This is a genomic window from Streptomyces odontomachicola, assembly GCF_039605595.1.
In the GTDB taxonomy this organism is placed as follows: Bacteria; Actinomycetota; Actinomycetes; order Streptomycetales; family Streptomycetaceae; genus Streptomyces.
In genome coordinates, this window is the sequence record NZ_JBCFOK010000005.1 from 57,672 (window position 1) to 115,342 (window position 57,671).

The 57,671-nt window shown below is 72.8% G+C and carries 45 protein-coding genes (1 of these 45 only partly in view); 27 read left to right on the plus strand and 18 right to left on the minus strand.

The genetic code is table 11. The annotated features are described in order from the left end of the window. The 3 genes from ABEE00_RS10320 to ABEE00_RS35805 form a co-directional block, all read left to right on the plus strand. Positions 1-330, plus strand: partial view of a DegV family protein gene (locus ABEE00_RS10320; protein ID WP_345745036.1) — the 3' end only. Its footprint begins 516 nt before the window's first position; the window shows 330 of its 846 coding nt (coding positions 517-846); its start codon lies beyond the left edge, outside the window; its stop codon occupies positions 328-330. A gap of 956 nt (positions 331-1,286) precedes the next feature. Further along, entirely contained in the window at positions 1,287-2,069 is a 783-nt protein-coding gene (locus ABEE00_RS10325; RefSeq protein WP_345745037.1) for a ComEA family DNA-binding protein, read from the plus strand. After that, positions 2,066-6,616, plus strand: a complete 4,551-nt coding sequence (locus tag ABEE00_RS35805) for a ComEC/Rec2 family competence protein (protein ID WP_451918538.1) — start codon at positions 2,066-2,068, stop codon at positions 6,614-6,616. The genes ABEE00_RS10325 and ABEE00_RS35805 overlap by 4 nt, the downstream gene beginning before the upstream one ends. 1,282 nt (positions 6,617-7,898) lie before the next feature. Here the strand turns inward: ABEE00_RS35805 and ABEE00_RS10340 are convergent. The 3 genes from ABEE00_RS10340 to ABEE00_RS10350 form a co-directional block, all read right to left on the minus strand. Continuing rightward, the gene (locus ABEE00_RS10340) at positions 7,899-9,485 is read right to left on the minus strand and encodes a DUF4331 domain-containing protein (RefSeq protein ID WP_451918539.1); all 1,587 of its coding nucleotides are present in this window, start codon (positions 9,483-9,485) and stop codon (positions 7,899-7,901) included. A gap of 180 nt (positions 9,486-9,665) precedes the next feature. Continuing rightward, positions 9,666-11,177 carry a PstS family phosphate ABC transporter substrate-binding protein gene (locus ABEE00_RS10345; RefSeq protein ID WP_345745040.1) on the minus strand — a complete coding sequence of 504 codons (1,512 nt, stop codon included), beginning with the start codon at positions 11,175-11,177 and terminating at the stop codon, positions 9,666-9,668. Positions 11,178-11,393: 216 nt separating this feature from the next. Further along, positions 11,394-11,648 (minus strand): hypothetical protein, encoded by a 255-nt coding sequence (locus ABEE00_RS10350; RefSeq protein ID WP_345745041.1) that lies wholly within the window; start codon positions 11,646-11,648, stop codon positions 11,394-11,396. Positions 11,649-11,702: 54 nt separating this feature from the next. Between ABEE00_RS10350 and holA the strand changes: the two genes are divergently transcribed. Continuing rightward, positions 11,703-12,689, plus strand: a complete 987-nt coding sequence (gene holA, locus ABEE00_RS10355) for a DNA polymerase III subunit delta (protein ID WP_345745416.1) — start codon at positions 11,703-11,705, stop codon at positions 12,687-12,689. A 362-nt stretch (positions 12,690-13,051) separates the two neighbouring features. Here holA and rpsT read toward each other — a convergent pair whose 3' ends face one another. After that, positions 13,052-13,318: a 30S ribosomal protein S20 gene (gene rpsT, locus ABEE00_RS10360; protein ID WP_345745042.1), complete on the minus strand. Its 267-nt coding sequence runs from the start codon at positions 13,316-13,318 to the stop codon at positions 13,052-13,054. A 188-nt stretch (positions 13,319-13,506) separates the two neighbouring features. On the opposite strand from rpsT, the gene lepA reads away from it, so the two are divergent. Continuing rightward, positions 13,507-15,387, plus strand: a complete 1,881-nt coding sequence (gene lepA, locus ABEE00_RS10365) for a translation elongation factor 4 (protein WP_345745043.1) — start codon at positions 13,507-13,509, stop codon at positions 15,385-15,387. Positions 15,388-15,672: 285 nt separating this feature from the next. Next, complete coding sequence (locus ABEE00_RS10370) at positions 15,673-17,568, plus strand: AMP-dependent synthetase/ligase (RefSeq protein WP_345745044.1); 1,896 nt, start codon at positions 15,673-15,675, stop codon at positions 17,566-17,568. Positions 17,569-17,640: 72 nt separating this feature from the next. On the opposite strand, the gene ABEE00_RS10375 is transcribed toward ABEE00_RS10370, so the two are convergent. Together ABEE00_RS10375 and ABEE00_RS10380 are read right to left on the minus strand one after the other, a co-directional pair. Then, positions 17,641-18,168, minus strand: coding sequence for a response regulator (locus ABEE00_RS10375; RefSeq protein WP_451918555.1), 528 nt, complete (start codon positions 18,166-18,168; stop codon positions 17,641-17,643). Positions 18,169-18,266: 98 nt separating this feature from the next. Continuing rightward, positions 18,267-20,786 carry an ATP-binding protein gene (locus ABEE00_RS10380; RefSeq protein ID WP_451918556.1) on the minus strand — a complete coding sequence of 840 codons (2,520 nt, stop codon included), beginning with the start codon at positions 20,784-20,786 and terminating at the stop codon, positions 18,267-18,269. Between the two features lie 176 nt (positions 20,787-20,962). On the opposite strand from ABEE00_RS10380, the gene ABEE00_RS10385 reads away from it, so the two are divergent. Further along, complete coding sequence (locus tag ABEE00_RS10385) at positions 20,963-22,894, plus strand: SpoIIE family protein phosphatase (protein ID WP_451918540.1); 1,932 nt, start codon at positions 20,963-20,965, stop codon at positions 22,892-22,894. A gap of 324 nt (positions 22,895-23,218) precedes the next feature. Here the strand turns inward: ABEE00_RS10385 and hemW are convergent, their stop codons facing one another. From hemW to ABEE00_RS10400, 3 genes are all read right to left on the minus strand, one after another. After that, positions 23,219-24,451: a radical SAM family heme chaperone HemW gene (hemW, locus tag ABEE00_RS10390; protein WP_345745047.1), complete on the minus strand. Its 1,233-nt coding sequence runs from the start codon at positions 24,449-24,451 to the stop codon at positions 23,219-23,221. 47 nt (positions 24,452-24,498) lie between these two features. Next, positions 24,499-25,332 (minus strand): DUF3097 domain-containing protein, encoded by an 834-nt coding sequence (locus tag ABEE00_RS10395; protein ID WP_345745048.1) that lies wholly within the window; start codon positions 25,330-25,332, stop codon positions 24,499-24,501. Between the two features lie 153 nt (positions 25,333-25,485). Further along, on the minus strand, positions 25,486-26,256 hold the full coding sequence (locus ABEE00_RS10400; RefSeq protein ID WP_345745049.1) for an MBL fold metallo-hydrolase: 771 nt from the start codon (positions 26,254-26,256) through the stop codon (positions 25,486-25,488). 283 nt (positions 26,257-26,539) lie between these two features. Here ABEE00_RS10400 and hrcA point away from each other — a divergent pair, with 283 nt between their 5' ends. From hrcA to ABEE00_RS10445, 9 genes are all read left to right on the plus strand, one after another. Then, on the plus strand, positions 26,540-27,556 hold the full coding sequence (hrcA, locus tag ABEE00_RS10405) for a heat-inducible transcriptional repressor HrcA (RefSeq protein ID WP_345745050.1): 1,017 nt from the start codon (positions 26,540-26,542) through the stop codon (positions 27,554-27,556). After that, positions 27,557-28,693, plus strand: a complete 1,137-nt coding sequence (dnaJ, locus tag ABEE00_RS10410; protein WP_345745051.1) for a molecular chaperone DnaJ — start codon at positions 27,557-27,559, stop codon at positions 28,691-28,693. It abuts the gene before it with no gap. Between the two features lie 218 nt (positions 28,694-28,911). Beyond that, on the plus strand, positions 28,912-30,024 hold the full coding sequence (locus ABEE00_RS10415; RefSeq protein ID WP_345745052.1) for a nitronate monooxygenase: 1,113 nt from the start codon (positions 28,912-28,914) through the stop codon (positions 30,022-30,024). Next, a complete protein-coding gene (locus ABEE00_RS10420) occupies positions 30,021-30,776 on the plus strand; it encodes a 16S rRNA (uracil(1498)-N(3))-methyltransferase (RefSeq protein ID WP_345745053.1) in 756 nt (251 codons plus the stop codon). Before ABEE00_RS10415 ends, ABEE00_RS10420 begins: the two co-directional genes overlap by 4 nt. 68 nt (positions 30,777-30,844) lie before the next feature. After that, on the plus strand, positions 30,845-31,735 hold the full coding sequence (locus tag ABEE00_RS10425; RefSeq protein ID WP_345745054.1) for a carbohydrate kinase family protein: 891 nt from the start codon (positions 30,845-30,847) through the stop codon (positions 31,733-31,735). 249 nt (positions 31,736-31,984) lie between these two features. Next, positions 31,985-32,686, plus strand: a complete 702-nt coding sequence (locus tag ABEE00_RS10430) for a hypothetical protein (protein ID WP_345745055.1) — start codon at positions 31,985-31,987, stop codon at positions 32,684-32,686. 10 nt (positions 32,687-32,696) lie between these two features. Beyond that, the gene (locus ABEE00_RS10435; protein WP_345745056.1) at positions 32,697-33,074 is read left to right on the plus strand and encodes a histidine triad nucleotide-binding protein; all 378 of its coding nucleotides are present in this window, start codon (positions 32,697-32,699) and stop codon (positions 33,072-33,074) included. A 64-nt stretch (positions 33,075-33,138) separates the two neighbouring features. Continuing rightward, positions 33,139-34,062, plus strand: coding sequence for a ribonuclease Z (locus tag ABEE00_RS10440; RefSeq protein ID WP_345745057.1), 924 nt, complete (start codon positions 33,139-33,141; stop codon positions 34,060-34,062). An 18-nt stretch (positions 34,063-34,080) separates the two neighbouring features. Beyond that, a complete protein-coding gene (locus ABEE00_RS10445) occupies positions 34,081-34,869 on the plus strand; it encodes an alpha/beta fold hydrolase (protein ID WP_345745058.1) in 789 nt (262 codons plus the stop codon). A 6-nt stretch (positions 34,870-34,875) separates the two neighbouring features. Here the strand turns inward: ABEE00_RS10445 and ABEE00_RS10450 are convergent, their stop codons facing one another. From ABEE00_RS10450 to ABEE00_RS10460, 3 genes are all read right to left on the minus strand, one after another. After that, the gene (locus ABEE00_RS10450; RefSeq protein ID WP_345745059.1) at positions 34,876-35,898 is read right to left on the minus strand and encodes an SUKH-3 domain-containing protein; all 1,023 of its coding nucleotides are present in this window, start codon (positions 35,896-35,898) and stop codon (positions 34,876-34,878) included. Positions 35,899-36,087: 189 nt separating this feature from the next. Continuing rightward, positions 36,088-37,146 (minus strand): pyridoxal-phosphate dependent enzyme, encoded by a 1,059-nt coding sequence (locus tag ABEE00_RS10455; RefSeq protein ID WP_345745060.1) that lies wholly within the window; start codon positions 37,144-37,146, stop codon positions 36,088-36,090. Between the two features lie 31 nt (positions 37,147-37,177). Further along, positions 37,178-37,987, minus strand: coding sequence for an HAD family acid phosphatase (locus tag ABEE00_RS10460; protein WP_345745061.1), 810 nt, complete (start codon positions 37,985-37,987; stop codon positions 37,178-37,180). A 259-nt stretch (positions 37,988-38,246) separates the two neighbouring features. Here ABEE00_RS10460 and ABEE00_RS10465 point away from each other — a divergent pair, with 259 nt between their 5' ends. From ABEE00_RS10465 to ABEE00_RS10485, 5 genes are all read left to right on the plus strand, one after another. Beyond that, positions 38,247-39,236, plus strand: coding sequence for a 5-dehydro-4-deoxyglucarate dehydratase (locus ABEE00_RS10465; protein ID WP_345745062.1), 990 nt, complete (start codon positions 38,247-38,249; stop codon positions 39,234-39,236). Positions 39,237-39,692: 456 nt separating this feature from the next. Then, entirely contained in the window at positions 39,693-40,886 is a 1,194-nt protein-coding gene (locus ABEE00_RS10470) for a carbohydrate kinase family protein (protein ID WP_451918541.1), read from the plus strand. Positions 40,887-41,059: 173 nt separating this feature from the next. Beyond that, a complete protein-coding gene (locus ABEE00_RS10475; RefSeq protein ID WP_451918542.1) occupies positions 41,060-42,277 on the plus strand; it encodes a PhoH family protein in 1,218 nt (405 codons plus the stop codon). A 12-nt stretch (positions 42,278-42,289) separates the two neighbouring features. Then, a complete protein-coding gene (gene ybeY, locus ABEE00_RS10480) occupies positions 42,290-42,790 on the plus strand; it encodes an rRNA maturation RNase YbeY (protein WP_345745063.1) in 501 nt (166 codons plus the stop codon). Between the two features lie 19 nt (positions 42,791-42,809). Continuing rightward, positions 42,810-44,177 (plus strand): hemolysin family protein, encoded by a 1,368-nt coding sequence (locus ABEE00_RS10485; RefSeq protein WP_345745064.1) that lies wholly within the window; start codon positions 42,810-42,812, stop codon positions 44,175-44,177. Positions 44,178-44,627: 450 nt separating this feature from the next. Here ABEE00_RS10485 and ABEE00_RS10490 read toward each other — a convergent pair whose 3' ends face one another. Next, entirely contained in the window at positions 44,628-46,088 is a 1,461-nt protein-coding gene (locus ABEE00_RS10490) for an MFS transporter (protein WP_451918543.1), read from the minus strand. A 165-nt stretch (positions 46,089-46,253) separates the two neighbouring features. On the opposite strand from ABEE00_RS10490, the gene ABEE00_RS10495 reads away from it, so the two are divergent. The 3 genes from ABEE00_RS10495 to era all read left to right on the plus strand — a co-directional run bounded on the left by ABEE00_RS10495 (position 46,254) and on the right by era (position 48,484). After that, a complete protein-coding gene (locus tag ABEE00_RS10495) occupies positions 46,254-47,042 on the plus strand; it encodes a helix-turn-helix transcriptional regulator (protein ID WP_345745421.1) in 789 nt (262 codons plus the stop codon). After that, positions 47,035-47,391, plus strand: a complete 357-nt coding sequence (locus ABEE00_RS10500; RefSeq protein ID WP_345745065.1) for a cytidine deaminase — start codon at positions 47,035-47,037, stop codon at positions 47,389-47,391. Before ABEE00_RS10495 ends, ABEE00_RS10500 begins: the two co-directional genes overlap by 8 nt. A 130-nt stretch (positions 47,392-47,521) precedes the next feature. Next, positions 47,522-48,484 (plus strand): GTPase Era, encoded by a 963-nt coding sequence (gene era / locus ABEE00_RS10505; protein ID WP_451918544.1) that lies wholly within the window; start codon positions 47,522-47,524, stop codon positions 48,482-48,484. A 70-nt stretch (positions 48,485-48,554) separates the two neighbouring features. Here era and ABEE00_RS10510 read toward each other — a convergent pair whose 3' ends face one another. Further along, complete coding sequence (locus tag ABEE00_RS10510) at positions 48,555-48,821, minus strand: protealysin inhibitor emfourin (RefSeq protein WP_345745067.1); 267 nt, start codon at positions 48,819-48,821, stop codon at positions 48,555-48,557. A gap of 44 nt (positions 48,822-48,865) precedes the next feature. Next, on the minus strand, positions 48,866-49,951 hold the full coding sequence (locus ABEE00_RS10515) for a M4 family metallopeptidase (protein ID WP_345745068.1): 1,086 nt from the start codon (positions 49,949-49,951) through the stop codon (positions 48,866-48,868). 323 nt (positions 49,952-50,274) lie between these two features. Between ABEE00_RS10515 and leuA the strand changes: the two genes are divergently transcribed. The 3 genes from leuA (at position 50,275) to ABEE00_RS10530 (ending at position 56,207) form a co-directional block, all read left to right on the plus strand. Then, positions 50,275-51,993 (plus strand): 2-isopropylmalate synthase, encoded by a 1,719-nt coding sequence (gene leuA, locus ABEE00_RS10520; RefSeq protein ID WP_345745069.1) that lies wholly within the window; start codon positions 50,275-50,277, stop codon positions 51,991-51,993. Positions 51,994-52,187: 194 nt separating this feature from the next. After that, positions 52,188-52,901 (plus strand): TerB family tellurite resistance protein, encoded by a 714-nt coding sequence (locus tag ABEE00_RS10525; protein ID WP_345745070.1) that lies wholly within the window; start codon positions 52,188-52,190, stop codon positions 52,899-52,901. 39 nt (positions 52,902-52,940) lie between these two features. Further along, a complete protein-coding gene (locus ABEE00_RS10530) occupies positions 52,941-56,207 on the plus strand; it encodes a tetratricopeptide repeat protein (protein WP_345745071.1) in 3,267 nt (1,088 codons plus the stop codon). Here the strand turns inward: ABEE00_RS10530 and ABEE00_RS10535 are convergent. From ABEE00_RS10535 to ABEE00_RS10545, 3 genes are read right to left on the minus strand one after another with little or no spacing between them, the layout of a single operon-like run. Beyond that, positions 56,193-56,546: a DUF397 domain-containing protein gene (locus tag ABEE00_RS10535; RefSeq protein ID WP_345745072.1), complete on the minus strand. Its 354-nt coding sequence runs from the start codon at positions 56,544-56,546 to the stop codon at positions 56,193-56,195. The genes ABEE00_RS10530 and ABEE00_RS10535 overlap by 15 nt on opposite strands. Beyond that, entirely contained in the window at positions 56,543-56,746 is a 204-nt protein-coding gene (locus ABEE00_RS10540; protein WP_345745073.1) for a DUF397 domain-containing protein, read from the minus strand. Before ABEE00_RS10540 ends, ABEE00_RS10535 begins: the two co-directional genes overlap by 4 nt. Beyond that, positions 56,718-57,581, minus strand: coding sequence for a helix-turn-helix domain-containing protein (locus tag ABEE00_RS10545; protein ID WP_345745074.1), 864 nt, complete (start codon positions 57,579-57,581; stop codon positions 56,718-56,720). The genes ABEE00_RS10540 and ABEE00_RS10545 overlap by 29 nt, the downstream gene beginning before the upstream one ends. Between the last annotated feature and the right edge of the window lie 90 nt (positions 57,582-57,671).

Here is a 57,671-nt window from a genome sequence, read left to right on the forward strand (position 1 = left end):
ATCGGCGCGGCGCAGGCGCTCCTCGGTTCGGCACTGGCGGTGAAGCCGCTGCTGGAGCTGTCGGAGGGGCGGATCGGCATGCTGGAGAAGGTCCGCACGGCGGGCAAGGCGATAGCCCGCCTCGAGGAGCTCGTGATCGAGCGGGCGGGGAGCGCCGAGGTGGACATCGCCGTGCACCACCTTGCCGCCCCCGAACGGGCCGACCGCCTCGCCCTGGGCCTGCGCGAACGGGTGCCGGGACTGGCGGAGTTGCACGTCAGCGAGGTCGGCGCGGTCATCGGCGCGCATACGGGGCCGGGGCTGCTGGGGGCGGTGGTCTCGCCTCGGTGAGGGGTGGCTGCGCCTTTGTGCGTGTGGGTGTGTGGGCGTGTTTGGGCGTGGGTGCGTGCGTGCGCGGGTGACGGAGTTATCCACAACTCGTGAGTTGTCCACGGGAATTGAGCAAGATCAGTTAACGGGAGACGAGCTCCGTAGCGTCGGTCGGCATGAGCATTCGATCGGGTACGGAGCGTGCGGGGGACCGTCGTGGGGGCCGTGCGGGTGGGCGTCACGGGGGCATGCGGCGGGGTGCGGGGCGTGAGACCAAGCGGCGCGTGGGTCTTGGCGCGGGATGTGCGGATGGGGCGTCTTCGGGGGAGCGGGCTGCGGGGTTGCTTGCTGGGGCGGGCGGGGAGGTTGCGCCACGCGAAGGGAGCCTGCCGCGCGATGGGACAGCGTCGCGCGAAGGGGCCCTAGGTCGCGAGGGCGTCGGTCCGCGTGAGGGGTTCGTGCTGGATGAGGGCGTTCCGTCGCGTGATGGGGCTGCGCCACGTGGAGGGGGCCTGTCGCGCGAGGGGGTCGCGTCGGGCGGGGTCGTCGTGTCGCGTGAAGGGACCGTGCCGCGCGAAGGAGCCCTCGCTCGGGAGGGCGTCGTCCCCCGTGAGGGCTTCGCGCCGGATGAGGGCGTCATGCCGCGGGAAGAGGCGATCGCTGCTGCGTATGCGGCCGTTCGGGAGGGGCGGAGTCGGCGGCTTGCGCGGGAAGCGCGGGTTGTTCGGGAGGCTCGGGCCGTACGGGATGATCAGCAGGCTCGGGACGCTCGGGACGCTCGGGACGCTCGGGACGCTCGGGACGCTCGGGACGCTCGGGACGCTCGGGACGCGCGGGGCGCCCGGGGCGAGCGCGGCGGGAGCGCGGGGGAAGGGCCGAGTGAGGGCTCCGGGCCCGCCGCTCCCGAGCCGGAGCTGAAGCCGCCCGCGCGTAGCGAGCGGTGTAGCGAGCCGCGCGGCGCGGGCGCCCTCGCGTCGTTGCGGCCTCAGCAGGGCGGTGCGCTGGAGCGCTGGGCGTTGTGGCTGCGCATGCGGTTCGGGGTGGAGCCGCGCACCGTGCTGGCACTCGCGGTCGTGCTGCTGCTCGCCGTCGGCTTCGCGGTGCAGCACTTCTGGTCGGGACGGCCGCGCAGCGTGGCGGCTCCACGCGTGGCACCCGCCGCGCCCGTGGCGGAGGGCGGGCCCAAGTCCGGGCGGGGCGGGGCCCGTTCCAGCGCTGGGGGACCGGCCGGCGGGCTGCCGTCCCGGCGGGTGGTGGTGGATGTCGCAGGGAAGGTCAGGGAGCCAGGCGTGCACCGGCTCCCGTCCGGTTCGCGGGTCGAGGACGCGCTCGCCGCGGCGGGCGGCCCACGCAGCGGAGCCTCTTTGCGCGGCCTGAACCGTGCCCGGGTCCTGGTCGACGGCGAACAGATCGTGGTGGGGGCGCCACCAGGAGCGGGCGGCCCCGGAGCGGTGGTCCCTGGGGCCAGCGGTCCTGGAGCGAGTGCTCCGGGAGCGGCCGGTCTCGGAGCGGGCGGCCCCGCTGCGGGCGGGGCCGGAGGCCAGGCGGGTGCCGCCGGAGCGCCGGGCGGAAAGGTGAGCCTCGGCTCCGCGACGGCCGAACAGCTCGACGCGCTGCCGGGCGTGGGCCCCGTGCTGGCCCAGCGCATCATCGAGTACCGCACGCAGCACGGCGGCTTCGCCTCCGTGGAGGATCTCCACAAGGTGAACGGGATCGGGGAACGCCGGTTCGCCGACCTCAAACCGCAGGTCACGCCGTGAACGGCGGCCGCGCGGACGCGGATTGGGCCGTACGCGGCAGCAGCCGGAGCGTCCCGACCGAAGCGGCGGCGGCCCACGCGCGAGAGGATTACCGCTTCTCCCGCGAGACCGCCCCCGACCTGCGGCTGGTGCCCGTCGCGCTCGCGGTGTGGGCCGGCGCGGTGGCCGGGTTCTGTCTGGCGGGGTGGGGCGCGGCCGTGCTGGCCGGGGTGTCCGTCGCGGCCGCCGCGGTGTTGCTGGCCCCGAAGGCGTGGCGCCGTCAGTGCCGGTGCGTGACGGCGGCGGTGCTGCTGCTCGGGCTGGCCGCGGGAGGCGGGGCGGCGGCGTTACGGGCGGCCGAGGTGTTGCGCGGTCCGGTGCCACACCTGGCCAGGCAGTACGAGGACAGCACCGTCGAGTTGACGGTCACCAGTGACCCACGGCTCCTCCCTCCCAAGGTGCGGGGCAGCGAACGCACCCCGGGCACGGTCCTCTTCGAGGCCGAGGTCACCCGCGTGACCCCGCGCGGCATCGCGGCGGACGGCAACGGAGGGAGCGCCCAGGACGTCCGTACGCCGGTGCTGGTCATCCTCGAGCAGAGGAACGGCCCAGCGCGGAACGCCGAATGGCTGTCCCTCCTGCCGTCCACGGGGCTGCGGGCCCAGGCACGGTTCGCCACACCGGTCGGGAAGGGGCTGGGGAGGGCACCGGTCCAGGACATCGCGGCCGTACTGCGAGTCGGCGGCGACGAGCCGCCGCACATCGTCCGGGCTCCCTCGTTCCTCCAGCGCAACGCCGGGGCGCTGCGGTCGGGTCTGCGCAGGGCGGCCGACGGGCTGGGCCGGGACGCGCGCGGGCTCCTGCCGGGGCTGGTCGTCGGTGACACCTCCCGCCTGCCCGCCGACCTCGCCGAGGACTTCCGCACCACCGACATGGCGCACCTGACCGCCGTCAGCGGCAGCAACCTCACCATCGTCCTCGCCCTGCTGCTCGGCCCGCCGGGTACCGCGCAACGTGCCGAAAGGAGAGGGCTGGCACCCCTCTTGGGCCTCTCGCTGCGAGGAACCGCCACCTGGGGCGGCCTGCTCACCCTTGCCTTCGTGGCGGTGTGCCGCCCCGACCCCAGTGTGCTGCGGGCCGCGGCGTGCGGCGCGCTCACCCTGGTCGCGCTGGTCACCGGGCGGCGCAGATCACTGCTGCCCGCGCTGGCCGCCGCCGTGCTGCTGCTGGTGCTCCACGACCCGTGGCTGGCCGTCGACTTCGGGTTCCTGCTCTCCGTGCTGGCGACGGGTTCGCTGCTGACGGTCGCGCCGGGGTGGAGCGCGGCGCTGCGCCGCCGCGGCGTACCGGGCAGGCTCGCCGAGCCCCTCGCGGCCGCCTGCGCGGCGCAGGCCGTGTGCGCGCCGGTGGTCGCGGTGCTGGACGCGCACATGAGCCTGGTGGCCGTGCCGTGCAATCTGCTGGCCGAGTTCGCCGTGGCGCCGGCCACGGTGCTGGGCTTCGCCACGCTGGCCGCGGCTCCCTGGGCGATGCCGCTCGCCAAGGCGCTGGCGTGGACCGCGGGTTGGCCCACGAGCGGCGTGGCGGCCATCGCCCGCGCCGGAGCCGGCCTCCCCGGCGCCGACCTCGCATGGCCCGGCGGCTGGTGGGGCGGCCTGTCCCTCGCGGCGCTCACGGTCGTGGCCGTGCTGTGCGCCGTGCGGCTACGGGTGCCCAGGCGTCCCGTGCTGTGCGCGGTCCTGGGGTTGCTGCTGCTCCTGGCCGTGCTGCGCCCCGCGCCGCTGGTGCGGCCGCTGACCGGATGGCCTCCGGCGCACTGGCGGTTCGTGGCCTGCGATGTGGGACAGGGCGACGCGTTGGTGCTGGCCACGGGTGAGCCCGGCACCGCCGTCGTGGTCGACGCGGGCCCCGACGCCGAGAGCGTGGACCGCTGCCTGCGGACGCTCGGCGTGACCTCGGTGCAGATGGTGCTGCTGACGCATTTCCACGCCGATCACGTGACGGGGCTGCCCGGGGTGCTGCGGGGCCGGTCCGTCGGCGAGGTCGTCACCTCGCCCGTCGACGACCCTCCGGAGCAGGCCACATCCGTACGCGCTCTCGTCCGCCGCCACGGCATCCCGCTCACCGCGGCGCGGGCCGGAGAGCGGCGCCGCGCGGGCGAGTTGGCGTGGACGGTGCTGTGGCCGCCCGAGTCCGACACTCCTGCCCTGGCAGGGGAAGAGCCGGGCCAGGACACGGCCGGGAGGGCCGTCGAGGAGGGGGCCAACGACGCCAGTGTGACGCTGTACGTACGCGCGCCCGGGCTCACCCTGTTGCTGGCCGGGGATCTGGAACCGCCGTCGCAGCGGGGGCTGTTGTCGGCGTACCCGGCGTTGCCGCCCGCGGATGTGCTGAAGGTCGCGCACCATGGTTCGGCGCGGCAGGACGCGGGGTTGCTCGCCCGCGCCCGTCCTCGTCTCGCCTTGGTGAGTTGTGGTGCCGGAAACCCTTATGGGCACCCGGCGCCGAGTACGCTCCGGGCGCTGCGCGCCGCGGGTGCGGCGGTGGCCCGCACCGACCGGAACGGCGCCGTGGCCGTCACGGTCCCCGCCCCGGGAGCGGCCCCGGTCTTCGTGACGGAGAGGGGAGCGGCGGAGAGGCCGGGCGGCGCTCCTGGTCCCGATGCCGGTCCTGGAACCGAAACCGGTGGCGGCGCTGGTCCCCTCAACGGTCCGTTGCAGCCGAGCAGTTGGACCACGTCCCGGCGCGGGACCCGGCGTGGAGCCCGACGTCGCAAGCCCAACCCCCACGGCCCCGACCCCACGCCGTACCGCTCACGGCAATCTCGCGACCCCCTGAATCGCCAGGTAGGCGCCCAGCAGCACGACGAGTGCGGCCGTGGCGGCGGGGCCCCTCCTGTGCAGTACACCGAAGACGCGCTCGTGCCGGGGCATGGCGCCGGCCAGTCGTTTGCCGACCCGCCCCAGCAGCACCGCCACGACCACCAGGGTGAACGCCAGCCCCGCCCCGTAGGCCGTCACCAGCAGGAAGCCGAACCAAAGCTGCCCGAGCGCGCTGGACCCCACCAGCACCACCACGGCCGAGGGACTCGGCACCAGCCCGCCGGCGAAGCCCAGCAACAGGCCGTCCCGGGTGCCGTGTTGACGACCGTGGCCATGACCGTGGTCGTGCCGGTGGCCATGGCCCTCGCCGTGTCCGTGGTGGTGATGGCCGTGATGGTGGGGATGGCGTGTGCGCAGCGCGCGGCGGAGCAGCAGCCCGCCCGCCACGGCGACGACCACCCCGCTCAGCACGGTCAGCCACGGAAGCGCCACCGGCGTGATCTGCGAGCCGCCGAGTACGAGCGCGCCGAGCACCAGTACCCCTGCGGTGTGGGTCACCGTCACCGCGGCGCCGATCCGCAGTACCGCGCGGAGGGAGTTGCGGGTGCGGGTCGCCGCGTAGGCGGCCATCACGGTCTTGCCGTGGCCGGGGGCGAGCGCGTGGCCCGCGCCGAGTACGGCGGCGCCCGCCAGCGCGAGCAGCGCGAAGCCGAGGCTCAGCCGGTGACCGCCGATGAGCCCGGTGAACTTCTGGGTCAGCCCGTCGGCTCCGCGCCCCAACACCCCCGCCGGGTTGCCCTGTTCGGTGCCCCCGCCGGCGCCGGCCCTTGCATCGGGGCTGAGCGCCGGGCCGCCGGGGCGTACGGAGAAGGCGGCCGTGTGCTGGCGGCGCGGTGTGGAGAGGAGGCCGTCCGGATAGTGGGTGAGGCGGGCGGACGCGGAGTGTGCCGGGGGAGCGGTGGGGCCCAGCCGTACGCGGTCGCCGCGGGCGGTGATCTCGCGCCAGCCGGGACCCGCGGGTTCGCCGGCGCCCATGCCGGTCGTGATGCGCAGCGCGGAGGGCGTCGAAGGGAGGTGCGCGGTCAGTTCGCACTCCAGGCGCAGCGTGGCCAACCCGGCCTGGCCGGGGCGGCGTTGGGCGGCGGCGCGACCGTTCGTCGAGGTCACAGGCAGGACGCGCCCGTCGGCGTGGACCCGCGCGCGATGCGCCGCCCGTGCACAGGTGCCCCGCGCCCACGCGGCGAGCTCGGCACCGGAGCGCGCCTTCACCTGGGCCGCGGGGATCTCGGCCAGGTCCTCGACATGGTCGGAGCGCAGGAGGGCGGGGGAGAGGGTGATGCCGTCGTAGGAGTTCACGGTGAAGTTCCCGAGCGGATGCGCGGAGGCGGCAGGCGCCTGCGCGGTCCCGCACACCAAGGAGGCGATCAACACCAGCAACAGCACACAGCCACGCCGAGCCCAGCGGCGCCGCAACCACTCACGCCGCACCACGCCCCCGATCACCGGACGACCCCGTGCTGCCGGGCTCCACCCGGAGCCGCGCCCGGAGCCGCACCGGGAGTCGCCCCGGGAGCCGAGCCCCATGCCGCACCCGGCGACCCTTCACGCTCCAGCTCTCCCCGCGCCTGCGGGGAGAGCGCGGGGCTCAGGGCCAGCGCGGAGTGTGCGTGGGCGCGGGCCGGGCCCTCCTCGCCGAGGGAGTGCTCGATGCGGGAGCGGTGGTACAGGAACATCGCGTTCCTGTAGCCCCGTTCCGTGGCCGCGCGGATCAGCGGGAGCGCCGCGGTGTCCCTGTCGTTCCGGTGGAGCGCCCAGGCCAGGGCGTCGGCCGTGTGGACGGTGTGCCGCCGGTGCCACTCGGCGCGGGCGGCGCGCAGCGCCTCGCGGCGGTCCCCGTGGTCGGCGGCGGCCAGCGCGGTGTCCAGATCCGTGCTGACCCCGTTGGCGCGGGCGACCCTGACCCAGGCGCCGAGCAGTCCGTACTGCCGCTGCGCCGCGGCGGGCCGGCCGTTCGCCGCGTACAGCTCGCCGAGCAGGACGAGGTGTGCGGGCAGCGGTTGCCGGGCGACGACGGCGCGGATGTCCCGTATCGCGCCCGGCAGTTGGCCCTCGGCGGCGCGTACCTGGCCCCGCCCCAGCAGGGCCGGCAGGTTGCCGGGGTCGGCGCGCAGGGCTCGCGCGTAGTGGCGCAGGGCGGCGGCTGAGCGGCCCTCGGCGCGGTCGAGTTCGCCGAGCGCCGTGGAGGTCTGCGCCACGTCGGCGGGACTCTCGGCCGAGCGGGCGGCGACGGTCAGGGCCTCGCGGGCGGCGCCGCGTTCGCCGCGCAGCTCGCGTACGTAGGCGAGCCGGGAGAACGCGGGGATGCCGGGGCGCAGCGCGTCGGCGCGCAGGGCGGCGCGGTGGGCGGGCCCGTAGCGGCCGAGCTCGACCAGGGCGTCCACGCGGATGGCCAGGGCGAGTTCGCCGTACGGGTTCACGGCGAGGGAGCGGCGGGCCAGGCGCAGCGCGGACGGGAAGTCGTGCCGCGCGGCGGCGAGGGCCGCCCGGCCCGCCAGAGCCGCGTCGTTGCGGGCGGCGGGGCGCAGGGCGAGGGAACGGTCCAGGGCGCGTTCGGCCTGGGTGTAGAGGGTGGGGTCGGCGGTGCGGCGGGCCAGTTCGACGCGGCCCGCGCCGAGGGCGGCCCAGCCCGGGGCGTCCCGTGGCTGCTCGCGCAGATGGCGTACGAGGGAGGTGAGGTGCTGGTCGAGGCCGGTTCCCGCGGGTGGCACCGCGGCGGCGTAGGAGGACGTGCCGCCGCGCGCCGCCGGGGCCCCGGAGTCCCGGTCGGTGCCGGGTGTGCCGGGGACGGGCAGGCCGAGGGCCCAGGCCGTGAGGGTGAGCAGGACGGCCAGTGCGGTGGCGAGGAGCGCGCCGCGCACGGCGGTGCGCCCCGCCGTGCGCGAAGTGCCGGGATGTGGGGCGGCGGGCTTCCCCCTGGCCCGCCGCCCCTCGGCCCCCGTCCCCGAACGGAGGCTCCGGCGCCGGATGGTCATGGTGTTCCGCTGCCGCGACGGCGCCGCCACCAGACCAGTCCGGTGCCGGTGACCAGCAGTGCGGCGGCGCCGCCGCTCAGCACCGAGACGAGCAGCAGCTGACCGTCGTTGTCCTGCCCCTGCTTCTGCCGGGAGCCGGTCAGCGCCTCCCGGCCCCCGTTCAGGGCGGTGGCGCTGCTGCCCTTACTGGCACTCGTGTCCGCGCTCTTGTCTGCCCCCTTGCCCCCGGGCTTCGCCACCGGGCCGCGTGAGCCGGAGTGCGGGGAGGCGACGTACGGGAAGACGTCGTCGAAGCGCTTGTCGTTGGCGTTCACGGCGTCGCCCAGGTCGTTCTTCTGGCCGGCCAGTTCACCGGCCACGGCCTGGAGCGAGATGTCGACCGCGTCGTCGGTGAGGCGGCGGCCGTTGGGGTAGCCCGCGGTGTCGCCGTCCAGCGCGCCGAGCCGCTTGGGCTGCTGCGTGGGCTTGATGGAGGTGTTGAGCCGCAGAGCCTCGTAAGGGCGCCCGTTCTTGGGCTGGTTGAGGCCCGGAACGCCGGTGAGGAAGACCTGCTCCAGGTCCTTGCGCGGCGTCTTCGGCGCCTTGATCTTGTAGAACTTCTCCAGCAGCCGGGCCAGTTCGGGGTCCCTGACGTACGGGGCGAACTGCGCGTCCTTCCACGGCGTGGACGCGTTGAACCTGTCCTTGTCCTTCACCGGCACGACGACCTCGTTCACCAGCGGCGCGCCCAGTCGGGACACCTGCTTCCAGCCGTTGTCGGCGGTGCGCCGCTCGGTGGTGCTCCACACCCCGATCGTGGGCTTGTCGGGGCCGGCCGTGAGCTCCTTGGTGGGCACCTGGAGTGCCACGGTGTTGACGTTGTAGCCCTTGAGCGTGTCGTTCCCGACCTCCGACAGGTTGCCGCCGTACAGCAGGTCGAAGACCCTCAGGTCGAGGTAGAAGGGGTCGTCGGCCTGGCCCACGAACGACTTGCCCCCGGTGCCCAGCCGGCGCACGGCCTGCTGCTTGAGCTGGTCGTACTGCGGCATGGACGCCTTGCCCACGTTCGACGGCGCGATGGGCGCGTCGTTCGCGAGGGTGTCCGTGCGGGTGAGCCTGCCGTCGTCGAAGTGCAGAAGCTGCAGGTCGTACGTCTGCCGGTAGTTGAGGTTCGGGTCGTCGAGCGAGGTGACCGGGCCGGTGTTGTAGAGGAACGTGTCCCCGGAGCGGTAGCTCTCCTTGAAGGTCCAGCGGTAGATCAGCTCGGACTGGCCGTCCCCGGTGTTGTCGATGTGGATCTGGTAGCGCGCGTCCTTGGGGAACTTGTAGAAGTTCGGCCCGCCCGCCGCCTCGGCGAACGGCCACCAGTTGGCCTCCAGCGTGGTGGTGTCCGGCTTGTCCGGGCTGGTGAAGGCGTACACATCGGTGTTGTCGTACTCCGGCTGACCCGAGATCAGCGGCGCCTCGCGGTGGCTGGACGCGGTGGCCGGGGCGGGCCCGAGCGTGGCCGTCCCGGTGACCACCGAGGTGGCCACCAGCGCGATTCCCCCGGTCAGCAGCGCCCCGGCGCGGAGGCGGCCGGTCCGTACTGTCGACATCGCCATGTCCCTTGCGAAGGAGTCCGGCGTGCGGGCGCACACCGGTACCCCCTCTTCGCGCCGGGCACCGCGGCGGATTCCCCCGCCCCCGTACCGCCGACTAGTTGGCCGAAAACAGCCGCGGCGCGACCGGGCGCACCGCGCTCGCCGCCCGCCCCCGCAAGGGACTCGCCGCCCGCAGGGGATTCACCGCGCGCAGAGAGCCTGGTTCTCCGCGTACCCGCATGGCAGATGACCGTGGCGGCGTACGGCGGCGGTGCCGTTCCTCTGGGTCAGATATGTGAGGAACTGCGAGGTCAGCGAGGAGGGCGAAGGGCTGCGGTAGGTGTACGCGTACTCGGTCTCGCGGTACGGATACCGCCCGTCGCGCACCGCCTCCGGGGTCGCCGCGCGGTCGTCCAGCCGCAGCCGGCGCAGGCCCTGGGGCTTCGCCGTCGCGGCCTCCGCGTAGCCGATCGCGCCCGGCACGTCGGCGACCGTGCGCAGCACCTCCTGGGTGCTGCCCACCTCGCAGCGCACCGCCGGAGCCTCGTACTCCCTGCGTACGCAGTCGCGCGAGGACTGGGTCGGCTCGGCCCTGCGGTCCAGTATCCGGCGCTGGAACACCTCGCGGGTGCCGGACTCGAAGCCCCGGCTGACCAGCCGCACCGGTACGTCGTTGCCGTCCAGGTCCTTCCAGTTGCGCACCTTGCCCGCGTAGATCCGCCGCACTTGGGCCGTGCTCAGATTCCGCACCCCGGCGCGCTCGTTGACGACCATCGTGAACAGGGACGTCGCCACCCGTCGCTCCTGCAGTTCCGGATGGCCCGGGGGCTTGGGGCCGTCGGAGAAGGCGATGAGCGGGGGCGACTTCTCGGGGTCCGTCTGTTGCCCCTTCTCGACGAGCCCGCGCAGCCCCGTGCCGCTGCCCTGCGCGCGGACCGTGATGTGCGAGCCGGGGCACTCCTTCTCGTACGCGGCCGCCGCCTCCTTCAGCGCGGGCGCGAACGCGGTGGACCCGGTCACTTCAAGACGCCCCTTCGCGCAGCCCGCAGGCGTCGGCTGCGGGCCGCCCAGCGTGAGGACGAGGGGCTCGGCGACGAGCAGCAGCGACAGCAGGCCGATCAGCGCGAAGATCCGGTTGCTCGGACGCTGGAGGCGGCGGTTGCGCTTGACCGCGCCCTCCTCGATGCCGCCGCTCACCGTGACCGCGTCGCCGACGCCCGCGCCGGTGAGCAGCACCAGCAGCTTGTAGTGCTCGCCGCGGTTGAGCGGCACCTTCGGTACGTGGATGACCCCGCCCTCGTGGCGCAGTCCGCCCAGCGGGCCGAAGTGCGTCATCAAGTGGTCGGAACTGGGCTCGGTCACCGCCACACCGGTCACGGTGCGGCCCTCGAACGTCACGGTGAGGCCGGTGAGTTCGGGCGAGGTGTAGTCGTCGTAGCCGATCGCGCGCAGGCCGTCGTTCTCGATCCTGAGCAGCACGAGCGAGGCGTCCGACATCTCCGGGGCCTCGCCGAAGAGGCCGAGCCGCACGTCGGCCTGCCCGTTCTGCCGGTCGCCGCCGACCGGCGCGTCCATCTGCACCCGGTAGCCGATGCGCTTGTTGCCCGGCATCAGCCGCTCGTACGCCAGCACGCCCACGGTGGCGAGCACGCCGACGACGGCGCCGCCCACCGCTATGACGTTCTCGGCGTTCCACCAGTCCCAGCCACCCACGGCACCGACCCCCGTCGCATGCGTCCACGGACCTCCACGGACCGGTCAACGTAGGTCAGAAGAGGGCGAGTCGGGGCCGCGCCGAAGGGGTTTCACCCGTTGTTCGCCGGGAGTTGGCGGCGGGCGGCCGGCCCTGCCGAGGGGACCGCACGGGCCGCAGGCCCGCGAGCGCGAAGCCACTACGCGCTCACGGGGGCGCGGCCTCCGGCCTCGGGGCTACTCGCGCTCCAGCCACCCGTCGTACTTCTCGGCCAGCTCCGCCAGCGACTCCAGTTCCGCCGGGCCGAGGCGCGCCGGCGGGTCCTCCAGGACCAGCAGCCACTGCGCGTCCTCCGCGTCGTCCTCGCCGGCCAGCGCCTCCCGCACGGGGCGCGGCTCCTCCGGCAGCCCGAAGCCCTCCACCAGTTCCTCGGCCAGCTCCTCCGCCGCCTCGCGGTCCGGCAGCACCAGGATGTGTCGTACGTCAGTCACCGGGCCATTGTCCGGGAGGCCGTGCTGTCGGTGGTGCATGGGATGCTTGACGCGATGGCCGCCAACCGCAAGAACACCGATGATCCCCTCGCGCCCGTGACCCTGGCCGTGGGGCAGGAGGACCTGCTGCTCGACCGCGCCGTGCAGCAGGTGACGGCGGCGGCGCGCGCCGCCGACCCCGACACCGACGTGCGCGACATGCTCTCCTCCGACCTCCAGCCGGGCACCCTCGACGAGCTGACCAGCCCCTCGCTGTTCGCCGAGCGCAAGGTCATCGTGGTGCGCAACGCCCAGGATCTCGCCGCCGACAGCGTCAAGGACGTCAAGGCGTATCTCGGCGCGCCCGTCGAGGAGATCACGCTGGTGCTGCTGCACGCGGGCGGTGCCAAGGGCAAGGGCCTGCTGGACGCGGCGCGCAAGGCCGGTGCCCGCGAGGTCGCCTGCGCGAAGGTGACGAAGCCGGCCGACAGGCTCTCCTTCGTGCGCGGCGAGTTCCGCGCCCTCGGGCGCTCGGCCACGTCCGAGGCGTGCCAGGCCCTGGTCGACGCGATCGGCAGCGATCTGCGCGAGCTGGCCTCCGCCTGCAAGCAGTTGACCGCCGACGTCGAGGGCGCCATCGACGACGCGGTGGTCGGGAAGTACTACACGGGCCGCGCGGAGGCCTCCAGCTTCACCGTCGCCGACCGCGCGGTGGAGGGCCGCGCGGCGGAGGCGCTGGAGACGCTGCGCTGGGCGCTGTCCACCGGGGTGGCTCCCGTGCTGGTCACCAGCGCGCTGGCGCAGGGCGTGCGCGCGATCGGCAAGCTGGCCTCGGCCCCGCGCGGGGCGCGCCCCGGCGATCTGGCCCGCGAGCTGGGCATGCCCCCGTGGAAGATCGACCGGGTGCGGCAGCAGATGCGGGGGTGGTCGGCTGACGGGGTGGCCACGGCGCTGGGCGCGGTCGCGCGGGCCGACGCGGCGGTCAAGGGCGGCAGCGACGATCCGGAGTACGCGCTGGAGCAGGCGGTGATCACCATCGCGGGGGCAGCGCGGTCGCGCTGACGCGCGCCCGGCCCCGTGATCGTGTGGTTGCGATGCGCTGGCGGGCGCGGCTTGCGCTTCTGCGCTGTGCCCACCCTGCGCCCCTGGCGCAGACTGCCCACAACGCAGGGGGCGGGTGTACGCAGAAGTGCCCGACAGCGCGGCGGCCACGGCGCGAAGCGCCGCACGCACGAAACCCCCGCTCCCACCCTGGGGAAGGGTGGAGAACGGGGGCTCCGTTACAGAAATCGCGAGGCGATATCCTCAGCGCCGCACCCGCGTGGCGAACGCAGGCCGCGTGCGGCGCACGGTATCTCTGCGGGCCGGTGCGCGGCGGAATGAGAGGGCCCGCCGTGGATCGCTCCGGCCCCGATGCAAGCGGGTCAGCCCTTGAGGGTGGCGACCTTCGACGCGAGGGCAGCCTTCTTGTTGGCCGCGTTGTTCTTGTGCAGAACGCCCTTGCTGACGGCCTTGTCGAGCTTCTTGCCCGCGATGCGCTGGGCCTCCAGGGCCTTCGCGCTGTCGCCGGCGGCGACGGCCTCGCGGGTACGGCGGATGGCCGTCTTGAGCTCGGACTTGACCGCCTTGTTGCGCTGACGCGCCTTCTCGTTGGTCTTGATCCGCTTCATCTGGGACTTGATGTTCGCCACGAAAGAGCCTTTACGGTTCGATGATTTCCGTTCCGTCCTGCCGCTCTCCCCGGAGGGACACCACAGCAGGCACAGCCGCCAAGGCTACCAGTGGGCCTCCGCGGCCTCCCAATCCCTTCGGCGCCCCGCGCTCATGGGACCATGGGGGGACCGACGTGAACCGACGCAGCGACCCGACAGGACCCTGAGTGCCCGCGACCCCATCGAACGTGCCGGAGCCGAGCCGCACCGACCCGGCGCTGATCCGCAACTTCTGCATCATCGCGCACATCGACCACGGCAAGTCGACGCTCGCCGACCGGATGCTCCAGCTCACCGGGATCGTCGAGGACCGGCAGATGCGTGCCCAGTACCTCGACCGCATGGACATCGAGCGCGAACGCGGCATCACGATCAAGTCCCAGGCGGTCCGCATGCCCTGGGCGCCCACGGACGCCAAGGACAGCTCGCATGTGCTGAACATGATCGACACCCCGGGCCACGTCGACTTCACCTACGAGGTCTCCCGCTCCCTCGCCGCCTGCGAGGGCTGCATCCTGCTGGTCGACGCCGCGCAGGGCATCGAGGCGCAGACCCTCGCCAACCTCTACCTGGCGATGGAGCACGACCTCCAGATCATCCCGGTGCTCAACAAGATCGACCTGCCCGCGGCCCAGCCCGAGAAGTTCGCCGCCGAGCTCGCGCACCTCATCGGCTGCGAGCCCGAGGACGTGCTGAAGGTCTCGGCGAAGACCGGCGAGGGCGTCGAGGAGCTGCTCGACGAGGTCGTGAAGCAGGTTCCGGCCCCGGTCGGCGAGGCGGACTCGCCGGCCCGCGCGATGATCTTCGACTCGGTGTACGACGCGTACCGCGGGGTCGTCACGTACATCAAGGTCGTGGACGGCTATCTCGGCAAGCGCGAGAAGATCCGGATGATGTCCACCGGCGCGCAGCACGAGCTGCTGGAGATCGGCACGAACTCGCCCGAGATGACGCCGGTGGACGGCCTCGGCGTCGGCGAGGTCGGCTATCTGATCACCGGTGTGAAGGACGTCCGCCAGTCCAAGGTCGGCGACACCATCACCCAGCTCACCAAGGGCGCCGAGAACCCGCTGCCCGGGTACAAGGACCCCAAGCCCATGGTGTTCTCCGGGCTGTATCCGATGGACGGCTCGGACTATCCGCTGCTCCGCGACGCGCTCGACAAGCTGCTGCTGAACGACGCGGCGCTCACCTTCGAGCCGGAGACCTCGGCGGCGCTCGGCTTCGGCTTCCGCGTGGGCTTCCTCGGGCTGCTGCACCTGGAGGTGATCAGGGCGCGCCTGGAGCGCGAGTTCGGCCTCGACCTGATCGCCACCGCGCCGAACGTGATCTACACGGTGCACATGGAGGACGGCAGCGAGTACACGGTCACCAGCCCCACCGAGTTCCCCGAGACGGGGAAGGTGGACACGGTGTCCGAGCCCATGGTGAAGGCCACGCTCATCGCCCCGAGCGAGTTCGTCGGCGCGATCATGGAGCTCTGCCAGTCCCGGCGCGGCAACATGCAGGGCATGGACTACCTCTCCGAGGACCGCGTGGAGCTGCGCTACACGTTGCCCCTCGCGGAGATCGTCTTCGACTTCTTCGACGCGCTGAAGTCCAAGACCCGCGGCTACGCCTCGCTGGACTACGAGCCCAGCGGCGAGCAGCACGCCGATCTGGTGAAGGTCGACATCCTGCTCCAGGGCGACAAGGTGGACGCCTTCTCCGCGATCGTCCACAAGGACAAGGCGTACGCGTACGGCACCCGCATGGCGAACAAGCTGCGCGAGCTCATCCCGCGCCAGCAGTTCGAGGTGCCGATCCAGGCGGCCATCGGCGCGCGCGTGATCGCGCGCGAGACGGTCCGCGCGATCCGCAAGGACGTGCTCTCCAAGTGCTACGGCGGCGACATCTCGCGTAAGCGGAAGCTGCTGGAGAAGCAGAAGGAGGGCAAGAAGCGCATGAAGGTCGTGGGCCGCGTCGAGGTCCCGCAGGAGGCCTTCATCGCCGCGCTCTCCACGGACGAGGGCGCCTCCTCGGGCAGCGAGGCGAAGGGCAAGAAGTAGCCGCCTGCCCCAGCACGTGAGTGAGCCCCGGGCCGTACGGGACGGCCCGGGGCTTTCCGCTGTCCGCCCGCGTCCGGGCCCCCGCGCCTCGTACGACGCTCCCGTACGGCCCCGTGCCGCGCCCGCGCCCCGCAGAGGATGTGACGATCAAGCGGTGATCCGGAGGCGCCGGGCAGCGGCCTGCTCCGACCCCCTTACGCGAGCGGACTCGGGCGCCTAGGCTGACCGGACTCAAGAGTTACTCGTGAGTCAAGAAGCAAAGGTGCTGTGGGCCCGGAGGATGTCGTGAGCGACGCACAATCCCTGATCGAGAACCGGCCGCCCTCCGTGGCGACGCTCTTCCTGGAGCGGGTGGAGGCCACCCCGGAAGCGGAGGCCTACCGCTATCCGGTGCCGCCGGCCTCGGGCGAGGGCCCCGACGAGTGGCGCTCGTACAGCTGGGCCGAGGCGGCGCAGCACGTCTACGGCATCGCGGCGGGGCTGATGGACCTCGGCGTGCGGCCCGAGGAGCGGGTGGCCATCGCCTCCAACACGCGGGTGGAGTGGATCCTCTCCGACCTGGGCGTGCTGTGTGCCGGTGCTGCCACCACCACGGTCTACCCCAGCACCAACACCGAGGAGACGGCGTACATCCTGGCCGACTCCGAGAGCCGGGTGATGATCGCCGAGGACGTCTCGCAGCTCGACAAGGTGCGCGAGCGCCGCGCCGAGCTCCCCGAGCTGGCCCATGTGGTGCTGATCGACCCCGCGGGCGCCGAGGAGAACGCGCAGGACGACCCCGAGGGCTGGGTGCTGACCCTGGCCGAGCTGGAGAAGCGGGGCACGGCGTACCGGGAGAAGCACCCGGAGGCGATCACCGAGACGGTGGCCGCGCTGCGCTCCGACCAGCTCGCGACGCTGATCTACACCTCCGGCACGACCGGCAAGCCGAAGGGCGTACGGCTGCCGCACGACTGCTGGTCGTACATGGCGAAGGCGATCTCCACGACAGGACTCGTCACCCCCGAGGACGTGCAGTACCTGTGGCTGCCGCTGGCGCACGTCTTCGGCAAGGTGCTCACCGCGGGCCAGATCGAGGTCGGGCACGTCACCGCCGTGGACGGGCGGGTCGACAAGATCATCGAGAATCTGCCGGTGGTGCAGCCGACCTACATGGCGGCCGTGCCGCGGATCTTCGAGAAGGTCTACAACGGCGTGGCCGCGAAGGCGAAGGCCGGCGGCTCGGCCAAGTACAAGATCTTCCAGTGGGCGGCCGGCGTCGCCCGCGAGTACGCCAAGGTCACCCAGGACAACTTCCGCCGCACCGGCGTGCATTCGGCGCCCGCGGGCCTCAAGGCCAAGCACGCGGTGGCCGACCGGCTGGTGTACGCGAAGCTGCGCGAGGCGTTCGGCGGGAGACTGCGCGCCTGCGTCTCGGGCTCGGCCGCGCTGGCACCGGAGATCGGCTTCTTCTTCGCCGGCGCCGGGATCCACATCCTGGAGGGGTACGGGCTCACCGAGTCCAGCGCCGCCAGCTTCGTGAACCCGGGGGAGTCCTACCGCACCGGCACCGTCGGCAAGCCGCTGCCCGGCACCGAGGTGCGCATCGCGGAGGACGGCGAGGTCCTGCTGCGCGGCCCCGGCATCATGGCGGGTTACCACGGTCTGCCGGAGAAGACCGCCGAGGTCCTGGAGGAGGACGGCTGGTTCCACACCGGCGACATCGGCGAGCTGTCCGACGACGGCTACCTCAAGATCACGGACCGCAAGAAGGACCTGATCAAGACCTCGGGCGGCAAGTACATCGCGCCCGCCGAGGTCGAGGGCCAGTTCAAGGCCCTGTGTCCGTACGTCTCCAACATCCTGGTGCACGGCGCCGACCGGAACTACTGCACCGCCCTCATCGCCCTCGACGAGCCCTCGCTGATGGGCTGGGCCGAGGAGCAGGAGGGCCTCAAGGGCAGGCCGTACGCCGAGGTCGTGGCCTCCGACCAGGTGCGGGAGCTGATCGACGGGTACGTGGAGGAGCTGAACGGCACGCTCCAGCGCTGGCAGACCATCAAGAAGTTCCGCATCCTGCCGCGCGACCTGGACATCGAGCACGGCGAACTCACCCCGAGCCTCAAGCTCAAGCGCCCCGTGGTGGAGCGCGAGTTCGGCGACCTGATCGAGGAGATGTACGAGGGCGCGCGGGCGGCGTGAATGCCGCTGCGCGGCGTGAGTGTGCAGCGTGAGGGCGCGCTGCGCGGCGTGAGGCGAGGGCGCCCCGCTCGGCTAGTAGCCGTGCAGCTCCTCGCTGAGCTCCCGGAGCGTGTGGGCCATCTCGTCCACGCGGTGGGCCAGGTCCGCGCTGTCGTCGGACAGCGCGGATTCCACCGCGTCCAGGCGGTCGGCGAAGGCCGCCAGGCGGCCTCGTTCGTCTTCCAACAGGCGGCGGAGCTGGCGGTTCTTGTGGTGCAGGTCGAGGAAGACCGAGACCTTGGTGCGCAGCACCCACGGGTCGAAGGGCTTGGTCAGGTAGTCGGCGGCGCCCGTGGCGTAGCCGCGGAACGCGTAGCCCGCGTCGTTCGCCGACTCCGCGCCGGTCAGGAAGATGATCGGCACGTCCTTGGTCTGGTCGAGCCGCTTGATGTGGGAGGCGGTCTGGAAGCCGTCCATGCCCGGCATCAGCACGTCGAGCAGGATCAGCGCGAACTCCTGGCGCAGCAGCGCCTTCATCGCCTCCTCGCCCGAGGTGGCCCGCACCAGCGGCACGTCCAGCGCGCCCAGCACGGCCTCCAGCGCGACCAGGTTGTCCTCCATGTCGTCGACGAGCAGGATTCCCGCATCCTCCTCGCAGGGGGCGAACTCCGCTGTCCCCTCGCCCCTCGTGGTCCCGTCCGTCGTGTGGGTCCCGTTCGTCATCTCTGCCTCGCGGAAGGTGATTGCGGGTCGAGCAGTGCGAGCATCGTCTCCAGGAGCCGGCCCGTCTGCACCGGCTTGGGCACATAGGCCGAGGCACCGGCCGCGAGGGACTGCCCGCTGTCCCCCGGCATCGCCTGCGCGGTGAGCGCGATCACCGGCAGCGCGGCGAAGCGGGGGTCGGCCCGCAGCTCCCGCAGCGCCTCGTAGCCGTCCATCACCGGCATCATGATGTCCATCAGGACCACGTCGACCGCGGGGTCGAGGTCCAGGCTCTCGATGCCGTCCCTGCCGTTCTCGGCATAGCGCACGGTCATGCCGACCCGGCCCAGCACCTGGGTCAGCGCGAACACGTTGCGCACGTCGTCGTCCACGATCAGCACCCGCGCGCCGTCCAGCACTTCGGCGGCCCGCCCCTCCCGCCAGGCGGCGAGTCCCGGCACCTCGTCGGGCGCCGGAACGATCGCCTCGGGCGCAGTGAGGGAGCGCTCCGAGTGCGCCGTCCACGCGGCGACCCCGGGCCGCGACTGCTGTTCCGGAAGCTGCGGCACGCCCTCAGCCGCCGACGCCTCGGCCGGTCCCGCCGGTGCGGCGTCCGACGGGTGGGTGAGCGCCATCTGCAGCGTGAACACGCTGCCCTCGCCCGGTGTGCTCTCCACCGTGATCCGGCCGCCGAGCAGCCCCGCGAGCTCCCGGCTGATGGAGAGGCCGAGCCCGGTGCCGCCGAAGGTGCGGTGGGTGGAGGCCTCGCCCTGCTGGAACGCCTCGAAGATGTACGGCAGCCGGGCCGGCTCGATGCCGATGCCGGTGTCCGAGACCGCGAAGGTCAGCTCCTGCTCCCCGTCCTCCGCCTGCCGCGTCCCGACGTGCAGCCGCACGGTGCCCTCGGCGGTGAACTTGAAGGCGTTGGAGAGCAGATTGCGCAGGATCTGCTGGATCCGCCGCTCGTCGGCGTGCAGTTCGCGCGGCGCGTTCTCGGCGACGCTCACCGAGAAGCCGAGCCCACGGTCGAGCGCGACGGGACGGAAGGTGTCGTGCACGTAGTTGAGCAGCTTGAGCAGCGGGAGCCGCTGCGGGTGCACGTCCATCCTGCCCGCCTCGATCTTCGACAGGTCGAGTACGTCGCTGATGAGCTGCAACAGGTCGTTGCCCGCGCGGTAGATGGTGCGCGCGAACCTGACCTCCTTCTCGGAGAGGTTGCCCGCCTCGTTGTCCGCGAGGAGCTGGGCCAGCACCAGCAGCGAGTTGAGCGGCGTGCGCAGCTCGTGCGACATGTTCGCCAGGAACTGCGACTTGTACTGCGAGGAGGCCGCCAACAGGGCCGCCTTCTCGGAGAGTTCGGTGTTGGCCCGCATGGTGTGCAGGGCCACGCCCATCGTGTGCACGAACTGGTCGAAGAACGCCAGATGGATGTCGCTGAACGCGCTGAACGAGGCGAGCTCGACCACGCCCAGCACCCTCTCCTCGTACAGCACCGGCAGGATCACCACGCAGGCCGGTGACGCGGCACCCAGGCCCGAGGCGATCGGCAGATAGCCGGGCGGCACCTCGGTGAGCAGGATCCTGCGGCGCTGCTCGGCGACCTGCGCGATCAGCCCGTGCCCCGGGGTGCCGGGCAGCGGGGGTTCGCCGAGCTGGTGCGCGGAGTTGCCGTACCCGGCGACGTACGAGAGCTGCTCGGGGCGCGGCGAGGACTCCGCCTCCGGTGGCTCGGCGAGGAAGAACGCGCCGAACTGGGCGTCCACCAGCGGCGGGAGCTCCCGCATGATCAGCTCGGCGACGTCCCGCACATCGCGCCTGCCCTGCATCAGGGCCGCGAGCCGGGTGATGTTGGACTCCAGCCACTCCTTGGCGCGGGTGGTCTCGCGCAGGTCGGAGACCATCTGGTTGACCGCCTCGGCCGCGTCGCGCCAGCTTCCCGAGAGGTTGCGCACGGTGGTGTGCCGGTCGCCGGGGCGGCGGGGCGCCTCGCCGTCCTCCTCCAGGGCGGCGCGCGTGACCTCGCTGGTGAAGAGCGAGAGCTGGTCGGTCATGCGGTTCACCGTGCGGCCCAGCAGGCGGAGTTCGCCGCGCAGCGGGCGGCCGCCGCTGTAGAGGTGCACGCGCTGCGAGAGATCGCCGTCGGCCACGGCGGCCAGCACGCGGGTGGCGTCGGTACGGGAGGTGAGCAGGGCGTCCAGGAGCGAATTGCAGGCGTGCACCATGTCCGCCCACTCCCCCCGGCCCGGGCTCTCGCGCAGCCGCTCGCCGGTCCTGCCGTGCCGCAGCACGCCGCGGTGCACGCTGCGCAGTTCGGTGGACAGGTGCTGGGTGCGGGCGGCGATCTGGTTGACCGCGTCGGTCAACTGAGTGCGGATGTCCAGGTCTCCGTACTCCCCGGGAGGAGGTGCGGGGACCCGCGTGCCGAACTCTCCGTCCCGCAGCGCGTGCAGGGTCGCGAGCAGGGGCCGGAGGTCGGAAGCGTGCACCCATGTCCCGTCAGGCACCGCTGGTGTCTCTGTAGCCATGGGCAGGCCCATCACTTCCGTAACTCGATGCGTACGAGCCGGGTCAGTCTGTCACTCTTGGCCTGGCGCCCCGGGTGCAATGCCAGAAAGTGCCAAACGGACGGCGGCCGAGTGATAGGTGGTTACCCGAGCCTCAGGCTCCGCGGGCCGCGGCCCGCCGAGTCCACGAGTCCGAGGGGGAGCAGTACGTGGGGACGATTCCTGGGCAACGCGACCCGGCGGCCGCACCGCAGGTACGCGCGGCCGGGGCGGCCCACGACGCGGAGCAGGCGCGGGGCGCGGATGCCGTGCGCGGCGCGGACGCCGTGCGGAGCGCCGAGGGCGTGCGGAGTGCCGAGGGTGTGCGCGCCGAGGTGCGTACCGAGCTGCCGGGGAACTCCCTGGCGGCATCGGCCGCCCGCGGCTTCGTGCGCACCGCGCTGGAGGGCTGGGGCCTCGTCGGGCCGCCGGTGGACGACGCGCTGTTGCTGGTCAGCGAGCTGGTCACGAACGCCGTGGTGCACGCGGGCACCGCCGTGGGCCTGGCGTGCCGGTACGAGGGCTGCGCCCTGGTCGCGGAGATCTCCGACCTGCACCCCTCGCGCGCCGTGCTCACCCAGGGCCGCGGCCCCGCCGAGGAGGCGTACGGGCACGGGCTGCGGCTGGTCGCCGGGCTCGCCGACGAGTGGGGCGTCAGCTACCGGCGCACCCGCAAGACCGTCTGGTTCCGGCTCGAACTGGGCGAGGACCGCGCGCCGTTGGGCCCCGCCGTCCTCGACCTGGCGACGACCGACGGCACCGGCGCGCTGCTCGCCCCGGTCTCGGGGCACTTCGTGATCCCGGAGGGCGTGGAGGCCGGAGCGCACGCGGGTCCGCACGAGGCCGGGCCGCGCGGGAGCGGTGCGCACGGGAGCGGTTCGCACTGGGTCAGCCACGGCGCGCTGTCCTTCCTCGCCGAGGCGTCCGACATGCTGGCCGGGCAGACCGACGAGGAGATGGTGGCCTCGCTGGCCGGGCAGCTCATGGTGCCCAGGTTCGCGGACTGGTGCGCCGTGTGGCTCCAGGACCCGGCCGAGCAGGCGCCGCCGCGGCTGGCCCGGGTCTGGCACCTGCGGGAGAGCCGGCTCGATGAGTTGCGCGCCGCGCTGGACCGTACGCCGCCGCCGCTGCGGCCCTCCCGGGTCCCCGGGCAGGCGGTGCCGCTGCCGTGGCCGGGCGAGCCCAGCGCGTACGGGCCCGGCGGCGCGGCCGCCGTGTGCGCGCTCGTGGTGGGCGGCAGGCCGGTCGGCTCGCTGGCCATCGGCCGCTCGGGGCAGGTGCGGATCGCGGACGAAGTCCTCGCGATAGTTGAGGACTTCGCGCGCCGTGTGGCGCTGGCCGTGCTCTCGGCCCGCCGCTACACCCGCCAGGCCACCATCAGCCGGGTGCTCCAGCGCGGGCTGCTGCCGAGCGACGAGGTGGCCATCCCCGGCGTGCAGACCGCGGTCGTGTACGAGCCCGCGGGCGAGGGCTCGTGGGCGGGCGGCGACTTCTACGACTTCTTCCGTACGCCGGAGGGGCGCTGGCGCTTCGCGCTGGGCGACGTGTGCGGGAACGGGCCCGAGGCGGCGCTGGTCACCGGCCTGGCCCGGCCGGTGCTGCGGCTGCTGGCGCGGGAGGGGTACGCGGTGCCCGAGGTCCTCAACCGGCTCAACCGCGAAGTGGGCGAGCAGGCGCGCTTCCTGTCCCTGCTGTACGGCGAACTCGCCCCGCGCCCGGCGTCCGAGGGCGGCGGCGCCGACTGCACGCTGGTGTGCGCGGGGCATCCGCTGCCGCTGGTCCGGTCGGTGTCCGGCGAGGTGCGGGCGGCGGCCGTTCCCCAGCTGCTGCTGGGGGTGGTGGACGATGTGGCGTACGAGAGCGGGTCCTTCCGGCTGGCGCCGGGGGAGACGCTGCTGTGCGTCACGGACGGGGTGACGGAGCGGAGGTCGGGGGCGCGGCAGTTCGACGACGGGGAGGGGCTGGCGCGGGCCTTTTCGGCGTGCGCGGGCCGTGACGCGGGGGCGACGGCGGAGTACATCCGCCGCGCGGTCCACGCCTTCGCGCCGACGCCGCCGGCGGACGATTTGGCCATGCTGGTCCTGCAGACCGACGAACTGTGAGGCGCCCCGCCTGACCGCTGCGCCCCGGCTGGGCGCTTCCTCCTCCCCCCCCCGCGAGGTTGTGGGCAGTCGTTCCGCTGGGGCGAGGGGGGTACCTCCCTGCTCGGAGCGAAGCCGGAGAGCTTGGGGGAGGGTGGGCACAACCGGACTTGCGCCCCCTGCTCCTGCGCAACCACGTTGCCAACGGGGGCCCGGGGCGCAGCCCCGTGAACGCCCGCGCCGAGCGCGGGACTTGGGTGCGTGGGGACGGGGCCTCGCGGCTGGCGGTTCCGGTGTGCCCGCCCGTTCCGCCCCAGCGGAACGACCGCCCACACCTCAGTGGGTTCAATCGACCAGGTCTCGGGTCAAGGCGTCTGCCAGGAGGCGGCCCTTGAGGGTCAAGGATGCTCGGCCCTCCTCGTAGGCGGCGGGGGAGAGGAGGCCCTCCGAGAGGGCTCGGTGGGCGGCGGCCTCGCCCTCGGGGGCCAGGAGGGACAGGGGGCAGCCCTCCAGCAGGCGGAGTTCCAGGAGGATGCGCTCGACCCGGCGGTCCTCCGGCGAGAGGATCTCGCGGCCCACCCCGGGCGACCGCCCCTCGGAGAGCGCCTGCGCGTAGGCGGCCGGATGCTTCGCGTTCCACCACCGCACCCCGCCCACATGACTGTGCGCCCCGGGCCCCGCACCCCACCAGTCGGCCCCGGTCCAGTACAGCTCGTTGTGCCGGCAGCGTGCCGAGGGATCGCCCGCAGAGGCCCAGTTGGACACCTCGTACCAGCTCATACCCGCGGCGGTCAGCATCTCCTCGGCGATCAGATAGCGGTCGGCGTGCACGTCGTCGTCCGTCATCGGCACCTCGCCGCGCCGGATGCGCGCCGCGAGACGCGTGCCCTCCTCGACGATCAGCGAGTACGCCGAGATGTGGTCGGGCCCGGCGCCGAGCGCCGCCTCCAGCGTGGCCCGCCAGTCCGCGTCGGTCTCGCCGGGCGTGCCGTAGATCAGATCGAGGTTGACGTGCCCGAAGCCCGCGGCCCGCGCCTCCGCGACGGCCGCCTCGGGGCGCCCGGGCGTGTGCGTGCGCTCCAGCACCTTCAGCACGTGCTGCCGGGCGCTCTGCATGCCGAAGGAGATCCGGTTGAAGCCGCCCTCGCGCAGTTCGGCCAGCGATTCCGCGGTCACCGAGTCCGGATTGGCCTCGGTCGTGACCTCGGCGTCGTCAGCGAGCCCGAACTCCTCGCGGATCACGCCCAGCGCGTACGCCAGATCGGACGCGGGCAGCAGCGTCGGCGTGCCCCCGCCCACGAACACCGTCGAGACCCGCCGCGGATCGTCGCCCAGCACCTTCCGCGCCAGCCGGATCTCCTCGGCCAGCGTCGCCGCGTACGTCTCCCGCGAGGCGACGGCGCCGCCCGGGCCGCGCAGCTCGTCGGCGGTGTAGGTGTTGAAGTCGCAGTAGCCGCAGCGGGTCGCGCAGTACGGAACGTGCAGGTAGAAGCCGAGCGGGGCGCCGGAACCGAGCGCTTCGCTCGGCAGCGAGCCGTCCTCGGGCACGGGCTCGCCATCGGGCAGTACGGAGGGCATGCGTTCCATTGTCCGGTACGCGGACGAAAGCTTGCCCTCGTGCCCCGTTACGCGGTCTCCGGCTCCGTCACGAAGTCGATCAGCTCCTCGACCCGCCCCAGCAGCGCGGGCTCCAGGTCCTTGTAGGAGCGCACGGCGGAGCGGATGCGCTGCCAGGCGGCGCCGGTGTTCTCCGGCCAGCCCAGGCCGCGGCACACCCCGGTCTTCCAGTCCTGCCCGCGCGGCACCTCGGGCCACCCGGCGATGCCCACCGACGAGGGCTTCACGGCCTGCCAGATGTCGATGTACGGATGCCCGCACACCAGCACGTGGTCGCCGGTCACCTGCTCGGCGATGCGGGACTCCTTGGAGCCCGGCACCAGGTGGTCGACCAGCACGCCGAGGCGCGCGCCGGGGCCCGGCGCGAACTCCCGCACGATCGCCGGGAGGTCGTCGACGCCCTCCAGGTACTCCACGACGACGCCCTCGATGCGCAGGTCGTCGCCCCAGACCTGTTCGACGAGCTCCGCGTCGTGCTTGCCCTCCACGTAGATGCGCCCGGCCCGCGCGACCCGGGCACGCGCGCCGGGCACCGCGACCGAGCCCGATGCGGTGTACTTCGGTACGGCGGGCCCACCGCCCGCGACCGGCCTGACCAGCGTGACGACCTTGCCCTCCAGCAGGAAGCCGCGCGGCTCCATGGGGAACACGCGGTGCTTGCCGAACCGGTCCTCCAGGGTCACCGTGTGCCCCTCGGCCGTCTTCTCGCAGCGGATCACCGCGCCGCAGAAGCCGGTCGTCACCTCCTCCACGACCAGCTCGGGGTCGGCCGGCACCTCGGGCACGGCCTGCGGCTTCTTCCACGGCGGGGTCAGATCGGCGTCGTAACGGCGGCTGCGCATGCCCGCCATTCTTCCCAACGGATCTTCCGCACCCCCACCCGGACCCGCCGAACCCGCCCGGACCCGCCGAAGGGCCCCGCGCCATCGCCCGGCAGCCCGCTCGCCCGTACCGAGCCGCCGTACCGGCTGCCCGGCAGCAAAGCGCCGTACCGCCTACCCCGTGCCGAACCGCCGCGCCAGCTCGTCCCGTTGGGCCCGTACGAAGTCCGCGTCGACCAGCGCGCCGTGGCCCGGCACGTAGACCGCGTCCTCGCCGCCCAGTTCCAGCAGCCGGTCCAGCGCGGCGGGCCAGAACCCGGGGCGCGCGTCGGGGCCCGCCTGCGGCTCGCCCGACTCCTCGACCAGATCGCCGCAGAACACCACGGGCGGCACGTCCCCCTCGCCCGGCACCAGCACGGCGAGGTCGTGCGCCGAGTGCCCGGGACCCGCGTTGACCAGCAGAACGGCACGCTCGCCCCCCAGCCCGAGCGGCAGCTCGCGTGCCACAGGATGCGCGGGCAGCACCAGCACGTCCAGCGCCTCGTCCGCTGTCCCGGGATCGAGGCCGTGCCCCACCGCGTCGCCCCGCAGCACTTCGCGGTGCCATGAGCCGCCCAGCAGGGTGGCGGCGCCCTCGGCCGCGTACACCTCGACCCCGGCGAAGGCTGCCGTGCCCAGCACGTGGTCGAAGTGCGGGTGGGTCAGCGCGACATGGCGCACCGGCAGTCCCGTCAGCTCCCACAACTCGCGGCGGATCTCCACGCCTTCGCGCAGCGAGGAACCGGTGTCGATCACCAGCAGCCCGTCGCTTCCCTCCACCGCGCCGACCGTCGCGTCCCAGTGCGGCAGCCTGCGCCGCAGCACTCCCGGCGCGGGCCGCTCCCATCCGGAACCGGCGGCGTGCTCCGCCGCTTCGCGCTGTGACTCTTCCCATTGGGCGCCCATACGACGACGCTATCCGCAGCCGCTCCAACTGGCGCGATACCGTCGGTCCGGCACGTCGCCGGGGCCTCGCGGCCCGGGTGCCTTGCCCCGCGGGTACACGCCCGCTTTACACTGGCGGGGGAAAACTGGCACTCAGCGGCCGAGAGTGCCAGCGAAGGACAGCCGGCCGACGGCCGGCGGACCGGTCGGGACGACTACCGGCGGCGGGGCAGGGCAGCAGCCGGAGGGATACCGGGGGCGGCCCGGAGCGGATACGGCGACAGCCGGACGGGAGGTGTGCGCGATGCTCAGTGAACGCAGGCTCGAAGTGCTGCGCGCCATCGTCCAGGACTATGTCGGCACCGAGGAGCCGGTCGGCTCCAAGGCCCTGACCGAGCGGCACAGCCTCCAGGTCTCCCCGGCCACGGTGCGCAACGACATGGCCGCCCTGGAGGACGAGGGGTACATCGCCCAGCCGCACACCAGCGCGGGCCGCATCCCCACCGACAAGGGCTACAGGCTCTTCGTGGACAAGCTGGCCGGAGTGAAGCCGCTGTCCTCGCCGGAGCGCCGCGCCATCCAGAACTTCCTGGACGGAGCGGTCGACCTCGACGACGTGGTGGGCAGGACCGTACGGCTGCTGGCGCAGCTGACCCGGCAGGTCGCCGTCGTCCAGTACCCCTCGCTGACCCGGTCCACGGTGCGCCATGTCGAGCTGCTCTCGCTCGCTCCGGCCCGGCTCATGCTGGTCCTGATCACGGACACCGGGCGGGTCGAACAGCGCATGATCGACTGCCCCGCGCCGATCGGCGAGTCCACGCTGGCCGACCTTCGCGCGCGGCTGAACAGCCGGGTGGTGGCGCAGCGCTTCACCGAGGTGCCGTCGCTGGTGCAGGACATGCCCGAGGCCTTCGACGCCGACGACCGCGGTACGGTCTCGGCGGTGCTGGCCACGCTGCTGGAGACGCTGGTCGAGGAGACCGAGGAGCGGCTGATGATTGGCGGTACGTCCAATCTGACCCGCTTCGGACACGATTTCCCGCTGACCATCCGGCCGGTGCTGGAGGCCCTCGAGGAGCAGGTCGTGCTCCTCAAACTGCTCGGGGAGGCGACGGACTCGGGCATGACCGTGCGCATCGGGCATGAGAACGATCACGAGGGCCTCAGTTCCACATCGGTCGTATCGGTCGGCTACGGTTCGGGCGACGAGGCAGTCGCCAAGCTCGGCGTGGTCGGACCGACCCGCATGGATTACCCCGGAACGATGGGAGCTGTACGCGCAGTGGCACGGTACGTCGGACAGATCCTGGCGGAGTCGTAAGTGGCGACGGACTACTACGCGGTCCTCGGCGTGGGGCGTGACGCCTCGCAGGACGAGATCAAGAAGGCATTCCGGCGGCTGGCGCGCGAGCTGCATCCGGACGTGAATCCGGACGCGGACACCCAGGACCGCTTCAAGGAGATCAACACCGCCTACGAGGTCCTGTCGGACCCGCAGAAGAAGCAGGTCTACGACCTGGGCGGGGACCCCTCCTCCTCGGGCGCCGCCGGTGGCGGCGCGGGCGGCTTCGGTGCCGGTTTCGGCAACTTCTCCGACATCATGGACGCCTTCTTCGGCACCGCCTCGCAGCGCGGACCGCGCTCGCGGACCCGGCGGGGCCAGGACGCCATGATCCGGCTGGAGATCGACCTGGAAGAGGCCGCGTTCGGCACCACCAAGGAGATCCAGGTCGACACCGCCGTCGTGTGCAACACCTGCACCGGCGAGGGCGCGGCGCCCGGCACCTCGGCGCAGACCTGCGACATGTGCCGCGGGCGCGGTGAGGTCTCCCAGGTCACGCGCTCCTTCCTCGGCCAGGTCATGACCTCGCGGCCGTGCCCGCAGTGCCAGGGCTTCGGCACCGTCGTGCCGACCCCGTGCCCGGAGTGCGCGGGCGACGGCCGGGTCCGCTCCCGCCGCACGCTCACGGTGAAGATCCCCGCAGGTGTCGACAACGGCACCCGCATCCAGCTCGCGGGCGAGGGCGAGGTCGGCCCCGGCGGCGGCCCCGCCGGCGACCTCTACGTGGAGATCCACGAGAAGTCGCACCCCACCTTCCAGCGCCGCGGCGACGACCTGCACTGCACGGTCACCATCCCGATGACGGCGGCCGCCCTCGGTACGAAGGTGCCGCTGGAGACCCTGGACGGCATGGAGGAGATCGACATCCGTCCGGGTACCCAGTCCGGGCAGTCGGTCCCGCTGCACGAGCGCGGCGTGAAGCACCTGCGCGGCGGCGGCCGCGGTCAGCTCATCGTGCACGTCGAGGTGCTGACGCCGACGAAGCTGGAGCCCGAGCAGGAGGAGCTGCTGACCAAGCTCGCGCAGATGCGCGGGGAGGAGCGGCCGCAGGGCCAGTTCCAGCCGGGTCAGCAGGGCCTGTTCTCCCGCCTGAAGGACGCCTTCAACGGCCGCTGAGCCGAACGTCGCACCGGGCGGCCCGCCGATGGCGGCGGGCCGCCTTTTGCGTGCGCGTGCGGCTTCGCGCCGCGAGCGCGGTCGTCGGGTGCGTGGGGGCGTCGGCCTCGCGGGTGCGGTGCGGCTGTGCCCACCCTGCGGCCCCTGGCCGCAGACTGCCCACAGCCTTGGGCGGGGCCTCTTTGATGTGAGGGTGCCCACATCCGTCTGGTGGAAAGGTGCGTGACAGGATGGCCCGCATGTCCTCCGCGCTGACGCTCGCCGAGCTGATCCATCACCCCATCGTGCAGGCGCCGATGGCAGGCGGGGTGTCGGGCCCCGACTTGGCCGGCGCCGTCACCGAGGCGGGCGGGCTCGGCTCGCTCGCCGCCGGGTACAAGACGCCGGAGGCCATGTACGAGGAGGTCAAACAGCTTCGGAGGCTGACCTCTGGCCCCTTCAACGTGAACCTCTTCATGCCGCAGCCGCCCACCAGCGACCCCGCGGCCGTCGAGGTCTACCGCGACCAGCTCGCCGGCGAGGCCACCTGGTACGAGACCGCCCTCGGCGAGACCGACCGCGGCGGCGACGACGCGTACGAGGCGAAGCTCGCCATACTCTTCGACGACCCGGTCCCGGTCGTCTCCTTCCACTTCGGCTGCCCCACGCGCAGCGTGCTGGAACGGTTCGCCCGGCTGGGCACCTTCACCCTGGTCACCGTCACCTCGGTCGCCGAGGCGCAGACCGCCGAGTGGTGCGGCGCCGACGCGCTGATCGTGCAGGGCGTCGAGGCGGGCGGCCACCAGGGCACCCACAAGGACGACCCGCAGGGCGACGGCGGGAGCGCGGCCTTCGGCCTGCTGTCCCTGGTCGCGCAGGTCAAGGAGGCCGTGCAGCTCCCGATCATCGCCGCGGGCGGGCTGATGCGCGGGGCGCAGATCGCCGCCGTGCTGGCAGCGGGGGCGAGCGCCGCGCAGCTCGGCACCGCCTTCCTGGTGACGCCCGAGTCCGGCGCCAACCCGCTGCACAAGCAGGCCATGACCAATCCGCTGTTCACCCGCACCGAGCTGACCCGCGCCTTCTCGGGCCGCCCGGCGCGCGGGCTGGTCAACAGGTTCCTGCGCGAGCACGGCCCGTACGCGCCCGCCGCCTACCCCGAGGTGCACTTCCTGACCTCCGGGCTCCGCAAGGCCGCGGCGAAGGCGGGCGATCCGCAGGGCATGGCGCTGTGGGCGGGCCAGGGCCACCGGCTCGCGCGCGAACTGCCCGCGGCCCAGCTCGTGGAGGTGCTGGCGGCCGAGCTGACCGTCGCGCGGGACGGCATGTCCCTGTCCAGAGGCGGTTACGCGTGAGCGCCCCCGTCTTCCTCGCCGAGACTTCTCAACTCACGCCCGGCACCGTGGTGCTGGAGGGCCCCGAGGGCCGGCACGCGGTGTCCGTACGCAGGCTCCGTACGGGCGAGGAGGTCGTGCTCACCGACGGTTCCGGCACCGGCGCTTACGGCACGGTCGCCGGCGTCGAGGGCAAGGACCGGCTGGAGGTGGAGATCGCCGAGGTCCGCACCGAGGAGGAGCCGCGCCCGCGCATCACCGTCGTGCAGGCGCTGCCCAAGGGCGACCGCGGCGAACTCGCCGTCGAGACCATGACCGAGACCGGCGTGGACGCGATCGTCCCGTGGTCCGCCGCCCGCTGCATCACGCAGTGGAAGGGCGAGCGGGCCGCGAAGTCCCTCGCGAAGTGGCGCAACACCGCGCGCGAGGCGGGCAAGCAGTCGCGCCGCCTGCGCTTCCCCGAGGTCGACGAGCCCGCCTCCACGAAGCGGGTGTGCGAGCTGCTGTCGGGGGCGGCCCTGGCCGCCGTGCTGCACGAATCGTCGGATGGTGAGGGCCGGCCGGCCGAGCCGCTGGCCTCCGCCGCGCTGCCCTCCGACGGCGAGATCGTGCTGGTGGTCGGGCCAGAGGGCGGGGTCTCGCCCGAGGAGCTGGCGGCCTTCGCCGAGGCCGGTGCGCGCCCGTACCGGCTGGGTCCCAGCGTGCTGCGCACCTCGACGGCCGGCACGGCGGCGGCCGCGCTGCTGCTGGGGCGCACGGGGCGCTGGGGCTGAGGAGCGGGGCACGGAGTGAGACAGCGATCCATGGTCAGCGAATCCATGGGCAGTGGGAGGACAGCGCAGTGATAGTCGTCGCCGGTGAGGCACTGATCGACCTCGTACCGCAGGACCGGGACGGTGGCGGACTGACGCCGCTCGTCCCGCAGTTGGGCGGCGGCCCGTTCAACACGGCGGTGGCGCTGGGGCGTCTCGGCGACTCCGTCGCCTTCTGCTCGCGGGTCTCCACGGACAACTTCGGCGAGGCGCTGCTGGATTCGCTGCGCGAGGCCGGGGTGGACGTCTCGCACGTGCAGCGGGGCGAGGAGCCGACGACGCTGGCGGTGGCGACGGTCGGCGCGGACGGTTCGGCCGGTTACGGGTTCTACGTGGAGGGCACCGCCGACCGGCTCTTCGAGGCGCCTGCGCGACTGCCCGAGGGGACCCGCGCGGTGTCCTTCGGTACGAACTCGCTGGTCCTGGAGCCTGGGGCGAGCGCGTACGAGGAGCTGATGCGGTCGGCGGCGGCCGAGGGCGTGTTCACGGCGCTCGACCCGAACATCCGCGCCGGGCTGATTCCGGACGCCGACGCGTACCGCGAGCGCTTCCGCTCGTGGCTGCCGCACACCACGCTGCTGAAGCTCTCCGAGGAGGACGCGGAGTGGCTCGGCGGCTCGCCGAAGGACTGGCTGGAGGAGGGCCCGGCGGCGGTCGTGCTGACCCGCGGGGGCGAGGGCCTGAGCGTGCTGGCGCGGGGAGTCGGCGAGGTGAGCGTCCCCGGGGTACGCGTCGAGGTGGCCGACACGATCGGCGCGGGCGACACGGTGAACGCGGCGTTGCTGCATCGGCTGGTGGGGCGTGAGGTGGGGGCGCTTTCCGCGGACGATTGGCGGGACGTCCTGTCCTTTGCGGCCCGGGCCGCGGCGGTGACGGTTTCGCGCGCGGGTGCGAGACCGCCTTTCGCGCACGAGCTTTAGCTTTGACCGCCGGTCGGGCCCGCTTCTGGTTGCTTCCCGTTGCGGCGGGATGTGGGTGGGTGGTTGCGCCCGACTTGTGAGTGGCGGCCCGCCCTACGACGCTCCGCGCCTCCGGCCGGGCCTTCTCTGGTCTGCGGCGTCCGCGGAGGGCTGCGTACGAGCAGTCGCTTCTCGCTGTGGGCGCAGCCCCGCCAGGGTGGACGCAAACTTGTCTACCGCGCCCCGCGCCCCGGTGCTTACCTAAGGCACATGGGCCCATTACGGCGTAAACGGCTGCTGATCGCGGCGGGCGCCCTCTGCGCCGCCCTCGCCGCCACCACCGCGTGCGATCCCGCCGCCGCAGGCGGCCTCAACTCCACCGCGGTGGCCCTCACCACGGACCAGACCGGCACCAAGGCCCTGGAGCGCGCGGGCGTCAAGGTCCAGTGGCTGAGCTGCACTTCGCAGGTCGGCGAACGGAAACCCGCGCAGGGCGCCGCCACCGCGAACCCCCACGCCACCCACAACGTCGCCGCCGTCGACTGCCGCGGCCAGACCACCGACGGCAAGGACATCACCCTCAAGGGCAAGGTGATCGAGGAGCGCAACGGCCGCTGCGTACGCGGCGGACTGGTGGCCCGCGTCGAGGGCCGCGTCGTCTTCGAGGCCAGCGTGCTCGGCAACTGCTCCGCCGCCCCCACCCCCACGCAGCCGCCCCACACCCCGCCCCCGTTCCCGACCCCGAGCCACACCCAGGCGCCGCAGCCCACCGACTGGCCCCGCCCCACGGTGACCGAGACCGTGCAGCCCACCCACAGCCCGCCGGACGAGCCGACCACCCAGCCGCCCGAGACCCCGCCGGTCACCGTCACCGTGACGGCCAGTCCGGAGCAGCCGGACCCGGGCCCCACGCCCTGCGGCTGCGAGACGCCCGACCCACGGGATGCGGGGGCCGAGGAGCACGCCCGGTAACATCCGGCCCATGGCTGGAGAACGTCAGGCTGACTGCCTGTTCTGCAAGATCGCCGCTGGTGAGGTGCCGGCCACCGTCGTCTCGGAGACGGAGACGACGGTGGCCTTCCGTGACATCAACCCGCAGGCGCCCACTCACGTACTCGTGATCCCCAAGTCCCACTACCGGGACGCCGCCACGCTGGCCGCCGCGGCGCCGGACATCGCCGCCGACGTGCTGTGCGAGGCGGGCCGGATCGCCGAGCAGGAGAAGATCGCCGCGACCGACGGGCCGCCCGGCACCGGGTACCGCGTGGTCTTCAACACCGGCTCCGGCGTGGGCCAGACCGTCTTCCACGTACACGCCCACGTCCTGGGCGGCCGCGGCCTGGAGTGGCCCCCCGGCTGACCCGTACGCACGGCCGCGGGCCGCAGGACGCACCGGAACAGCAGGAACAGAACGGGAAAGACCCTTGTCCGTACGAGAGTTGGTCGTGCTCGGCACCGCCAGCCAGGTCCCCACCAGGCAGCGCAACCACAACGGCTACGCGCTGCTGTGGGACGGCGAGGGCATCCTGTTCGACCCCGGCGAGGGCACCCAGCGGCAGATGCTCCGCGCGGGAGTCGCCGCGCACGACCTCAACCGGCTCTGCGTGACCCACTTCCACGGCGACCACTCGCTGGGCCTCGCCGGTGTCATCCAGCGCATCAACCTGGACCGGGTGCCGCACCCCGTCACCGCGCACTACCCGGCGAGCGGCCGCCGCTTCTTCCAGCGGCTGCGGTACGCCACCGCGTACAAGGAGACGGTCGCGCTGCGCGAGGAGCCGATGCGCGAGTCCGGCGTCCTCGCCTCGCCCGAAGGGCCGGAACCGGCCCCGCCGTTCACGCTCTCCGCGCGCCGCCTCTCGCATCCCGTCGACGCGTACGGCTACCGCCTCGTCGAGCCCGACGGGCGGAGGATGCTGCCCGCGCTGCTCGCCGAGCGCGGCATCTCGGGCCCCGACGTGGGCCGCCTGCAGCGCGAGGGCGAGCTGGACGGCGTACGCCTGGAGGACGTCAGCGAGCGGCGGCGCGGGCAGCGCTTCGCGTTCATCATGGACACCCGGCTGTGCGAGGGCGTGTACGAACTGGCCGAGGGCTGCGACCTGCTGGCCATCGAGTCCACCTTCCTCGACGAGGACGCGGCCCTGGCCAAGGAGCACGGCCACCTCACCGCGGGCCAGGCGGCGCGGGTGGCGGCCGAGTCCGGCGTACGCAGCCTCGTCCTCACCCACTTCTCGCAGCGGTATGCGGACCCTTCGGTCTTCGCGGAACAGGCCCGCGCGGCCGGCTTCGAGGGCGAACTCACCGTCGCCAAGGACCTGATGAGAATCCCGGTGCCCAAGCGGCGCTGAGCGACGTACGGTGGCGCCATGTTCCGGATGCCGCTGGCGTACGAGGATGCGGGCGGCGACGGCCTGCCGCTGGTCGCCCTGCACGGCTCGTTCGGGCGCGGCGCCAATTTCGCGCGGGCGGCCCGGCTGCTGGCCGAGCGGGGCGTGCGCCTGATCGCCCCCGACCAGCGCGGACACGGGCACAGCCCCCGTACGGACGTCTATGACTGCGACTCCTTCGTGGCCGACGCTGCCGCCTTCGTACGAGCCCTCGACCTGGGCCCGCTCCCGGTGCTCGGCCACTCGCGGGGCGGCGTCACCGCGTACCAGCTCGCCGCCCGCCACCCCGGCCTGGTGACCTCCCTCGTGATCGAGGACATCGGCCCTGTCGTGCGCAGCCCCGAGGTCCCGCACCCCGTGCTGGACGTGCGCGGCTGGCCCCGTACGGCGCCGAGCCGCGAGGCGCTGGGCGCCGCGATCGAGGCGCGGGGCGTGCCGTCCGGCGTCGTGTCCGCCTTCTTCCTCCAGAGCGCCGAGCCCTCGCCGGACGGCACGCACTGGCGCTTCCTCTTCGACTGGGACGACATGATGGCCGTCCAGCGCAGCGGCTGCGGCGACTGGTGGCCCGACTGGCTGGCCTCCACCTGCCCCGCACTGGTCCTCAGGGGAGCCCGCACGGCCATGCTCCCCGAGGAGTTGGCCCACGACATGGTCGAACACCGCCCGAATACCCGCCTGTTGACCTTCCCCGCGGCCGGCCATTGGCTCCACGACGACGCGCCGGAGGAATTCGCGGGTGCGGTGGGGGATTTCCTGCGCCGCCCGTGACCGGGCCTAGCCGCTTCCCTCCGAGCCCGCGCGCTCCGAGCCCGTGCGCTGTCCCGCGTACCGCTCCAGCTCCTTCGCCGCCTCGGTGACCGCCTCGTTCAAGGGGCCGGTCGAGGCGCCCGGGCCCGCTGTGAGGGCCAGGGTCGTGGGGGTGTGGTGGCGGGGGCCGTTGACCGTCGCCGTGCAGGTCACCGTTGTCCAGGGGGCCGTGGCCGAGGAGGAGGGGAGGAGGGTGACGGCGAGCCGGGTCTCGGAGAGCGGGGTGCCGGACTCCGTCACGGCGGCGCGCAGTTCCTCCGCGATGCGCTCGGCGTTCTCCTCCAGCGGGCCGGTCCGCAGGCGGTAGCGCTGCTCGAAGAGGGGCTCGCCCGCCGCGGCGCGGCCCGTGCGGCGGGGCGCGGCCGTCACGCGGTACGAGCGGGTGCTGAACACCCCGCTGTGGTGGAGCACATACGCGCACACCGTGGCCGTCTTCATCGCGTCGCCGACCGCGTCCTCGCCGTCCATCGCGGCGATCGGCCAGGACCACCTGCGGGTGCGCAGCGGAGTCGGCGCGCGGCCCTGCGCGATGCCCTCCAGGCCCTCGGCGACGTCCTCGCCGAGCAGCCACCACTCGCCCCCGCCGAGCCCGAGGAGGCGGTCCGCCTCGTCCACGGCCAGCAGCGTGTCGGTGTCGGTGCGGCCCAGTGGGAAGAGCTGCACACCGAGCGCCGCGCTCAGCTTGCGCAGCGCGGCGATGGCGGGCGCGGCGAGCAGCGGGTCGACCGTGGACCCGGTCGGGCCCGCGCCGGACGCGCCGTCGCCGGCCGGCTCGACGCGCAGCCCGTGGAACGCGCGTACCGCGCGCTCGGCCGCCGGGAACAGCTCCCAGGAGGCGCCGTCGCCGGCGGCGGCGGTCAGCGAGGCCACCTCGCGCGCGTTCGCGAGCGCGGCCTCGCCCTCGTCGCGCTCCGGCGTCCAGCCGGCCGAACTCAGCGCGGGATGCGCCGAGTCAGCGGGGCCGGCGGAGCCCGGAGCGGTGTCTGCCATGGAACGCGTCTGCTTTCTTCCCTCTGCTCACCGGCAGCCGGCGGCTGGACGGGTCGTCAGCCGCCGGCCGGTGAGCGCCACCAGGTCACGTTCCCCTGATGGTACGGGCCCCGAACTGCGGTACGAAGGACGCAGGGGCCCCGCCGCGCACCGCTCGCGAACGGATCCCGCGCGGCATCCCCGTACCGTTCACGCCCCGTTCCCGCTCCCGTTCCCCTCGTGTCCGCCGTTCCCCTCGTGTCCGCCGTTCCCCTCGTGTCCGCCGTTTCCGTCCGCCATCAGTTCGGCGAAGCGGTCCAGGCCGATGTTGCCGCCGGTGACGATGACGCCGACGCGGCGCGGCAGCGGGTCGACGCGGCCCGCGAGGAGCGCGGCGATCCCGGTCGCGCCGCTCGGCTCTATCACCGTCTTCAGCCGCTCGAAGGCGAGCCGCATCGCGGCGCGGATCTCGTCGTCGCCGACCAGCGCGATGCTCTCGACCAGCCGCCGGTTCACGGAGAAGGTCAACTCGCCCGGCGTGACCGCGCCCTGGCCGTCCGCGATGGTGCGCGGCACGGCGTCCAGCGCGACGCGGCGGCCCGCCTCCAGGGAGCGCTTGGTGTCGTCGCCCGCCTCCGGCTCGACGCCGATCATGCGGATGCCGGGGCGCAGAGCGGTCGCCGCGGTGGCCGCGCCGGCCATCAGGCCGCCGCCGCCCACCGGGACGACCAGCGCGTCCAGGTCGCCCGCCTCCTCGAGGAGTTCGAGCGCGGCGGTGCCCTGTCCCGCCATCACGTCCGGGTACTCGTACGGCGGCACGATCGCCAACCCGCGCTCGTCGGCGAGCCGTTGCCCGATCTCCTCGCGGCTCTCGGTGTACCGGTCGTAGGTGACGATCTCGGCGCCGTAGTCGGCCGTGGCCTCCAGCTTGGCGCGCGGGCTGTCCTCCGGCATCACGATGACGGCCTTGCTGCCCAGCTCGCGCGCGGCCAGCGCGACGGCCTGCGCGTGGTTGCCCGAGGAGTACGCGGCGACCCCGCGCGCCAGCCGCTCGGGCCCGAGCCGGGACAGCGCGTTGTACGCGCCGCGGAACTTGAAGGCCCCGGCGCGCTGGAAGTTCTCGCACTTGAGGTGCACCTCCGCGCCCACAAGACGGTCCAGGGTGCGGGAGCGCAGGACCGGGGTGCGGTGCGCCACGCCCTCCAGCCGGGCGGCGGCCGAACGGATGTCGTCCAGGGTGACGGGCGGGGCGGCGGGCGTGGCGGGCACGGAGGCTCCTCGGGCGTAGGCGGGCTGACGCCTACGGAAGGTAGTACATGGGATTCGGGAGCTTGTACGTCTTTTCCGCGTGGCCCCCGCGCAGGTCGCTGTACTGGTCCCCGAAGTTGCCCAGGATGTCGTAGCCCTCCGACTCGATGTGCTTGCGCGTGCCGGACTTGTACTCGATCGTCGAGCAGTCGGCGCCGCACGGCAGGTAGGGCGGCGGGTTCTTCTTGTTCTTGAGGAAGAAGTGGCCGCGGTCGACGGGGTTCTTGTAGCCCACCTTCTTCAGGTTCCGCACGCTCCAGTCGCGCTGGTGCTCGTCGCGCCCGGTCAGGAAGAACACCGTGATGCCCTTGTCGTGCGCCCAGTTGACCAGTTTCTTCATGCCGAAGACCGGGTCCATGTCCGTGGTGCGGAGGTATTCGTCCTGCGCCTTGTCGCTGAAGTCGTAGCCGACCTTGCGCTCGAAGTTGTACGTGAGCAGCGTGGTGTCGTCCACGTCCAGCACGATCGCGGGCTTGCCGCTGCCGCCCCCGCCCTTCTCGTCGTCCTTGGCCAGCGCCTTCTTCAGGTCGCGCTGGGCGCCGGCCGCGATGCCGCGGGTCTGCTGCGCGTAGTGGCTGCGCGGTGAGGCGTAGTGCTCGCCCTGCGGCGTCTCGATGTCGCCGTAGTACGCCGCGATGCGGTCCTTGACCTGATCGAGGTTGGGGATTTCCCGATCGGTACGGGGCACCGAGTGCTCGGCCGTCGCCTGGCCGATGCCGAACAGTGCGCTGCCCGCGACCGCCGCGCTGACCGTCGCGACGGCGAGCCGGGTGCGGGGTGCGCGCAGGGAGAGCCGTGCCATGTGCGTACTCCTGACGGGGGGTCGGTGAATGGGACATGACGTACGGGGGGATCGTGCGGAACGTAGCAGCAGACGGCGGCCGTATCTACGCGCGGAGATGCAACATTTTGTTAAACGTTCGCGGCTCGCGTGTCGCCGTGTGTCGTCCTGCGTCCCCGAAGAGCCCTCAACTGACCTCTTGACCCCCGGAGTTCGCCTCCTTAGGGTCCCGAGTCCCCATTCCCATATATGGACGTCATCTGCATACGGAGACTCCCCGATGGCGAACCGCCCGGAGCACCATCCGGAGTACGAGGGCCGGGCGGAGGACCCCGGCGCGCGGCACGCCCGTACCGCCGGGCGGTTGCGCGAGGGCATGGCGCGCGGCGTGCTCGCCTTCCCGCTCACCAGCTTCGCCCGGGACGGCTCGCTGGACCTGGACGGCTACGGGTCCTATCTCGCGGCCCAGCTCGCGACGCGGCCCGGTGCGCTGTTCCCGGCCTGCGGGACCGGCGAGTTCTTCTCCTTGGACGAGGAGGAGTACGGCGCGGTGGTGCGGGCCGCCGTGCGCGCGGCCGACGGGGCCGTGCCGGTGGTGGCCGGCGTCGGGTACGGGTGGGCGCAGGCCGCGCGCTTCGCCGCGATCGCCGAGCGGGAGGGCGCTGACGCGGCGCTGGTGCTGCCGCACTGTCCGGTGGGCGCGCCGCAGGAGGGGCTGGTCGGGCAGCTCTCCGCGCTGGCCTCGCGCACGGGGCTGCCGCTCATCGCGTACCAGCGCGACCAGGTCTCCTACACGCCCGACGCGCTGCGGCGGATCGCCCGGATCCCCGGGGTGATCGGGCTCAAGGACGGGCACGGCGACCTCGACCGGCTCCAGCGGCTGACGCTGTCCGCGCCGCCGGGCTTCCTCTTCCTCAACGGGACGGCCACGGCGGAGATGCAGGCCAGGCCGTACGCGGCGGTGGGCGTCCCGGCGTACTCCTCCGCCGTCCACGCCTTCGCGCCGGAGATCGCCGCTTCCTTCTTCGCCGCGCTGCGGGAGGGGGCGGAGGGCGAGGCGCGGGTCGAACTGCTCCTGCGCGAGTTCTACGCGCCGCTGGTGGAGCTGCGGGACCGGGTGCCGGGGTACGCGGTCTCGCTGGTCAAGGCGGGGGCGCGGCTGCGGGGGCGCCCCGTGGGCCCCGCCCGAGCTCCGTTGGTGGAGCCGCCACCGTGCGACTTGGACGACTTGGAAAAGCTTTTGGAACGGGGCCTCACATTGACGGGTTAACTCCCTCCCCCCCCCACCGAGGTGTGGGCGGTCGTTCCGCAGGGGCGGAACGGGCGGGCACACCGGAACCGCCAGCCGCGAGGCCGACCCCACCCCGCACCCAAGTCCCGCGCTCGGCGCGGGCGTTCACGAGGCTGTGCCCCGAGCTTCGTCAGGTGCGTGGTGGCGCGGGAGCAGGGGGCGCAAGTCCGGTTGTGCCCACCCGTTCCGCCCCGGCGGAACGAATGCCCACAACCTCGTGGGGGGAGGGGTGGGCAAAGCCCCTGGCCTGACCGCAGCCGCAACCTCGTGGGGTGGGGAAGCGGCCAGGCGGGGCCGCACCCCGCAACCTCGCGGGGGTGGGCAATGCCCCAGGTGAGGCCGGAGATCCAACCCCGCGGGGCCCGGGTTGCCTCGCGGGCGCTCCCGTGTGCGGCACACTGGCCCCACCGCAACGGACGGAGGAGGAGGCCGAGGGTGAGCGGTACGGGTGCTGGAGCGGGGCGGCGGGCACAGGGGCCGCCTCAGGGGGACAGGTTCGACCCGCTGGCCGCGCTGAGGGGCCCAGCGGACCCGTCCCGCGACGTGTACCTCACCGGCACCGTCTTCCTCGACATCGTCTTCACGGGCCTCGACTCGGCCCCCGTACGCGGCACCGAGACCTGGGCGCGCGGCATGGGCTCCAGCCCCGGCGGCGTCGCCAACATGGCCACCGCACTGGCCCGCCTCGGCCTCCGTACATCCCTGGCCGCCGCCTTCGGCGACGACATGTACGGCGACTACTGCCGGGAGGCCCTGGAGCGCGGCGAGGGCATCGACCTGACCCTCTCCCGCACCGTCCCCGGCTGGCACTCCCCGGTGACCGTCTCCATGGCGTACGAGGGCGAGCGCACCATGGTCTCGCACGGCCACCAGGCCCCGCCGCAGCCGCCCATGCACCCCCTCCAGCGGCAGCCCGCCGAGGCCGCCACCGCCTACGACCCGCGCGCGCCCGAGCGCCCGCCCGAGGCCCGCGCCTGCGTGGCCTCGCTGGTGCCCGGCGAGCAGCAGGAGTGGATCGCCACAGCCGCCCGCGCGGGCAGCCGGATCTTCGCGGACGTCGGCTGGGACGACACCGGCCGCTGGGACCTGGCCGCGCTGCCGGGCCTGGAGCACTGCGAGGCGTTCCTGCCGAACGCCGTGGAGGCCATGCGCTACACCGGCACCGACTGCCCGCGCGCCGCGGCCCGCGCCCTCACCCGCCATGTGCCGGTGGCCGTCGTCACCCTCGGCCCCGAGGGCGCGTACGCCGTGGACGGCCGCACGGGGGAGACGGCCGACGTACCGGCCATCGCCGTGGAGGCGCTGGATCCGACCGGCGCGGGCGACGTGTTCATGGCCGGGTTCGTCATGGGCTCGCTGGCCGGCTGGCCGCTGCCTGAGCGGCTCGCCTTCGCGGGGCTGACGGCGGCGCTCTCGGTGCAGGAGTTCGGCGGCTCGCTCTCGGCCCCGGGCTGGGCCGAGGTCGCCGCGTGGTGGCGGCACGTGCGCGCGTACGCCGACCAGGAGCCGGAGACGCTGCGCAGGTACGCGTTCCTGGACGCCCTGCTCGCGGGCTGCGGCCGCCCGGCGCCGCCGGCCCGCGCCGTGCCCACCATCGGATTCCGGCCGGGCCCGGAACGCGGGAACTGAGCGCGCGGGGCCGTACGGGAGCCGTACGGGACCCCGCTCGCGTGCCCGCGTGGGGGGCCGGCGTCGGCGCCGGGTCCGCAATTGCTTTCCGGGCTGTCAGTGCCGCGTCGTAGTCTTGATAACGCAGGTGCCGCACAGGACAGAGAGGGATGAGTAGGCCCTTCGGGCCGCCCATGACGCAGACAACGACCCAGCAGAACGGGCGCGACGAGCGAGCAGTGTCTGACCAGGCGACGGCCAAGTTCTCCGTCCCGGCCAAGCACCCCATGGTCACGGTGCTCGGCTCCGGCGACTCCCTCCTCCGTGTGATCGAGGGCGCCTTCCCCGACGTGGACATCCACGTGCGCGGAAACGAGATCAGCGCCACAGGCGACGCCGCCGAAGTGGCCCTGCTCCAGCGGCTGTTCGACGAGATGATGCTGGTGCTCCGCACCGGCCAGCCGATGACCGAGGACGCCGTCGAGCGCTCCATCGCGATGCTCCGCGAGCGCGGCGGGGACGGCGAGGAGGGCGGCGAGACGCCCGCCGAGGTCCTCACGCAGAACATCCTGTCCAACCGCGGCCGCACCATCCGCCCCAAGACGCTCAACCAGAAGCGCTATGTCGACGCCATCGACAAGCACACGGTCGTCTTCGGCATCGGCCCCGCCGGCACGGGCAAGACGTATCTGGCGATGGCCAAGGCGGTGCAGGCGCTCCAGGCCAAGCAGGTCAACCGCATCATCCTGACCCGCCCCGCCGTGGAGGCCGGCGAGCGCCTGGGCTATCTGCCCGGCACGCTCTACGAGAAGATCGACCCCTATCTGCGCCCGCTCTACGACGCGCTGCACGACATGCTCGACCCCGACTCGATCCCGCGCCTGATGGCGGCGGGCACGATCGAGGTCGCGCCGCTGGCGTACATGCGCGGCAGGACGCTCAACGACGCGTTCATCATCCTCGACGAGGCGCAGAACACGAACCCGGAACAGATGAAGATGTTCCTCACCCGCCTCGGGTTCGAGTCCAAGATCGTGATCACCGGCGATGTGACCCAGATCGACCTGCCGGGCGGCACGAAGAGCGGTCTGCGCCAGGTGCAGGACATCCTGGACGGCGTCGACGACGTGCACTTCTCGTATCTCAGCAGCTCCGACGTGGTGCGGCACAAGCTGGTCAGCCGCATCGTCGACGCGTACCAGGAGTACGACGACCGCAACGGCACCATCAACGGCACGGGCAACGGGACCGGTGCCCAGGGCGGCCGTGACGGCGGCGGCAAGCGCCACCGCGGCTCGGGCTCCTCGGGCCACTCGGGCTCGGGCCGCTCGGGCTCCTCCGGCCACTCCGGATCCTCCGACGCCTCCGACTCTTCCGAATCCTCCGGTTCCTCCGGCAACAGAAAGCGCTGAGACCTCCGCACCATGGCCATCGACGTCAACAACGAATCCGGTACGGCGGTCGACGAGGAGGCCCTCCTCGACATCGCCCGCTACGCCCTCGGCCGGATGCGCATCCACCCGCTCTCCGAGCTCTCCCTGATCGTCCTCGACGGCGAGGCCATGGAGCAGCTCCACCTCCAGTGGATGGACCTGCCGGGACCGACCGATGTGATGTCCTTCCCGATGGACGAGCTGCGGCCGCCCGTACGGGACGAGGAGGAGCCCCCGCAGGGCCTGCTCGGCGACATCGTGCTCTGCCCCGAGGTGGCGAAGCAGCAGGGCGCCGACGCGCCCACCCAGCACTCCATGGACGAAGAGCTCCAGCTCCTCACCGTGCACGGCGTGCTGCACCTGCTCGGCTACGACCACGAGGAGCCCGGCGAGCGGACCGAGATGTTCGGTCTCCAGTCGGCGATCCTCGACGGCTGGCGCGCGGAGCGCGGGCTCGAGGGCCCGTCGCCCGCGCCCACCACCACTTCGTGACGGGCCGGGGGCCGACGCCGTGACCACGCAGCTCATCGCCCTCGCCGTGCTGTTGGTGGTGCTGGCCTGGCTGGCCGCCTGCGCGGAGGCGGGACTGTCCCGCACGACGAGTTACCGCGCCGAGGAGGCCGTGCGCCAGGGCCGCCGCGGCGCCGACCGGCTGGCCCAGGTCGCCGCCGAGCCCACCCGCTATCTCAACCTGGCGCTGCTGCTGCGGGTGGCCAGCGAGATGGCGGCCGGCGTGCTGGTGACGTACGCCTGCCTGCGCTCGATCGAGGTGACCTGGGAGGCGCTGGCCGTCGCGGTCGGCGTGATGGTGCTCGTGTCGTATGTCGCCATCGGCGTCTCGCCGCGCACCATCGGCCGCCAGCACCCGCTGAACACCGCCACGGCCGCCTCGTACGTCCTCGTCCCGCTCGTACGCATCCTCGGCCCCGTTCCCCAGTTGCTGATCCTCCTCGGCAACGCGCTCACGCCCGGCAAGGGCTTCCGCAAGGGCCCGTTCGCGAGCGAGGCGGAGCTGCGCGCGATGGTGGACCTCGCGGAGCGGGAGTCGCTCATCGAGGCCGAGGAACGGAAGATGGTGCACTCCGTCTTCCAGCTCGGCGACACCCTGGTGCGCGAGGTGATGGTGCCGCGCACCGACCTGATCACGATCGAGCGCTTCAAGACCCTGCGGCAGGCGCTGACCCTGGCGCTGCGCTCCGGCTTCTCGCGCATCCCCGTGGTGGGGGAGAGCGAGGACGACGTGGTCGGGATGGTGTATCTGAAGGACCTCGCGCGGAAGGTGCACATCAGCCGGGAGGCCGAGACGGATCTGGTGTCCACGGCGATGCGGCCGGCCTCCTTCGTTCCGGACACCAAGAACGCGGGTGATCTGCTGCGCGAGATGCAGCAGGAGCGGAATCACGTCGCGGTCGTGATCGACGAGTACGGGGGCACGGCCGGGGTCGTCACGATCGAGGACATCCTCGAGGAGATCGTCGGCGAGATCACGGACGAGTACGACCGCGAGCTGCCTCCCGTCGAGGACCTCGGCGAGGGGCGTTACCGGGTCACAGCGCGGCTCGACATCGGCGATCTCGGCGAGCTGTACGGGCTGGTCGGGCTCGACGACGAGGACGTGGAGACGGTCGGGGGCCTGCTCGCCAAGTCGCTGGGCAAGGTGCCGATCGCGGGGGCGCGGGCGACGGTGGATGTGACCGAGGACCGCTCGGATCCGGAGCTGACGGCGCTCCGCCTCACCGCGGAGTCGCCCGCGGGTCGCCGCAACCGCATCGTCACGGTCCTGGTGGAGCCGGTGCGGGAGGCGCCTGCGGCACCGGCACCCGAAGAGGAGGCCCCCACCCCGTCCCCGGACCACCGGGCCACGACCCCGGAGGACTGACCTCTCCAACGCCTCTCTACCCGTGGCCGTGCGGCCGGCCTGGAGCGTTGTGGGGTTACACCTCCGCCTCCGTACGAGGTGGTGGGCTGCGGTCAAGCCTGGGGCTTTGCCCACCCCGCCGCCTCGTACGAGGTTGTGGGCTGCAGTCCCGCCTGGCCGCCTCCCCCCCCACAAGGTTGTGGGCATTCGTTCCGTCGGGGCGGAACGGGTGGGCACAACCGGACTTGCGCCCCCTGCTCCTGCGCAACCACGTTGCCAACGGGGCTCGGGGCGCAGCCCCGTGAACGCCCGCGCCGAGCGCGTGCGTCGGGTGCGGGGTGGGGTCGGCCTCGCGGCTGGCGGTTCCGGTGTGCCCGCCCGTTCCGCCCCTAGCGGAACGCACGCCCACACCGGAGGTGGGGGGAGGGGGAGGCGGCGGCGCGTAGCGCCCACACCTCGCGGGGCGGAGTGTCAGCGGCGGCGCGCTCGCAGCGTGCCGGCCACCGTCGTCCCCGTCGCGAGCAACGCCACGGCCGCCGTGGCCAAACCCGCGTGGATGCCGGCCATGGGGGAGCCCGTCGCCCCGGTCACGCCCACGGACAGGGACGTCAGGAGAGGGATCCCCAGCGCCATCCCCACCTGCATCGCACTCGTGACCAGCGACGTCGCCCGCCCCTGCTCCGCGTCGGACAGACCGGACGTCGCGGTGACCCCGTACGCGACGACCGCCACCAGATGGAGGCCGCTGGCCAGCGAGACGGCGACCACCACGAGCCACAGCCCGGACACGGAGCCCGCCCCCGTGCCGAGCAGCGCGGCGGTGAACACGCCCTGACCGCCCAGCGCCAGCGCCAACGTGCGCGGCGCCCCGTACCGCCGCGCCAGCCGCGGCGCCACCGCGCCACCCAGCACCGACACCAGCCCCTGCACACCGAAGACCAGCCCGGACACGAACGCCGAGACACCCAGCACCCGTTGCAGGTAGAGGGTCAGCAGGAAGACGGTCGCGGTCATCATCGACACCGTCGCCAGCCCGCCCAGATTGCCGAAGGCGACGGTGCGCCGGCGCAGCATCCACAGCGGGAGCAGCGGTTCGGCGGCGCGGGACTCCACCCGTACGAACAGCGCCAGCAACAGCACCCCCGCCACCCCGGCGACCACCACGTCGGGCCGCGAGAACCCCTGCTCGGCCGCGGTGGACAGCGCGTACACGATCCCGAGCAGCCCGCCCGTCACGCTCAGCGCCCCCGGCACATCGAGCCCCGTACGCCGTTCCGCGCGGGTCTCGGCGAGCAGCGAACGCGCCCACAGCAGCCCCGCGAGCACCGCGCCGCCGCCCACGGCCAGCAGCCCCATCGTGGAGCGCCAGCCGAGCGTGTCGGTGAGGATGCCGCCGGCCACCATCCCCACCGTGAAGCCGACCGCCATCAGCGAACCGTTGATGCTCAGCGCCCTCGTACGCTTCGGCCCCTCGGCGAAGGACGTGGTGATCAGCGCCATGCCGGTCGGCACCAGCGCGGCCGCGCCCAGCCCCTGCAACGCGCGCCCGGCCAGGAAGAGCCCCGCGTCCGGCGCGAGCGCCGCCAGCACGGAGGCGCCGGTGAAGACCGTCAGACCGGCCCGGAACATGCGCCGCCGCCCCCAGTGATCGCCCAGCCGCCCGAACAGCAGCAGGAAGCTCCCGGTCGGCAGCGCGAACGCGGTCACGGCCCACTGCAAGCCGCCCTCGGACAGCCCCAGTTCGGGTCCCAGCACCGGCAGTGCCACGTTCAGTACGGAGAAGTCGAGCGCCACCAGGAACTGCGCGCCGCACAGCAGCACCAGCAGCATCCGCTCCCGTACGGAGAACCGCGCGGGGCCGTCCACCGGGTCAGGGACTCCCGCGGCGCCCTCAACGCGCTCCGGTACCTCGACAGTTGTTTCGGTTGTCATGCGGCGAGCCTCCCGGCGCGGAACACCCCGCGGGGAGCCGCTGTTACTGCTGGTGGTCCCACCACCAGGAAGAGGAGAGCCGTGCTGCCCGCTGCCACGGAACCCGTGAAGTCCCGCCCGGAACCCGTGAAGTCCCGGCGCGGCCAGGAGCTGCGCGAGTTCCTGATGGCCCGCCGCGCCCGCATCAGCCCGGGCGAGGCCGGGCTGCCCTCGGGCGGCGCGCGCCGCCGCACGCCGGGCCTGCGCCGCGAGGAGGTCGCCGTGCTCGCGGGCGTCGGCGCCTCCTGGTACCAGTGGCTGGAACAGGGCCGCGACATCACCGTCTCCCCGCAGGTGCTGGACGCGGTCGCGCGGGTGCTGCGGCTGCGCGGCCCCGAGCGCCGCCACCTGTACGTACTGGCCGGGCTCAACCCGCCGCTGCCCGACCTCGACGAGATCGACCCGCGCGTGTGCGAGGGCCTGCAAAGGCTGCTCGACGCCTGGCTGCCGTACCCGGCGCACCTCCTCGACGTCTACTGGAACGCCGTCGCCTACAACGAGGCAGCGCGCGACGTCTTCGAGCTCGACCGCAGCCGCAACTGCCTGCTCAACTTCTTCACCGACGCGCGCTACCGGACCCGCGAGCTGACCTGGGAGCGGACGGCGCCGCACGTGGTCTCGCAGTTCCGCGCGGCCTTCGCCGAGCGCCCGGACGACGAGGGGCTGCGCCTGCTGTACGAGGAGATCGCCGCGTGCAGCGCGGAGTTCAGGGAGCTGTGGGCGCGCGGCGACGTCGGCTCGTCCGGCCAGCTCCGCAAGGAGATCACCGGCCAGGACGGCGTGCCGCTCGTCCTGGAGACCAGCTGCCTGGGCCTCGACGCCCGCCCCGACCTCCAGGTGGTGCTGCACACCCCGCTGCCGGGCACCGGCACCCGCGGGGCGCTGACCGCCGCATATGCTCGGGACCATGACTGACCAGCCCCAGGACCTGGACCCCGAAGACCGCAAGATCCTCACGCTGGCGCGCAGCGCACGCGCGCGGAACGCCGTGCCGGAGGGCGCCGCCGTACGGGACGAGACCGGCCGCACCTATGTGGCCGGTTCGGTCGTGCTGCCCTCGCTCAAGCTGAGCGCGCTGCAGACCGCTGTGGCCATGGCCGTGGCCTCCGGCGCCAAGTCCCTGGAGGCCGCCGCCGTGGTGTCCGAGGCGGAGCAGGTGTCGCAGGAGGACCTCGCGGTGGTGCACGACCTGGGCGGACCGGCCGCTCCGGTGCTGCTCGCGGGCCCGGACGGCGAGCTGCGCAGCCGCGTCACCGCGGGCTGACCACGCCGCCGGCACACCGCCCCGTACGAGGCCGGGCACGCCTCGTACCGCGTCCCGTACCCCGTACGCGGACCGCGCAAGATCATGGAGCCCGGGCCGCTGGTCCGGGCTCCTCCGGCGATCGGGGACAATGGAGCGCATGAGCGCACCTTCCCCCGCCCCCGAATCAGCCGAGGCCCCGCCGCACCGCTCGGGCTTCGCGTGCTTCGTCGGCCGCCCCAACGCGGGCAAGTCCACCCTGACGAACGCGCTGGTGGGGCAGAAGGTCGCGATCACCTCCAACCGTCCGCAGACCACCCGGCACACCGTGCGCGGCATCGTGCATCGCCCCGAGGCGCAGCTCGTCCTCGTGGACACCCCGGGCCTGCACAAGCCCCGCACCCTGCTCGGCGAGCGGCTGAACGACGTGGTGCGCACCACCTGGGCCGAGGTCGACGTGATCGGCTTCTGCCTGCCGGCCGACCAGAAGATCGGCCCCGGCGACCGGTACATCGCCGCCGAGCTGGCCGAGTTGAAGCGCACCCCGAAGGTCGCCGTGGTCACCAAGACCGACCTGGTGGACTCCGAGGGCCTCGCCCAGCAGCTCCTCGCCGTCGACCAGCTCGCGCGCGAGCTCGGCTTCGAATGGCAGGAGATCATCCCCGTCTCCGCCGTCGCCGACCAGCAGGTGCGGCTGCTCGCCGATCTGCTCGTCCCGCTGCTGCCCGAGGGCCCGCCGCTGTATCCGGACGGCGACCTGACAGACGAGCCCGAGCAGGTCATGATCGCCGAGCTGATCCGGGAGGCCGCGCTGGAGGGCGTACGGGACGAACTCCCGCACTCCATCGCGGTCGTGGTCGAGGAGATGGCCCCGCGCGCGGGGCGCCCTGCGGACAAGCCGCTGATCGACATCCACGCCCAGGTGTTCCTGGAGCGGCCCAGCCAGAAGGGCATCGTGATCGGCCCCAAGGGCAAGCGGCTCAAGGAGGTCGGCAGCAGGTCGCGGAAGCACATCGAGGCGCTGCTCGGCACGCCCGTCTATCTCGACCTGCACGTCAAGGTCGCCAAGGACTGGCAGCGCGACCCGAAGGCCCTCCGCCGCCTGGGCTTCTAGAGGCTGAGTCCCTCTGGGGAGGCTGAGCTCCTCCGGAGCTGAGGCGGCGCAGGGCGGCCGGGAAAAGCGCTCAGCTCCCTTCCTTCAGCACCAGGCTGATCAGCTCCGACTGGGCCTCGGTCAGCCGCGGGTCGGCGCAGTAGCCGACGTCGCCGTCGGCCTCGATCTCGTAGTGGAAGCCGTCGGGCACTCCTATGGGGCGCTCGCCCCTTCCGTGCGCGACGGCCTCGCGTGCCAGCGCGGCGAGCTCGTCCGCGTCCGGGCGGCCCGCTGTCTCCAGGGTCGCCCTGCGGGTCAGTCCGCCGAATCCTCCGGTGCGCGTGACGGAAATACGCATGGGTCCATCCTCACCCCGATACGCGCCGAACTCCCGCACGCGTACTAGCCGTTCTTCTTCGGGGTGACCCCCACCTCGGACCAGGCCTTGACGATCGCGTCGTGCTCGGCGCCGCCCTCGCCGTACCGCGCGGTGGTGCTGGTCAGCGTGACCGCGGCGAACTCCGCGAAGTCCGCGTCCTTGGTGAGGTGCCCGCCGGTCAGCGTGTCGTACCAGATCTGGCCCGCGCGCTCCCACGCGTGCCCGCCGAGCTCGGTGGCGAGGACGTAGAACGCGTGGTTGGGGATGCCCGAGTTGATGTGCACGCCGCCGTTGTCGCTGCCGGTGTGCACGTAGTCCTCCATCTTGGCGGGCTGCGGGTCCTTGCCGAGCACGTCGTCGTCGTACGCCGTGCCGGGGGCCTTCATCGAGCGGAGCGCGACGCCCTGCACGCGCTCGGTCAGCAGCCCGGCGCCGATCAGCCAGTCCGCCTGGTCGGCGGTCTGGCCGAGTCCGTACTGCTTGATGAGCGAGCCGAAGACGTCCGAGACCGACTCGTTGAGCGCGCCGGACTGGGAGAAGTACTCCAGGTTGGCGGTGTACTGGGTGACGCCGTGGGTGAGTTCGTGCCCGATGACGTCGACGGGCAGCGTGAAGTCGTTGAAGAGCTCCCCGTCCCCGTCGCCGAAGACCATCTGCTTGCCGTCCCAGAAGGCGTTGTCGTACTTCTCGTCGAAGTGCACCGACGCGTTCAGCGGCAGGCCGCGGCCGTCGATGGAGTAGCGCTTGAACGCGGCGAGGTACAGCTCGAAGGTCGCGCCGAGGCCCGCGTACGCGCGGTTGACGCTGGCGTCCTTGGACGGCTTGCCGCCCTCGGTGCGGATCTTCTTGCCCGGCAGGCTCTGCTTGTGCTGGGCGTCGTAGATGGTCCTGTTGGGCTTCTGCTCCTCTCCTGCCGCCTCGGGCTGCGCGGTCTCGTACGCCATGCGCAGCGTGCCGGTGCGGCGGTCGGTCCGGTGGTAGGCGTCCAGGCGCAGGGTGCGGCTCGCCTGGCTCGCGAAGTCGGCGTTCTCGCCGCGCGCGATGGTGTCCAGCATGTGTGGCGGGACAATGGTGCAGAACACGTGGTTTCGCGTGGAGTGTGGGCTCATACCCGGCAATGTGGCACCGGGCCATGAGGCTGTCACCGTCTGCGGCCATGATTCGCTCGATGGCGTACAGGAACCGGTGCGGGGCTCCCGCGCTGGGCAGCCATGCGCTATCCCGCATCGTGATACACCCCTGGCCGGATCACGTCACTCCGGTAACCTGTAGGGACCATGCGTTACGGGCTGCTTCTCCTTAGCTGCCGCGGCGAGGGTCTGTAGTCACACGGCCGACCCCCTCCCCGCGGAGTCTGGTGCTGCCGTCGTCGGTCCCCGAAGCCCACTACGCGGAGACGGAATCCTCTCCGCGATCAGGAGCCCCACGCATCATGCGGAATCTGCAGAAGCCCTCCGGGATGCCCTTCCACAAGTACGGCCAGTACGAGGCCGTGGACATCCCCGACAGGACGTGGCCGAACAACCGCATCACCCAGGCGCCCCGCTGGCTCTCCACCGATCTGCGCGACGGCAACCAGGCGCTGATCGACCCCATGTCGCCCGCGCGCAAGCGGGAGATGTTCGACCTGCTGGTGAAGATGGGCTACAAGGAGATCGAGGTCGGCTTCCCCTCCTCGGGTGAGACCGACTTCAACTTCGTACGCTCCATCATCGAAGAGGACGCGATCCCCGAGGACGTGACGATCTCCGTCCTCACCCAGGCGCGCGAAGAGCTGATCGAGCGCACCGTGGAGTCCCTGAAGGGCGCGCGCCGTGCCACCGTCCACCTCTACAACGCCACCGCGCCGACCTTCCGCGAGGTGGTCTTCCGCGGCACCCGCGAGCAGGTCAAGCAGATCGCGGTGGACGGCACGCGGCTGGTCATGGAGTACGCGGAGAAGCTGCTGGACGACCGCACCACGTTCGGCTACCAGTACAGCCCGGAGATCTTCACCGACACCGAGCTGGACTTCGCGCTGGAGATCTGCGAGGCGGTGATGGACGTCTGGCAGCCCGAGGAGGGCCGCGAGATCATCCTCAACCTGCCCGCCACGGTGGAGCGTTCGACGCCCTCCACGCACGCGGACCGCTTCGAGTGGATGGGCCGCAACCTGTCACGCCGCGAGCACGTCTGCCTGTCCGTACACCCGCACAACGACCGCGGTACCGCGGTCGCGGCCGCCGAGCTGGCCGTCATGGCCGGCGCCGACCGCGTCGAGGGCTGCCTGTTCGGGCAGGGCGAGCGCACCGGCAACGTCGACCTGGTCACGCTGGGCATGAACCTGTTCTCGCAGGGCGTCGACCCGATGATCGACTTCTCGCAGATCGACGAGGTCAAGCGGACCGCCGAATACTGCAACCAGATGGAGGTACACCCCCGCCACCCGTACGCGGGCGACCTCGTCTACACCGCCTTCTCCGGCTCCCACCAGGACGCCATCAAGAAGGGCTTCGAGGCGATGGAGGTCCGCGCCAAGGAGAAGGGCGGGGACTTCGACGACGAGCAGTGGGACGTCCCGTACCTGCCCATCGACCCCAAGGACGTGGGGCGTTCGTACGAGGCCGTGATCCGGGTCAACTCGCAGTCCGGCAAGGGCGGCATCGCGTACGTGCTCAAGGGCGAGCACAGCCTGGACCTGCCGCGCCGCATGCAGGTGGAGTTCTCCAAGATCATCCAGGCGCGCACCGACGCGGACGGCGGCGAGGTCACGCCGGCCGACATCTGGGAGGTCTTCCAGGACGAGTACCTGCCCACCCCGGAGAAGAGCTGGGGCCGCATCGCGCTGCGCAGCGCGCAGACCTCCAGCACGGCCGACGGCAAGGACGCGCTGACCGTCGAGGCCACCGTGGACGGCGAGGACACCGTGCTGGAGGGCACGGGGAACGGGCCGCTCGCCGCGTTCTTCGACGCCCTGCACGCCATCGACGTCGACGTACGGCTGCTGGACTACGTCGAGCACACGATGAGCGAGGGCGCGGGCTCGCAGGCCGCCTCCTACATCGAGTGCGCCATCGACGGGCAGGTGCTGTGGGGCGTCGGCATCGACGCCAACATCGTGCGCGCCTCGATCAAGGCGGTCGTCTCCGCGGTCAACCGCGCGCGGCGCTGAGACCACGGGCGCGTGAAGCGTCCGTCCGCAGATCAGGTGCGGATCACATGCAGGGGCGGGACCGCAGGTCCCGCCCCTGCGGCCGTTCGGGCCCGCCGCGGAGGCCGTACGGGGTGCTGACGCCGCATCGGGTATGTGGTTAACATCACGTTCACAACGGCAGCGTTGCCGAATCGTGACGGAGGTGCGGCGTGATGCGTTCCGGGTTCCACGGCACTGATCCTCTCCGTGTCCGCGGCCGGGTCCGCCGCCTGGCAGGTACCCGTACCGCCTGGCGCACGCTCGCCGACGGCGAGTTCTTCTGCCCCGGCTGCGGCGGCGACCGCAGCTACCGTCGGCGCGCGGGAAGCCGCCGCTTCGTGCTGCTGGGCGTGCCGGTGATGCCGCGCGGCAGCGCGGGCCCGGTGCTCGAATGCGCCGCGTGCCAGGGCCACTTCCCGCCCGACGCGCTCGACCACCCCACCACGACGCGGCTTTCGGCGATGCTGCGGGACGCGGTGCACGCGGTCGCCCTCGCGGTGCTCGCCGCGGGCGGCAGCGACGCGCGGGCGGCGCGCGAGGCGGCGGTGGAGGCGGTCCGTTCCGCCGGGTATCCGGAGTGCACGGAGGAGCAGCTCACGGCGCTGCTCGCCGCGCTGCGCTGCGGCCCCGCCGGGGCGTCCAGCCCCGTCGGCCCGGAGTCCCGAGTCCCCGTCGAGATCGAACTTCACGAGGCGCTGGCCCCGTTGGCCCCGCACCTGGCGCCCGCCGGCCGCGAGGGGCTGCTGCTCCAGGGCGCGCGGATCGCCCTCGCGGACGGCCTGTACCGCGCGCAGGAGCGGGTCGTGCTGATGGCCATGGGCGACACGCTGGGGATCCCGGCGGAGGACATCGACCGGTTGCTGGCGGAAGCGCGCATGCCGTCGTAGCGGAGTCAGCAGTCGTCGGGGGTCATAAAGTGAACCGGCATGGGCCGCGAACAGCCGTCGATGCAGGACCTCATCCGCGCACGCCTCCGCACCCGCTTCGTCGGCCGTCGCGAGGAACTCGCGGCGTTCCGCGCCAATTTCGACGTGCCGCCGCAGGACGAGCGGCACCGCTTCCTCTTCCACATCCACGGCGACGCGGGCGTGGGCAAGACGTACCTCGTGCGCGAACTGGAGCAACTGGCAGCGGAGCGCGGCGCGCTGACGGCGTACGTCGATGAGGCCGCCGGCGGCATACCCGAGGCGATGGCGGCGCTGAGCCGGCAGTTCGCCCGCCAGGACCACCGCCTCAAGGAGCTCGACCGCATGCTCGCCGCGCACCGCGAGCGCCGCCACGAGGCGGAGGCCGCGTCCCTCGCGGCGCTGGACACGGAACCGGCGCCCTCACCGGCCGGCATGACCGCCGCCCGCGCCGGCCTCGTAGGTCTCGGCATGATCCCCGGCGTCGGCCCCTTCGCCGGGGCGGTCGACCCGGCTCAACTCGCCCACGGCGCGGACCGGTTGCGCGCGGGCCTCAGCGCACGGCTGCGCAGCCAGGACGACGTACAACTCGTGCTCTCCCCGGAACGGGTCCTCACCCCGATCCTGCTCAAGGAGCTCGCCGAGGCGGCCGACTGCGCGCCGTGGCTGGTCCTCTTCTTCGATACGTACGAGAGGACCGCGCCGTTCCTGGACGGGTGGCTGTGCGAGCTGATGACGACGGACCGGTACGGGGCGCTGCCCGCCAACGTCGTGGTCGTGACGGCAGGACAGCGCGCCTTCGACACGGCCCGCTGGGGCGGTTACGCGGACTTCGTGACGGACGTGCCGCTCGGCCCCTTCACCGAGGCGGAGGCGCGCGGACTCCTCGCCGGAAAGGGCGTGTTGGCCGAGCCCGTCGTGGAGGAGGTGCTGCGCCTCTCCGGCGGCCTCCCGGTCCTGGTCTCCACTCTCGCCGAGAGCCGCCCCGCCGACCCCGGCGACGTGGGCGACCCGAGCGCGACGGCCGTCGACCGCTTCCTGAAGTGGGAACGGGACCCGGCGCGGCGCGAGGTCGCGCTGGCCTGCGCGTTGCCGCGGCGCCTGGACGCGGACGTCTTCCGCGCGGCGGCCCAGTGCACCGCGGAGGAGGCCCCCGCCCTCTTCGCCTGGCTGCGCTCACTGCCCTTCGTGAGCGACCGCCCCGACCGCGTCCAGTACCACGACGTCGTACGCAAGCCGATGCTGCGCTTGCAGCGGGCGCATTCGCCGCGGGGATGGGCGGAGCGGCATGCGCGGCTGGCGGAGACGTTCGCGACGTGGCGCGCGGAACAGGAAGCGGGCCGCCCCGGCCGCGAGCTGTGGGCCGACGCCGCATGGCGGGAACTGCGCCTCGCGGAGTCGTACCACCGGCTGTGCGCGGCCCCGCGCGGAGAACTCCCCGACGCCCTGCGGGACTTCGCCCTCTCCTGCGACGCGGGCGAGACGGCGGCCCGCCAATGGGCCCTGCTCCTCGCGGAGGCGGGGGAGGACGCCGACGCGGAGGCGCCGGGGCGGTGGGGCCGGGAGCTCGGCGCCGCGCTCGCGGACGGCGGCACCCTCACGGCGCTCCAACTGCTGCTGGACAGGGCCGGGTTCGGGGTGGCTGAACAGTCCTTGGTGCGCCGACTGCGTGGCAGCGAGCTGCGGAAGACCGGCGAGTACGAGCGGGCGCTTGCGGAGTACGACGCGGCCCTCGCCCTCGATCCCGCGTCGGAGCGGGCCCATGCGGGACGGGGCCTGACCCGCATGGGACTGCGCGACTTCGCCGCTGCCGTCACCGACCTGGACCGCGCGGTCGAGCTGGCGCCGCGGACCGCCCGGCACCTCTTCCAGCGCGGCGAATGCCACCGTGCGCTGCGCGCTTACGAGGCAGCCGTACGTGATCTGAGCCGGGCGGTCGAGCTGGAACCCGGCGAAGCGGAGGCCTGGGCCGCGCTGGGCGACGCGCGGCACGGCCTCGGCGACCACGACCAGGCGCTTCAGGACCTCAACCGGGCGATAGGGATCGCACCCGAGAGCGTCTGGCCGCTGCTGCGCAGGGCGCGGCTGTGGCGTTCGCTCAAGGACCGCACGCGGCAGCTGGAAGACCTGGACCGCGCCGTCAGGCTGGACCCCGAGTCGGCGCTCGCGGCCTGCGAACGGGGCGACGCGCTGCGGGCCGTGGGCCAGTATGAGGAGGCGATCGCCGAGTTCGACCGGGCGATCCGCATCCAGGCGGAGTACACCTCGGCATATGCGAGCCGGGGCGTCGCCTACGCCGGTCTGCGGCGCACGGAGGAGGCGCTGGCCGACCTCGACCGGGCGCTGGAGCTCGACTCGGACTACGCGTGGGCACTGACCCAGCGTTCCTGGGTGCACGCTTTGCGGGGGAGCTACGAGGAGGCGTTCGCCGATGCGGACCGGGCCGCCGGCCTGTTGCCGAACAGCGCGTGGGTGCTCAGCCGCCGTGCGGACGCGTTGCGGTGCCTGGGGAGACTGACTGAGGCGCGCGAGTGCTTCGACCGGGCTTTGGAGCTGGAGCCGGACTACGCGTGGTGTCTTGGCTGCCGTGGCACGGTGCTGCACGAGCTCGGCTCCTACCGGCAGGCGTTGACGGACCTGGATCGCGCGCTGGACCTGGACTCCGACAAGCCGTGGCTTCTGATGAACCGTGTGCTGACCTGCTTGGCTGTCGGGCGGCTGGAGCAGGCGCAGGCCGACCTCGCCCGCTGCGCCGAGCTGGCGGTGGACCCATCGTGGGTGCACCACAGGCGCGCCGAGCTTCTGCTGCTGGAGGGGCGCCCGGAGGAGGCGGTCATGGCACTGCGCGCTGTCACGGACTTCGCGGGTCTGCACGAACTGGGCTGGGCATACCGCAAGCTGGGCCTCTGGGACCTCGCACGGCGCACGGACGATGCGTACCGGCTCGCGTTGGCGGTGCACGGTTCCGAAGGGGCGGTGGTCGCCCGACCGCTGTGGCGTTCGGCGGTCCGGCAGCTCGACCCGTCGGAATGGCGGGCCGACGCGTACGTGTGTCGGCGCGTGGTGGCCTTCGCGGGCCTGGGCGACTGGCCGCGGCTCGACGCGGAACTCGGCGCGTTGTTCGCTGCCCCGCGCCTGTGGATCGACCTCGCGTGGCTGGTCAGCGTCCTGACCGAGCTGCTGGCTGCCCCAGGCGCCGACCGCGTCCGCCTAGCCCCGCGCCTCGCGGCGGTCGAGGGGGTGCGGGATGCGGTCCGCGCCGAGTACGCGGATTTAGGCGTGAGTTGAGGTCGCGTACGTGATGAACGCGGTCCACGCGTCGGCGCCGAAGGCGAGGATGGGCCCGTCCGGGGTCTTGCTGTCCCGGACGGGGACCGTGCCGGTCAGGTGGTCGGCGACTTCGATGCAGTTGCCGCCGCTCCCGTTGCTGTGGCTGGACTTGCGCCAGCGAGCGGCGCCGGGGAAGTCTTCGGCGATCTCGATGCAGCTGCCGCCGTCGCCGTTGCTGTGTGTGCTCTTGCGCCAGTGAGCGCCTGCCAGGTGCTCGGCGACTTCTACGCAGTCGCCGCCGTCGCCGTTGCTGTAGGTGCTTTTGCGCCAGCAAGTCGGGCTGGGTAAGCCATTCATGCCGAGCGGATGCCCGCGATGAACGCGGTCCACGCGTTGGCGCCGAAGGCGAGGACGGGCCCGTCCGGGTTCTTGCTGTCCCGGACCGGGACTGTGCCGGGGGCGCCGTCGGCGACCTCGACGCAACTCCCGCCAGAGCCGTTGCTGTGACTGCTCTTCCGCCAGACGGCGTTACTCAAGTCGACCTGGTTGCTTGCCATTTCGGAAATCCTCTGCCGCGTCCTCGATCATGGCGCGGGACGCCTTTGGTGGCAAAGCGGCGGCCCTGAGCAGATCGTACGACCTCCGGTATTCCAGTACGAGCGCTGGATCGTCGATGCAGTCGCCACAGTGCAACGACTCCGTGTAGACGAGAGGCGGGCTGTCGCTGAAGGTCATGAGTGTGGCCATGCCTGTCATGAACGGGTGCGCTCCTGCGTTCCAGGGCAGGATCTGCGGAATGATCCGGCGACGCTTCGCCAGGCTGGCGATGTGGTCTAGCTGCTCAGCCATCGCCTGGGAGGGCAGGATCGAGTTCCGCAACAGCGTCTCGTGCAACACGACCCAGAAACTCGGCGACTTGAGGTCGGCCTCGAACAGGTCGGCCCGTGCCAGACGGGCGTTGACCTTGGCCTCTACTTCCTCGGGGCCTTCGAGGGGGTGCGTCGCCTCCACCACAGCCGTTGCGTACGCCGCGGTCTGCAACAGCCCGGGGAACAGGGCGGGGCTCCACTCCTCAATGCTCGCTGCGCGCTTCTCCGCCTCCAACGCCTGCTCGAAGTACCCGGCGTGCCCCGCCCTCCGCGCCTTCCGCACATCCTCGCACCGCCTCGCGAAGAACCCATCCGTCCCCAGCACCCGGTCCACATGCTCGGCCAGATCCAGCGGCATCCGCCGCTCTCCGCGCTCGATTTCGCTCAGGTGCGTCGCGCCGTAGAAGCTGCCGTCCACCAGGCGTTGCTGGGTGAAGCCCGCCTGTTCGCGCTTCCAGCGCAGCTCCTTGCCGTAGAAGGTGGGGAGGCTCGCTGAGCCGTCGATGTCCTTGGGGCGTGGCATGGTCGGTCACCGCCGATTTCCGGTCCGGTCGATCCCGTGGCGCTCCGGCAGTTCCCCGTACATCCACAACTCTGCGTGCCCGTTTCACGC

Coding starts and splice junctions, on each gene's coding strand:
- ABEE00_RS10340 (WP_451918539.1), bottom strand. CDS start 9,485: ATGGCGATGTCGACAGTACGGACCGGCCGCCTCCGCGCCGGGGCGCTG.
- holA (WP_345745416.1), top strand. CDS start 11,703: ATGGCCGCCAACCGCAAGAACACCGATGATCCCCTCGCGCCCGTGACC.
- ABEE00_RS10375 (WP_451918555.1), bottom strand. CDS start 18,168: ATGGAGGACAACCTGGTCGCGCTGGAGGCCGTGCTGGGCGCGCTGGAC.
- ABEE00_RS10380 (WP_451918556.1), bottom strand. CDS start 20,786: ATGGGCCTGCCCATGGCTACAGAGACACCAGCGGTGCCTGACGGGACA.
- hemW (WP_345745047.1), bottom strand. CDS start 24,451: ATGCCCTCCGTACTGCCCGATGGCGAGCCCGTGCCCGAGGACGGCTCG.
- ABEE00_RS10395 (WP_345745048.1), bottom strand. CDS start 25,332: ATGCGCAGCCGCCGTTACGACGCCGATCTGACCCCGCCGTGGAAGAAG.
- ABEE00_RS10400 (WP_345745049.1), bottom strand. CDS start 26,256: ATGGGCGCCCAATGGGAAGAGTCACAGCGCGAAGCGGCGGAGCACGCC.
- hrcA (WP_345745050.1), top strand. CDS start 26,540: ATGCTCAGTGAACGCAGGCTCGAAGTGCTGCGCGCCATCGTCCAGGAC.
- ABEE00_RS10430 (WP_345745055.1), top strand. CDS start 31,985: ATGGGCCCATTACGGCGTAAACGGCTGCTGATCGCGGCGGGCGCCCTC.
- ABEE00_RS10435 (WP_345745056.1), top strand. CDS start 32,697: ATGGCTGGAGAACGTCAGGCTGACTGCCTGTTCTGCAAGATCGCCGCT.
- ABEE00_RS10445 (WP_345745058.1), top strand. CDS start 34,081: ATGTTCCGGATGCCGCTGGCGTACGAGGATGCGGGCGGCGACGGCCTG.
- ABEE00_RS10450 (WP_345745059.1), bottom strand. CDS start 35,898: ATGGCAGACACCGCTCCGGGCTCCGCCGGCCCCGCTGACTCGGCGCAT.
- ABEE00_RS10460 (WP_345745061.1), bottom strand. CDS start 37,987: ATGGCACGGCTCTCCCTGCGCGCACCCCGCACCCGGCTCGCCGTCGCG.
- ABEE00_RS10465 (WP_345745062.1), top strand. CDS start 38,247: ATGGCGAACCGCCCGGAGCACCATCCGGAGTACGAGGGCCGGGCGGAG.
- ABEE00_RS10475 (WP_451918542.1), top strand. CDS start 41,060: ATGACGCAGACAACGACCCAGCAGAACGGGCGCGACGAGCGAGCAGTG.
- ybeY (WP_345745063.1), top strand. CDS start 42,290: ATGGCCATCGACGTCAACAACGAATCCGGTACGGCGGTCGACGAGGAG.
- ABEE00_RS10490 (WP_451918543.1), bottom strand. CDS start 46,088: ATGACAACCGAAACAACTGTCGAGGTACCGGAGCGCGTTGAGGGCGCC.
- ABEE00_RS10495 (WP_345745421.1), top strand. CDS start 46,254: ATGGCCCGCCGCGCCCGCATCAGCCCGGGCGAGGCCGGGCTGCCCTCG.
- ABEE00_RS10500 (WP_345745065.1), top strand. CDS start 47,035: ATGACTGACCAGCCCCAGGACCTGGACCCCGAAGACCGCAAGATCCTC.
- era (WP_451918544.1), top strand. CDS start 47,522: ATGGAGCGCATGAGCGCACCTTCCCCCGCCCCCGAATCAGCCGAGGCC.
- ABEE00_RS10510 (WP_345745067.1), bottom strand. CDS start 48,821: ATGCGTATTTCCGTCACGCGCACCGGAGGATTCGGCGGACTGACCCGC.
- ABEE00_RS10515 (WP_345745068.1), bottom strand. CDS start 49,951: ATGAGCCCACACTCCACGCGAAACCACGTGTTCTGCACCATTGTCCCG.
- leuA (WP_345745069.1), top strand. CDS start 50,275: ATGCGGAATCTGCAGAAGCCCTCCGGGATGCCCTTCCACAAGTACGGC.
- ABEE00_RS10525 (WP_345745070.1), top strand. CDS start 52,188: ATGCGTTCCGGGTTCCACGGCACTGATCCTCTCCGTGTCCGCGGCCGG.
- ABEE00_RS10530 (WP_345745071.1), top strand. CDS start 52,941: ATGGGCCGCGAACAGCCGTCGATGCAGGACCTCATCCGCGCACGCCTC.
- ABEE00_RS10535 (WP_345745072.1), bottom strand. CDS start 56,546: ATGAATGGCTTACCCAGCCCGACTTGCTGGCGCAAAAGCACCTACAGC.
- ABEE00_RS10540 (WP_345745073.1), bottom strand. CDS start 56,746: ATGGCAAGCAACCAGGTCGACTTGAGTAACGCCGTCTGGCGGAAGAGC.
- ABEE00_RS10545 (WP_345745074.1), bottom strand. CDS start 57,581: ATGCCACGCCCCAAGGACATCGACGGCTCAGCGAGCCTCCCCACCTTC.